The organism is Nocardiopsis sp. NPDC049922 (assembly GCF_040660275.1).
Classification (GTDB): domain Bacteria; phylum Actinomycetota; class Actinomycetes; order Streptosporangiales; family Streptosporangiaceae; genus Nocardiopsis.
The window spans coordinates 453968-509525 of record NZ_JBFAME010000001.1 but is presented as its reverse complement, the minus strand read 5'-3'; the positions used below and the strand labels follow the sequence as shown (position 1 = coordinate 509525).

The following is a 55558-nucleotide window of genomic DNA, read 5'->3' as shown; positions in this document are numbered from 1 at the left end:
GCGAACGGAAACCTGGGAGCGGCCACACTCGCGGCGCTGCGGGCCCGCGGCGCCGCCGCGACGGGCGGCAGCCGCACCCCGGGCGACGGGACGCGCCGTCTCGACTTCGACGACCGCGCGAGCCTCGACCTCACCGGGGTGTCGACGCTGGTGCTGGTCTCCGCCGGGTACGCCGAGGACGACCAGGTGGTCGCGCGGCACACGGCCGTCCTCGACGCGGCGGTCCGGGACGGCGTCCGGCACGTCGTCTACACGAGCCTGACCGGCGCCGGGGACCATCTCGGATTCGCGCTCGCGCACCGCGCGACCGAACGGCTGCTGCACGCGAGCGGCCTGCCGTACACCGTCCTGCGCAACGGTCTGTACGCGGAGCTGTTCGGGGCGCTGCTGACGTGGGCCGACGACGGCGTGGAGTCCGCCTTCGGGGACGGCGCCCTGGCCGCGGTCACCCGTGCGGACCTCGCGGAGGCCGCGGCGGTCGTCGCCGCCGACCCCGAGCGGCACGCCGGTCGCGTCTACGACCTCGTCGGCACCCCGGTCACCGCCGCGGACGTGGCCGGGGAGCTGGGAGTCGCCCACCGCACGATCGGCCTGGGCGAGTACCGGCGCAGACTCCTCGAGGAGACGCCCGGACTGCTCCCGTTCCAGCCGCCCATGATGGCCTCGATCGCCACCGCCGTCCGGCACGGCTTCCTGGGCGACGGCGGCCCCGACCTCGCCGCCCTCCTCGGCCGTCCGGCCAGCCACCCGCTGGCCACGGCGGTCGCGGTCGCGACGGCCGCGCGCCCGATCCGGGCGCGCTCGGGCCAGCCGTGATCGGTCGCGCCGGGCTGGCCGCCGACCTGGATCAGCGCTCCTCGGACTGGGCCAGGCGGTGCAGCCAGTTCGGCGGGCGGTGGTGGACGCGCCGACGGATGCGGTCGCCGATCCGGCCGACCGCCAGGTCGTGCGCGAGCCCGCACGCGCGGGCCACGCCCCAGGCGCGGCTGTCGCCGTGCGCGATCACCACGGTCCCGTTCAGCCCCAGCAGCGCGGCCCCGCCGTAGGTCTCGCTGTCCAGCCGGTCCCGCAGCTCCCTCAGCGCCCTGCGCTGGAGGAACGCCCCCACCTTCGCCGCCGCGGACGACGTCAGCGCCTCCCGGAACGCCTCCATCGCGAACGTCGCCGTGCCCTCCACCGCCTTCAGCGCCACGTTCCCCGTGTGGCCGTCGGTCACCACCACGTCCACCCGCCGCGCCAGCAGGTCGTGGCCCTCGATGTTCCCCCGGAAGTCCATGCCCTGGGACTCCTCGGCGGTGGCCGCCAGCAGCTCCGTCGCCCTGCGCACGAGCTTGTTGCCCTTGCCCGGTTCGGACCCGATGGTCAGGATCCCGACCCGCGGCCGCTCCACCCCGAACGCCGTGTGCGCGTAGGCGCACCCCAGGTGGGCGAACTGCACGAGCATCTCCGGCTTGGCGTCGGCGTTGGCGCCCGCGTCCACCAGCACCGTCGGCGTCTCCCCGGTCGGCAGCGTCACCGCCAGCGCCGGTCGCAGCACGCCGGGCTGGGTCCGCAGCCGGACGGTGGAGGTCGCCACGACACCGCCCGTGGACCCGGCCGAGACGAGGGCGTCGGCGTCTCCACGGCGGATCAGACGGCACGCGACGGCGGCGCTGGACCGGGGGCGGCGCCAGCTGGCCAGGGCGCCCTCGTGCATCGCCAGACTGTCCTCGGCGTGCACCACGGGCACGTCCCGCAGGGCGTTCTCCTCGGCGAGCAGCCGGGCGATCTCCGGTCGCCGACCGACCAGCACGACCCGCAGCCCGAGCTCGCGGACGGCGAGCACCGCGCCCCGGACGATCTCCGCGGGCGCGTGGTCGCCGCCCATCGCGTCCACCGCGACGGTCGGCGGGGACGTGCGCGGCGCGACGGAAGCGTCGGCGGCCACGTCGGATGTGCCACTCAACTCGGTGTGTCCTTCACGGGTGAGGTCGGTGGTCGGGCGCGCGTGGCCCCCGACGTTCGCGCAGGTCGCTCGAGATGGCCCGGAGTTCGTGCCGTACGCGGCCGAGGCGTACGCGGCGGGCCCGCAGACACGGTACCGGGTCGCTCCTGGAACGCCTGGGTTCGGTGGGTTCGTATCCTCGTGCGAGGATACTTCCCGTATGTCCAGGTCAGGGCTGGATATTGCGGTTGGTGGGTACAAAACCCCTTGTCGGGGTATACCCGCTTGCCGGTCCGGGTGTTCGAGCGACACCCGGATCCGTGTGACCCACACACTGAATTTCCGTCACAGGTGGTCCGACGGTGTCCACGCACACCGAGCCCGCCTGATCAGGGCTGCCTGGCGGTACCCCGTCACGGCCCTGCACGTATGCAGGAGAGGAGAGGCGTGAGCGTAACGCCAGACGCGGCACTGTCCCCGTCCGCCGGACGTCGGTTTCGTGCCTACACGACGAAACACCTCGACGAGCTCACGGCGCGAGCAGGACTCGACGCCGACGAGCGGCTCGCGGTGCAAGCGGTGGCCAACGTGCTCCCGTTCCGGGTCAACAGCTACGTCGTCGACGAGCTGATCGACTGGGACGCGGCACCGGACGATCCGATCTACCGGCTCGTCTTCCCGCAGGCAGACATGCTGCCCTCTGGCGATGTCGCCAGGATCGCCGATCTGATCCGTTCCGGCGCGTCGCGCAAGGAGCTCAACGAGGCCGCCAACAGGATCCGCGCCAACCTGAACCCGCACCCCGCGGGCCAGATGGACCTCAACGTGCCCAAGACGGCCGACGAGGAGCCCATCCCGGGTGTGCAGCACAAGTACAAGGAGACGGTCCTCTTCTTCCCGAAGCAGGGCCAGACGTGCCACGCGTACTGCACGTACTGCTTCCGCTGGGCCCAGTTCGTCGGCGACGCGGACCTGAAGTTCGCCTCCAGCGAGATCGACCAGCTGGTCGAGTACGTCCGCAGCCACCCCGAGGTCACCAGCGTCCTCTTCACCGGCGGCGACCCGATGATCATGGGCGAGGGGGTGATCTCCAAGTACATCGAGCCGCTGCTGGAGATCGAGCACCTGGAGGCCATCCGCATCGGCACGAAGGCCCTGGCCTACTGGCCGCAGCGCTTCGTCACCGATCCGGACGCCGACGACACCCTCCGCCTGTTCGAGAAGGTCGTCGCCTCGGGCAAGAACCTCGCGTTCATGGCGCACTTCTCGCATCCCAACGAGATGCGTCCGGAGCTCGTGCGGGAGGCCGTCCGACGCATCCGCTCGACCGGCGCCATCATCCGCACGCAGGCCCCGCTGATCCGCACCATCAACGACGACTCGGCCACGTGGGAGAGCATGTGGCGCACGCACCTGCGCCACGGGATGGTCCCCTACTACATGTTCGTCGAGCGCGACACGGGCCCGCAGGACTACTTCGCCGTGCCCCTCGCGGAGGCCTACGAGATCTTCCGCGGCGCGTACCAGAACGTGTCCGGTCTGGCGCGCACGGTCCGCGGTCCGTCGATGTCGGCGACCCCGGGCAAGGTGTGCGTGGACGGCGTCACCGAGGTGGCGGGCGAGAAGGTCTTCGTCCTGCACTTCATCCAGGCACGCGACCCCGAGCTGGTCGGCAAGCCCTTCTTCGCCAAGTACGACGAGAAGGCGGCCTGGCTGTTCGACCTCAAGCCCGCGCTGGGCGCGACCCACTTCCCGTGGGAGAACCCGCCCGCCGCGGTCAACGGTCTGGTGGACCCCACCCGCCTGTAGGCGACCACGTGTGAGGAACACGGAGCCCGGCACCGTTCGCGGTGCCGGGCTCCACGCGCGTCCGGACCGTGGACGGCGGCCGCCGGAAGTGGGATGGGCTGGCGGCCGACGGTCTGGACGCTCTCCGGGCAGGTCTCGGTGTGGGGGGAGGGCCCGGGAAGCGGGGACGGCCGGGTCGGGGCCGGAGGGCCGAGGAGGGACCGGGGGACGGGACCGGGGTCGGTACGGGCTCTCGGCGGGGCGCGGACGCGGCGCGGGGGTCGCGTCAGGCGATCAGCGCGTCGAAGTCCCCGGTCTTGGCGCCGTTGACGAAGGCCTTGATCTCGGCGGGGGTGTAGACCAGCGCGGGACCCTGCGGGTCGCGGGAGTTGCGCACGGCGATGTCCCCGTCCGGGAGGGTGGCGATCTCGACACAGTTGCCCTCCGGGTTGCTCCAGCTGCTCTTGATCCAGACGACATTCGGCAGGTGGCTCGCGGGAACGCCGTTGTAGATCGGATGCATGTCAACCTCCTGGAACTTCGGGGACGTGTGAGCGGGTGTCCGTACGCGGCTGTCCAGTGCGTCGCGCCCGTCGCAGACGAACCTTCGGGCTCTCGCCGGGCGGATCAGGCCTGGAGTACAGGATGGCCCGGGATTCGCGCGGGTTCGTCTCGTCCTTCGTGCGGCCCAAAGCGTAACTCATGCACGTGCAGACGTGATTACATCGGTAAGTACATGGGGACGAACCCGGGGTCACCCACGGGCGTCGTCGCATGTCATGCCTTACGCGCACGGGCGTGGGACGGTTCCCGCCGCTGGGATCGTGTCCGAGTCGTGGCCGGAGCCGGTCATCTGAGAACAATGTGCCCAGGAGTGGGCATCTCACCTGTGACCGGTCCGCCCCATGACGTTACCAAGCGTGATGGATCGTGAGCGAACGGGCGTCGGTTCCGGGTGTGCCCGGTCTTCAGGAGTACCGCTCCAGGAACCCGCGCAGGATGTCCTCGGTCTCGTGCGGCGGAGGGGCCTGGGTGGCGAGGTGGTCCATCGTCAGGGCGTAGCGGTGGGTGTCGTCGTACTTGTCGAAGTACAGCGCGCTGCTCAGCTGCTCCAGGTAGACGACGTCGGGCAGCTGCGGAGTGGGGAAGCGCAGGATGCTGAACGGGCCTCCGGCGGCGGCGTGGCCGCCCATGGCGAAGGTGGCCACCTGGATGGTGATGTTGGGCCGCCGCGCCATCGCGATGAGGTGCTCGATCTGCCCGCGCATGACGTCGTCGTCGCCGTACGGGCGGTGCAGGACGGCCTCGTCGATGACCGCCCACAGGCGGGGCGCCCGGGGTTCGACGAAGCGGCGCTGCCGGTGCATGCGCATGTTGACCCGGTTGGTCACGTCCTCGTCCGACGTGGCGGTACGCGACAGGCGGATCACGGAGCGGGCGTAGTCCTCGCTCTGGAGCAGCCCCGGCACGAACTGGACCTCGAAGGTACGGATGATCGAGGCGGCCTCCTCCAGGCCGATGTAGACGCCGAACCACTGGGGGAGGACGTCGCCGTACTTGTGCCACCAGCCCTGGGCGTTGGCGCTGGAGATGAGTCCGAGGAGCGCCTCGCGCTCGCCGGCGTCGTCGACTCCGTAGAGTTTCAGCAGGTCGTCGACGTCACGCGGCTTGAAACTGACCTGCCCCAGCTCCATGCGGCTGATCTTGGCGTGCGAGGCGCGGATGGCGTATCCGGCGTCGTGGCGGGAAATGCCCCTGGCCTTGCGCAGGCGCCGGAGCTGGCTCCCGAGGAGAATGCGCAGCACGGTGGGCCCGCCACTGGAATTCGCCAGGAAATCCTGAGTGACCTGCATATTCTCTGCACGGTCGGCGACCACGTCACCCTCCCTGTAGCGGCTTCGGCGCTGGCGACCGCTCAGTATACCCAGAGGTCACGGAAGTGGACAGGGGGTGCGTATCGGGTTCGAGCGGTGGAAGGCGCCACTGTGCCCGGCGTAATCGTGTGTACCGGAGAGTGAATTCTTCGTCGGGGATCTACCGTTTCGAGCTCTTCGTCCTATAGTCTTGCCAACCGTTGCGCTGCACGTGCATCCGTAACTCACGGATGTAAGCGACGTTGACCGCGTCGGACAGGGCCGCGTGAACCGACATCACCACGTGAGGACCGTGATGAACGCAGAGCTGGTGTCCTCGGGGGTCGACTCCGAGGCATCCTGGAGCCGTCCGTCGCTCTCGGAGGCGACCGGCGGCCTCCTGGGCGGTTGGTGGGAGAGCACGCTGGGCCGTCTGGACGTGGGGGAGTGCGCGCGCACCCGCGACACCGTGGCGCGGGCCTTCGGGGCCACGCCCGACTCGGTCCGCACGGCCCGCGAACTCGCGGCCGGTGCGGTCGAGGAGTGGGCGCTCGCGGAGGTCGGCGACGACCTGCGGCTGATCGTGTCGGAACTGGTCGGCAACGCGTGCCGACACGCCGTTCCCGAGGGTCGGCCGCCCGAGGAAACGCGCGTCCTGGTGCAATTGAGATATCTGCGCGTACGGCGTCAGATCGTGTGTATGGTCGCCGACCAGGTGGAACGCGGGCCGGTGAAGGTGGAGGCGCACCATTTCGCCGAATCGGGGCGCGGCCTCGGCCTCGTCGCCGCGTTCAGTCGGACATGGGGGTGGGATCCGGTCCGGGGCGAAGGAAAGATCGTTTGGGCGGTTTGTGGTGGTGAAGGCTGAAATGCGCCCCCTCTCGTCCGGATAACGGTCATCCGATGCCTTCGGGGGACATCGGTGCCGCCGATCGGGCGGAGTAGGCTGTCAGCGCATGTCGGCATTTGCCCGACGGCATCCTGACGAGAGTTCTCTCCGAGCCCGGGAGCGAGGCGTGACCGTGCTGGACACGGAACGGGGCCGGTTCGCGTGCGGTGGCGCCGCCGTGGTCGAACTGGACGGTGAGATCGACCTGGCCACGGCGGACCAGGTGTTCGGCCGTCTCGTGGCCGCGACGGCGCGGGGGTGCGTGATCGCGGACCTGACCGGGGTGGAGTTCATCGACGCCTCCGGGGTGAACGCCCTCATCGCCGCCGTCCGCGCCGCCACCAGGGCCCAGCGCCACCTGGTCCTGGCGGCGCCGCCCCGGCAGCTGTCCCGGATCCTCGACGTCCTGTCGCTGCACGGCGTGCTGCCCACCCACACCGACGTCGTCGACGCCCGCGCCGCCCACGACCGCACCGGCACTCGAACGCACTGACGGGGTGCGTCCGGCGGGGACGGAACCCCCGGACACACCCCGTCGTCTGCGCTCCGGCGGGCGGCTACTCCACGGTCACGCTCTTGGCGAGATTGCGCGGCTGGTCCACGTCGTTGCCCTTGGCCAGGGCCAGCTCGCACGCGAACACCTGCATCGGGATCGTCGACACGATCGGCTGGAGCAGGGTCGGCACCGCCGGGATCTCGATGAGGACGTCCGAGTACGGCCGCACCGACTCGTCGCCCTCCTCCGCGATCACGATCGTGCGGGCGCCGCGGGCGCGCACCTCCTGGATGTTGGACACGATCTTGTCGTGCAGCACGCTGCGGCCCCGGGGCGAGGGCACCACGACGACGACCGGCAGGCCGTCCTCGATCAGCGCGATCGGTCCGTGCTTGAGCTCGCCCGCCGCGAACGCCTCCGCGTGCATGTAGGCGAGCTCCTTGAGCTTGAGCGCGCCCTCCATCGCCACCGGGTACCCCACGTGGCGGCCCAGGAACAGCACGGTGTCGGCGTCCGACAGCGACCGCGCCAGCTCCCGTACCGGGTCGACGGTGTTCAGGACCCGCTCGACCTGCTGCGGCATGGTGGCCAGCTGCGCGATGACCGCGTTGATCTCGTCGCCGAACTTCAGCCCCCGCACCTGCGCCAGGTACAGGCCGACGAGGTAGCACGCCGCGAGCTGGGTCAGGAAGGTCTTGGTCGCGGCGACGCCCACCTCCGGGCCCGCGTGCGTGTACAGCACGCCGTCCGACTCGCGCGGGATGGTCGACCCGTTGACGTTGCAGATCGCCAGCACGCGGGCGCGCTGCTCACGGGCGTACCGCACCGCCATGAGGGTGTCCATGCTCTCGCCGGACTGCGAGATGGCGATGACCAGCGTCTGCTGGTTCAGGATCGGGTCGCGGTAGCGGAACTCGCTGGCCACCTCGACCTCGCACGGGATGCGGCACCAGTGCTCGATGGCGTACTTGGCGATGAGGCCCGCGTGGTAGGAGGTTCCGCACGCGATGATGACGATCTTCTCGACCGTGCGCAGCTCCTCGGGGGTCAGCCGCATCTCGTCGAGGGTCAGCTGGCCCTCCGCGGTCACGCGGCCCAGGAGGGTGTCGGCGACGGCCTGCGGCTGTTCGACGATCTCCTTGAGCATGAAGTAGTCGTAGCCGCCCTTCTCGGCGGCCGACGCGTCCCAGTCCACGTGGTACTCGCGCACGTCGACGGGGGTGCCGTCGTAGTCGGTGACGACCACGGAGTCGGCGCGCAGCTCCACGACCTGGTCCTGGCCCAGCTCGACGGCCTCGCGGGTGTGCGCGATGAACGCCGCCACGTCGCTGGCCAGGAAGTTCTCACCCTCGCCGCGGCCGACGACCAGCGGCGAGTTGCGGCGGGCCGCGACCACGAGACCGGGGTCGTCGATCGAGGTCGCCACGAGCGTGAAGGCGCCCTCCAGACGGCGGCACACCGCGCGCATGGCCGCGGCCAGGTCGCCGTCGCCGCGCTGCTTGAGCTCGGTCGCGAGCAGGTGCGCGGTGACCTCGGTGTCCGTCTCGGAGGTGAACTTGCAGCCCAGGTCCTCCAGCTCGACGCGCAGGGCGGCGAAGTTCTCGATGATGCCGTTGTGCACCACGGCCACCCGGTGGTCGTTGTCCACGTGGGGGTGGGCGTTGACGTCGTTCGGCGCACCGTGGGTGGCCCAACGCGTGTGCCCGATCCCGGCGCCGTCCCCGTCCACGGGGTGGTTGTCCAGCGCCTGGCGCAGGTTGGCGAGCTTGCCCGCCCGCTTCTCGGTGTGCAGGGCGCCCTGACCCTGCACCGCGACACCCGCGGAGTCATATCCGCGGTACTCCAACCTCGCGAGGCCGTCCACGACGACCTGGAGCGCCGGTTGCGGCCCGACGTAGCCAACGATTCCGCACATGAGCGCCAGCGTAGGTGAACCGGCATGGTGAAGCGACCAACCAGTGCCCCATACCACTCGCTGTTTTCGCAGGTAACGGTATAGACCATTTGGTGTACGGGAGGTAGACCGCGCAGGTCGGGGGCAGGGTCGTGACGCAGAGTGGAACCGTACTCGCGCGTTCGGAACCGGGAAAAATTCCTGCGAGGTCGGGCGCGTGAACGTGTGGTTTCGGGCACGTTCCCCTCACGGGGCCAGTTTGGGGGGACCGGCCGCCCGGGGCGCTCCGGGGGCTCGTCTAGTGTGGTCAACCGTGTCCTACGCGACGAAGAACGGCGTCTCCTCGCCGTACGTGGAGCTCGACAGAGCGGCCTGGGCCGCCCTGCGCGCCTCCACGCCGCTGTCCCTGACCGAGGCGGACCTGGCCGTGCTGCGCGGCACCACCGACCCGACGTCGCTGGACGACGTCCGGGACGTCTACCTGCCCCTGTCACGTCTGCTCAACCTGTACGTCGGCGCCACCCAGCAGCGGCACGCCGCCGTGCGCGGGTTCCTGGGCGAGGCCGACCGGCCCTCGCCGTTCATCATCGGCGTCGCGGGCAGCGTCGCCGTCGGCAAGTCCACGACCGCCCGCCTGCTGCGCTCACTGCTCGCACAGTGGCCCAACCACCCCGACGTGGAACTGGTCAGCACCGACAACTTCCTCTACCCGAACGCCGTGCTCCAGGCCCGGGGGCTGAGGCGCCGCAAGGGGTTCCCCGAGAGCTACGACCGCCGCGCGCTGGTGCGCTTCGTGTCGGAGATGAAGGCGGGCGCCGAGCGCATCGACATCCCCGTCTACTCCCACCTGGCCTACGACATCGTGGCCGGCGAGCGGCAGACCGTCCGCCGCCCGGACATCCTCATCGTCGAGGGCATCAACGTCCTCCAGCCCGCGACCGCCGGGCGCCTCGCGGTGGCCGACTTCTTCGACTTCTCCATCTACGTGGACGCCAAGGTGGAGAACATCCGGAGCTGGTACCTCGACCGCTTCCGGGAGCTGAGGCGCACCGCGTTCGCGGACCCGCGCTCCTACTTCCACCACATGGCCACGACCATCGGCGAGGAGGAGGCCCTGGAGTTCGCGGCCAACACCTGGCGCACCATCAACGAGGTCAACCTGGTGGAGAACATCCGACCGACGCGCGGCCGCGCCACCCTGGTCCTGTTCAAGGGCGACGACCACCGCGTCCAGCGGGTCCGACTGCGCAAGACCTGACCCCGCACCGGACCCGGTGCCCGGCGGCGGCCCCGGACCTCGGCGGTTGCCGGCGGCGTCCGGCGGCGCTAGGGTGGGCCCCTCTTCATCCGGCCGCGCCCCTTCCTGGGTGCCGTGTGCTGTGACGGATCGGAACGAACCGGGCCCTTGAGGCGACCGGGGCGGGACCCGCGCACGCGCGTGGCCGTGCCATGTCCCGCCTAGCACCTCCGAGGTCCGTGCATGACCACGACCGATCCCTCCGACGTGCCCGTGAGCCCCGAGCTCCAGGCCGAACGCGACCACCTCGCCGCCGCCCGCGCCGCGCTGACCCGCATGCGGGAGGAGGTCCAGGGCACCTCCCTGATGCTCGGTGACGTCGTCAACGACAAGGTCACCAACGCCGCGCTCCGGCGCGGTCGCGAGCGCCGACTCGCCGCCCTGGCCGACGTCCCCGGCGCCCCGCTGTTCTTCGGCCGCCTCGACTTCGACCCCGGCACCGTGTTCGTCGACGACCGCGCCGAGCCCGCCGACACCCCCGACCGGGTGCACGTCGGCCGCCGCCACGTCCACGACGCCGACGGCCGACCCATGGTCCTGGACTGGCGCGCGCCCCTGTGCGTCGCCTACTACCGGGCCTCGCCCACCGACCGGATGGGCGTGGTCAACCGCCGCCGCTACGGCTTCGGCGCCAGGGGAGAGGAGGCCGTCCTCACCGCCTTCGAGGACGAGCCGCTCACCGTCGAGGACGCGGGCGACGCCGCCGGCGACCTGCTCGCCGCCGAGATCGAGCGCCCCCGCACCGGACCGATGCGCGACATCGTCGCCACCATCCAGCCCGAACAGGACGACCTGGTCCGCGCCCCGCTGGAGACCACACTGTGCGTCCAGGGCGCGCCCGGCACCGGCAAGACCGCCGTCGGCCTGCACCGCGTCGCCTTCCTCCTGTACACCGAACGCGAACGCCTCGCCCGCTCCGGCGTCGCGATCATCGGTCCCAACCGCTCCTTCCTCTCCTACATCCGCGACGTCCTGCCCGCGCTCGGCGAGGTGGACGTCGCCCAGACCACGGTGACCGAACTCCTCACCGCCGACCTGCCCGAACGCGAGCGCCCCGCCGCCGGGTGGGTGCGCCGCACCGAGGAGCCCGCCGCCGCGCGGACCAAGGGCGAGGCACGGATGGCCGAGGTCCTGCGCCGCGACCTGTGGTCCCACCTGCGCGCACCCGAGGAGACCGTGGTGGTCCGCCGGGGCGCCCGCCGCTGGCGCCTGTACCCCGAGGACCTGCGCCCCCTGCTGGACGAGTTGGCCGAGCGCGGTGTCGCCTACGGGTCGGGCCGCGAACTGCTCTCGCACCGCATCGCCCACGCCGTGCTGTCGCTCATGGAGGCCGCCGGGGAGGTGTGCGACGACCGCACGCACGCGCAGGTGCGCCGCGACCCCGCGGTGAGGTCGGCCGTGAACGCCCTGTGGCCCAAGGTCGACCCGCTCAAGCTCGTGCTGGGCCTGCTCACCGACCCCGAGCGCCTCGCCCGCGCCGCCCACGGGCTGCTCACCCCCGACGAGCAGGCCGCCGTCCTGCTGCCGGGGAGGCCGCGCGGACCCCGGTCGGCGCGCTGGTCCGAGGAGGACCTGGCACTGGTGGACGAGGCCGCCGCGCTGGTCGAGCGTCCCACCGGCCTGGGGCATGTGGTCGTGGACGAGGCCCAGGACCTGAGCCCGATGCAGTGCCGCGCCATCGGCCGGCGCTGCGTGTCGGGCTCGCTGACCGTGCTCGGCGACATCGCCCAGGGCACCAGCCCGTCGGCGGCGAAGAACTGGTCCACGCTCCTGGAGCACCTGGGCAAGCCCACCGGCCACCTGCGGGTCCTGAACCGCGGATACCGCGTCCCGGCGCAGATCATCGACTTCGCGGCGCGCCTGCTGCCCGCGATCGCCCCCGGCCTGGGCGCGCCCAGCGCCGTCCGCCGGGCGGAGGGGTCGCTGACCGTCACCTCCGCCGACGGGTCACTCGCCCCGGCCGTCGCCGAGGCGTGCCGGAACGCGCTCAAGGGGGAGGGGTCGGTGGGGCTGATCGCCGCCGACCACGAACTCCCGGCCCTGCGCGGGGCCCTGACCGCCGAGGGACTGTCCGTCCCGCTCCTGGGTGAGGTCGCCCTCGACGCGGGCCGCCTGGTGGCCGTGCCCGCGAGCCTGGCCAAGGGTCTGGAGTTCGACGCGGTCGTGGTCGCCGAACCCGCCTCCCTGGTGGCCGCCGAGGAGCGCGGGGCCAACCGGCTCTACGTGGTGCTCACCCGCGCGGTGAGCACCCTCCACGTGGTCCACTCCCGACCCCTCCCCGAACCACTCGGGTGAGGTCGCGGTCCGGGGCCCGTGTCCGTCGTGGCGGTGGCCGGGCCCCGGGCCGTCAGCCGGCGGTGACCGAACCGGCGGCCGAGATCTGGGAGATGCGAGACACCGAGGAGCAGCGCGGCGTCCCGTTGGCTCGCGCCCGCGGCGCGAAGGGCCGCCACCGCCTTGGCGAGGGCCTCCTTCTCACGTGCGGCGGCCTGAGCACGGGCGGAGCGCGCTGCCCGGGCCTCGGCGAGCTGGTCCTCGACCTCCTCGACGTGCAATGAGACGGTGACGGAACCCGCCGGGACGTCCAGTACACCGGCGATCGCGTCCCGGGCCATCTCCTCGGCGTCGACGAGGGTGTGGCCGTACGTGTGGATGCGGAGTTCGGGGATGTCGACGGACCAGGAACGACCATCCCGTTCGCACCAAGCCTCGTAGTGGTGTTGGGTCGGGGTCACCATTCTTCTCCGGGGATGCCTTGGCCTTCAGACTGGGGAGGAATCGGAGCCTCTCCACCTTAGGATGTGGTGACGGCCAAGCCGTTCGGAGTGAGGTGGCTCACATCGAATGGGGATTCTCCCTTCCCTGTCGGTGTTTCCCGTTAGTTTGCCGATCGTGACGACGCCACCACACACAGGCCAGGAGGCCGGGTATGCCCGGTACACCTTTCGGTTGCGTGCGTCGTCCACCGCCCGGTGGGCGCTGTCGGGTGAGTGGGATCGGTGTCGGTGGGTGTGGAACCAGTGCGTGGCCGAATCCCGCGCCGCGCACCAGGCGGGACAGGAGTGTGGTCCGGCCCGGCTGGACAAGCTGTTGACCGGGTGGCGTGCGGACCGGGGGTGGCTGCGCGAGGGCGGGTCGGTCCCCCAGCAGCAGACCGTCCGCGACTTCGCCGCCGCCCGCGCCAAGGCCCAGAAGGACGTCAGGAACCGGGTGCCGGTCCGCCAGCGGGCGGGGATGCCCCGCTTCAAGAGGAAACACGCGGCGCGTCCGACGTTGAACTACACCCGGCGCGGGTTCCGTCTCAGGGACGGACGGTTGCACCTGGCCGGGGGCATCTGCTTGACGGTGGTGTGGTCGCGCCCGTTGCCCGATGCCCCGTCGAGCGTGCGGGTGTACCGCGACAGTCTGGGCCACTGGTACGCGTCTTTTGTGATCCCCGCCCAAACAGAGCCCCTCCCCTCCACGGGGCGGGTGATCGGTGTGGACTGGGGTGTGGCGGAGACCGCGACCACCACCTCGGACGTTCACGACCTGCCGCACGCCGAGCACGGACGCCGGGCGGCCAGGCGTCTGGCCCGGTACCAGCGGATGATGGCCCGCAGGAAACCCGCCAAGGGCCGAAAGCCATCGAAGGGCTATCTGAGGGCGAAGAAGCGGGCGGCTCGGGCGCACGCGAAGGTCGCCCGACAGCGTCAGGACACCGCGCGCACGTGGGCCAAGAAGGTCGTGCGTGACCATGACGCGATCGCGGTGGAGGACTTCACACCGAAGTTCCTCGCCACGTCCTCGATGGCGCGCAAGGCGGCGGACGCGGCGATCGGGGCGACCAAGCGGGCTCTGGTGGAGATGGGTCGCAAGCATGGTCGGGACGTGCGGTTGGTGCACCCGGCCCACACGACGATGGACTGCGGTGGGTGCGGTGCCAGAGCCAGCACCGCCTGCCGTTGTCGGAGAGAACCTACACCTGCACCGCGTGCGGAGTGTCCCGCCCCCGGGACAAGAACTCCGCGCACGTGGTGTTGGTCCGGGCCGGTCTGGCCCCGGCTGGTGTCGAGGGCAGAGGACCCGAACGTCCGCTGGACGTTCGGGCGGCCTGAGCCAGGAATCCCCGTGGGTCCCGTGGTGGGAAAGGTGATGAGCGTCCCCTTCCCTCCGGGGAGGGGAGCAGTCAAAGGTTCTCCACCTCCTTGACCATCGTGAGGGCTGTGAGTTCCGGGATGTCGGGATGGCGGCCCGCGCGGGCGTCAGTTCGCGGCCCGCGCCGCCCGCCCGTCGCGCGTCCGTCTCCACTGGCCGGGGATGATCCCCGCGGCCAGCAGCCAGAGCGCGACGGTCACCAGGTGCGCCCGTTCCAGCAGCCCCAGCGCGACCCCCGGATCCCCGTCCCCCGCGGACCAGAACCGGATCCCCGCCAGGACCAGGACGGCCACGGCCGTGACCGCCTGGAGCCCGGCCATGACCGCTACGAACAGCCACGCGGGATCGCTCGCGCGCCACCGGTTCACCGCCAGCGCGACGACGCTCAGCAGCGCCGCGACGACCGCCGCCACCGACAGCAGCGCCTGCGCGACCGACGCCCCGTGCACGCCCTCGGCCAGCGCCTCCGCGGCGCACGCGACGTCCGTGGACACCCGGCACGGGCCCGGCATCAGCGACGTGGTCAGGGAGATCGCGCCGAAGGCCGCCATCGACCACCAGGAGACCCGCAGCCAGCGCCGCGTCTGTCTCGCGCCCAGGGACAGCCCCAGCGCCGCCGCCACGATGACCAGGATCGACGCGATGCGGTGGGTGCTGTCGAGGAAACGGCCGAAGGTCGTCCCCGGCTCGGCCAGCGCGCCCTGCGCGGCGCCGCCCCCGGGGAGGACGATCTCCGCGACCCACAGACTGAAGACCACGGCCGCGGCCACGGCGGCGACCCTTCCGTCGCGGTAGTCCCAGTGCAGACTCGCGGTGCTCGTGTCAGGCATGGCGCCCTCCGGTTCCGCTGACGGCCCTCTCACTCCTCCATGGGACGTGGCCGGGCGTGTTCGCGTTCCGTCCTCCGACGGAAAGCGGCTCGTTTTCGAACCTACGTCACCCAACTCGCGGCGGCACCGTTATCCACAGGTGTGTGTTGGCGCGCCATGATCGGGGTGAGAAAAGGACCAGACACCGCGCGCGGGACCGTCGGGAACCGCGCTGTCATGGGTATGACCGACAGAAAGGCACACGTGATGGACGGTGCGGCCACGACCCGGTGGCTGATCGTGGGTGTGGACGGCAGCGACTCCAGCAGACACGCGTTGGAGTGGACCGCCCACCAGGCCGTGCTGCGCGGGCTCGGGCTGCGGATCGTCGTCGCGGCCAGTTCCCCCGCCACCGTCGGCGTGTTCGCCGCTCCCGTTCCCGGGGAGGAGCCCCAGGCCGTGAGCGGGGCCGACACCTCCACGGCCGAGCGGCTGCTGGCGTACGCCGCCGACTGGGTGTCCCGCCTCTTCCCGGAGCTGGAGGTGGACCCCCGGCTGTCGTCCGCCCGTCCGCTGGACGCCCTGCTCGTGGAGGCGGCCGCCCCGGACGCCGCCGCGGTCGTGGTCGGGTCGCGCGGGCTCAGCGGGTTCCTCGCGGCGTTCGTGGGGTCGGTGGGGATCGAACTGGCCGCCCGGTCGCCCGTCCCCGTCGTGGTCATGCCGCACGAACACGCCTCCGCGCACGGCGTCCGGGGGCGGGTGATCGTCGGGGTCGACGGGTCCGAGCCCAGCCGCCGGGCGGTGGAGTTCGGCTTCGCCCAGGCGGAGTTCGCCCAGACCGAACTGGTCGCGGTCTGCGCCTGGCAGCCCCTGGTCGCCTTCGCCGCGGCCACGGGCCCCATCCCGCCCGAGCTGTTCGACGACACCACGGCGGCCGAGGCCGCGCGCCAGTCCCTGGAGGAGGAGATCGCCGACGCGCGCCTGCGGCACCCGGGGGTGACCGCGACCCCGCGCGTGGTGCGGGCCCACCCCGTGGTCGCGCTGCTGGAGGAGGCGACCCCCGCCGACCTCATCGTGGTCGGCTCCCGGGGGCGCGGCGGCGTGCGCGGGCTCCTGCTGGGCTCGGTGAGCCACTCGGTCCTGCACGGCGCCAGGGGGCCCGTCGCGATACTGCGCTGACCCCGGCCCCGCGGCCCTCGCACCGCCCCGGCCCGACCCCCGCGGCCTCCGCCGCTCCTCCGCCCGCCGACGCGCTCACCCGCGAGCGCGCAGGCGCAGCGCCAGTTCCGGGCACATCCGCACGGCCAGTTCCGCGTCGCCCACCAGGGCGTCCGGGACGAGGACGTCCCGATCCCGCGGGTAGCCGTTCCGGTCGAGCAGCACCAGGTCCGGCAGCAGGTCGGCGCACAGGCCGTGGCCGTCGCAGCGCGACCAGTCCAGGTGCAGCCGGGCCCTCCGGTCCGCCGGTTCGTCCGTCAGCGGCAGCTCACCGGCGACGGGCCGCCCGCATCCTCCGGTGAGCGCGTGCGTGGACACGTCCTCGGCGAACACCGCCAGCGCGCTGCGCGCGAACACCGCGCTCCCGTCGGGGTGGGCGCAGGCGCCCTTGCCCTCGCCCACCTCCGCCGCCGTCAGCACGGACTCCGGCTCGCCCCCGCCGCCGACCAGCGCGGCGAACGACTCGGCCAGGGCGGGCAGCCCGCGCACGCACGGCCCGCACTGCCCCGCGCTCTCCCCGGCCAGATAGCGCAGCACCCGTTCGACCTCCCCCAACGGACACGTCGCACCGGACAGGGGCAGGACGACGCCCGCGCCCAGGGCGCCGCCCACCTCCGCCATCCCCTCGCGGGACAGGCTGGCCCGGGCGACGGCGTCGGGGGCGAGCCACGACCCGTGGTAGCCGCCGACGAGCACGGCCTGCCCCGGGGAGACGTCGCACATGTGCAGGACCTGGACCAGAGGGGTTCCGGCGGGAGCCTCCACGACGACGGATCCGCCGACCGTGAGCAGGATCGTGCCCGGTTGCTCGGAGGTCCCCACCGACGAGTACCGGTAGGCGCCGCCGAGGGCGAGCAGCGCCGCGTGCGCGAAGGTCTCGGCGTTGGACAGCAGGGTGGGCAGGCCCGCGACCCCGCTCTCGCTCGCGCGCCGCGGCTCGCCGGGCGGGATCGGCGCCCCGCCGTTGACGGCCTGGACGAGGGCGCCCGCCTGTCCGGACACGAACCGGTGCGGTGTCCGGACCATCCGGAAGACCAGGGGCGACCGGCGCTCGGCCACCGCCGCGCGCAGCGACTCCTGGGCCGGGTCCTCGTCGGCGCCGGGCACACGGCGGTCGGCGACCCCCACGACCACCTCGGACGCCCCGAGGGCCCGGGCGGCCAGCTCGGCGCCGTCGAGCACCAGGTGGGGGAGGCGTTGGAGCAGCATCCGGTCCTTCGCGCTCCCGGGCTCGCCCTCGGCGGCGTTCACCACCACGCGCGCGGGCGTCCGCCGACGGAACGCGGACCGCAGCACGGAGCGGAGCTTGCGGGCGAAGGGGAACCCGGCGCCCCCGCACCCGCGGAGGGCGCCGAGTTCGGCGAGGACGACGAGGTCGTCGGCGGTGATCTCGGGGAGTTCGCCGTGCAGGCGTACGTGGGTGTCGTGGTCGACGCGTTGGTGCTCGTCCAGTCCCAGGGTCAGCCGCGGGCGGCCGATGGTCAGGGTGATCACGGGTGTCCCTCCGGGTGCGGGGACGGGCGGGCGGCGGGTGTCGGGGCGGGGGCGGAGTCGGGCGGTGCCAGGACCTCGGAGGCGGCCCGGTCGCCTCCCCGTGCGTCGAGCTCGGGTCGCACGGTCACCACCAGCCGTAGGACGAGGGCGGCGCAGACGGCCAGGAGGCACAGCAGGTAGCCGACCACGACCCAGGCGGCGGGGGCGCGTCCCACCGTCAACCCGTGCACCAGGGCCAGCGGCCAGCAGAGGTAGGCGGTCAGGTGGATCGCGCGCCACAGCCACGAACGGGAGGCCTCGGCGAACCGTCCGCGCAGGGCTCCCGTGACGGTGACGACGATCAACAGATCGGTGGCGATGATCCCGTACGCGACCGCCGCGTCGACTCCGAACGGGAGCACCGCGTTGGCCGCGTTCAGTCGGGTGAACGAAATCTGCAGGATGACGTGCGGAAGGAGGAAGCCCAGGGAAAGCAGAGCCGCCGACTTGTGGGATGATTGGTGGACTATTCGCAGGCGTGGAGTGCTGATAATGCGGTCCGTGGCGATTATGCCAAGAGTCATTGTCACAGTGAGTCCGACAAGGGATATCGCGCCCGAATAGGTCCAGAGGAGATCCTGGACGACGCGTGTCACCGCGAGGCTCTCGGGTGTGATCAGGGCCAGAAGGGTGTTCGCCGCGACCACTCCCACCAGCACGGACACCCACTTCCATGGGTGTGGGCGGTGTGGTCGACGGCTGCGTATCAGATGTCTGATATCCAGCGCACTTCCGCGTGATCTGCGGTTTCTTTCGAACATGCTGTCCACCTCTGTTCAGCACCGCGCGGTGTGGTTCCGCACGGCGCGGCCGAAATGGTGGGAGGTTCGCGAGTCGCGCTCGTGGCGGCCGAAGGTAGCACCGGCGGGCGGTCTCCGCCAGGTGTTCGCGGGTTTTCCTTCGGCGGTTCCCGGTTGTCAAGACCCTGGTGTGGTTTTTTTCGTCCGCCGAAACCCCAGTTCAGAAGTGAGATCGGGGAAATCGTGCGTACGAGAATGGCGGGCGAGTCGATGTTCGGGGCCATACTGTCCGGCAGCCGGGCTATCACGGTCAGATAAAGACGCCCGGTAATCCAGCCTGATGGGAGAGACCTGTGAACACAGAGGTGAAGGGCGCCACCGCCCTCGGCCTGACCCTGTTCCTCCTGGTCACCGGATGTTCCACCGACGATTCCGCCGCCCCCGTCCCCGCCGGGGGCGCAGGCGGGGGCGCCACCGGTGAGGAGGCCCCCGCCGACGACGGCGCGTCCGAACCGGACACGGGCGGCGGCGGTGACGTCATCGCCCTCGGCACCGTCTGGGACGACCAGTTCGGCGACATCCTCACGGACGGGGACGGCAACGTCCTCTACCGGTTCGCCGACGACGCGCGGAACCAGTCCTCCTGCGTCGACGGGTGCGCCGAGAACTGGCCGCCGCTGGACGTCGGCGACGACGGCGCGCCCGTCAGCGTCGAGGGCGCGGCCACGGCCGACCTCGTCGCCACGATGGAGCGGGACGACGGGTCGTTGCAGGTGGCCTACTCCGGATGGCCGCTGTACACCTACGTCGGCGACGCCGCCCCGGGCGAGGTCAACGGCCAGGGCGTGGCCGACACCTGGTACGTCGTCGCGCCCGACGGCGGGATGGTCACCGCGGCCCAGGACGGGGCCGGCGACTCCGCCGACGCCGACGGCACGGACGGCTACGGATACGGCGGCGACGACCGGCCGCCGCCCTCCCACCGCGTGACGGTCCCGGACCTCCCCGCTCGCTCCGGGACCTGATCGCGATGGCTCCGCGCAGCACGCCGCGCCGCGCCGAGGGCACGCACCGAGCCGACCCCGACGCCTCCTCCCTCAGGGGACGGGCGCGCTGGCGGTCCCCCCGCTCGATCGAGCTCCTCGGCGTGGTCGGTTTCCTGGTCGTCGCCTCGATGACGGTGTTCATGATCGCTCCGAACGGCTCCACGAGTGTCGCGGGCGTGTTCTGGAACGACTGGGTCAGCACCGAGTTCGGCCCGCTCGGCCCGGCCGACGTCGACGCGCTGATCAAGGTGCGCCAGGCCGGTCTGTGGGAGATCCCCGTGGGCCAGCAGGCCCGGGACCGGGCCCAGCTCGACCGGGTCCGTGAGGTGGGCGCGATCCTCGCCGAGGACCACACGCTCATGGACGAGCAGGTGCGCGACATCGCCGCCCAGCTCGACGTGCGGTTGCCCAACACACCCAACCCGGACCAGCAGCGCTGGATGGACGAGCTGTCCGGACTGTCCGGGGCCGAGTTCGACCAGGTGTTCGCCGACCGGCTGCGCGCCGCGCACGGCGGGGTCCTCGCGGTCCTGGCCGAGGTCCGGGCCGGAACGCGCAACGAGCTCGTCCGCTCCTTCTGCCAGCACGGGATGCTCATGGTGCTGAGGCACATCACGCTGCTGGAGAGCACCGGCCTGGTCGAGTACGAGGAGCTGCCCGCGCCGCGTCCTCCGGAACGGCGCCCACTGCCCTGACCCGGGCGGACTCTCACGATCCACTCCCCACAGGGGCCCGGAGGGGTGCCCGGCGCGCCCGGCCCTCCCTCATCGCGCCCGCCCCCTTCGGGCCCCGCCCCCCTTTTTCCGTGTCCATCCCGCTGGCGCGCGGTGCGCACCGCGCGCCCGAACACTGAGGAGTACGAGCATGGCGAACGAACGACCGCGTCCACGATCGCGGCCACGACCGTCGAGGCGGTCCCGCGCGCGGAACCGGAACCGCGTCCTCGGCGCGGTGGCGGCCCTGCTGCTGGCCGCCGGGGCGGTGACGGTGGTCCTCGGCGGCGGCGGTTCCCCGACCGAGGGAAGTCTGGCGTCGAACGGGGAGGGCGGCCCCGGCCGCGATCCCGTCGACCGCTACCCCGGCCGCGGCGACGGCCGTCGCGACCGCGGCCCCTTCGAGGAGGACTTCGCCGACATCCGACAGGCCCCGCCGCGAGAGCGCGATCCCGCACCCGGCCGGTTCGCGTCCACCGGCGGGTTCACCGTCGACTGCGGCGTCAACGCGAACGGCCTGCGCAACTCGGAGAACGTCATCGTGGCTCCCGGCGTGCCCAACGGGGCCCAGCACACCCATGACTACGTCGGGAACCAGGACGTCAACCGGTTCACCGACGACGTCGCCGTCAACAACGCGATCCTCGCTCGGGGGGACACGACCTGTGCGGGCGGCGACCGGTCGATGCACTACTGGCCGGTGCTGCGCGACACCACCGGGGAGGACGACGACGCCGACCGGCCGGGCGGCGGCCTGGACGGCAACGTCGGGCGGATCCTCGTCCCGTCGTCGGTGACCGTCGAGTTCCTCGGCAACGCGCGCGGGCCGGTGGTCGGGATGCCGGGGTTCCTGCAGATCATCACCGGCAGCGCCCGCGCCGGCACCCAGAACGGCGCGAACGCCAACGCGCAGTGGACCTGCACGGGGTTCGAGGACCGCGCGTTCCCCGACCGCTACCCGCTCTGCCCCGAGGGCAGCGACGTCGTGCGCGTCTTCGACTTCCCCAGCTGCTGGGACGGTCAGAACATCGAGAGCGAGGACAACCGCTCGCACATCGTCTTCCCGGAGGAGGACGGCGGCTGCCCCGACGGGTTCACGGCTGTGCCGCGCCTGCGCCACACGCTGGTGTACCAGGTGCCCGACGGGCCGAACTTCGCCGTGGACGGCTTTCCCGAGGAGCGGCACGACCCGATCACCGACCACTCCGACCACATCAACGTGATGCCGCGCGAGCTCATGGCCGACGTGGTCGACTGCCTGAACGACGGCCGGGAGTGCTCCCGGTCCCTCCCGGGGCCCGAGCCGGGGCCGTCCGCCCCCACCTGGGAGAACCGGGGGGCGTGACGCCGGGTCCGGGGCGAGAGGTCTAGCGGTCGAGGCCACGTGGACTCCTCCCGACGGCCGGAGATCGTCGTGTGACGAACAGCACGGTGTGTCGTCGCAGGTGGGGCTGGTGGGGCACTTGCCCTGTGTGCTGGGAAAAGTGACGCGTGCCCGGCTCCGCACACGGTCTCACAGGGCGGTCTCCGGCGCGTCGGCGCGCGGCCCGAACCCCTTGCTGCGCAGCGGAATCCGAAGCTTCACGTCCAGTCGATTAGACCATTGGACTATACCAATTGGTCACTACGGGTCGTCGTCGTTCATGATGCGAGAGATCTCGACATTCGAAGAGGAGCGGCTGTGACTGACGTGGGTATCGATGTGGGTGTCGCCCCGACCGACCATGAGGAGCTCGTCTCCTGGGTGCGCGACGTGGCTGAGCTCACGCAGCCGGACGCGGTCGTGTGGTGCGACGGCTCCGACGAGGAGTGGACCCGTCTCACCGACCTGCTCGTCGAACAGGGCACGTTCACCCGGCTCAACCCCGAGAAACGGCCGAACAGCTTCTACTGCACGTCGGACCCGACCGACGTCGCCCGCGTGGAGGACCGCACCTTCATCTGCTCCGAGCGCGAGGAGGACGCGGGCCCCACGAACAACTGGATCGCCCCCGACGAGATGCGCGCCACCTTCGGCGAGGTCTTCAGGGGCGCCATGCGCGGGCGCACGATGTACGTCGTGCCCTTCTGCATGGGCCCGCTCGGCGGCGACATCTCCCAGCTGGGCGTCGAGATCACCGACTCCCCCTACGTCGTGGTGTCCATGCGCATCATGGCGCGCATGGGGTCGGCCGCCCTCCGGCTGATCGAGGAGCGCGGCGAGTTCGTCAAGGCCGTCCACTCGGTCGGCGCGCCGCTGGAGCCCGGCCAGCAGGACGTGCCCTGGCCGTGCAACAGCACCAAGTACATCTCCCACTTCCCGGAGACGCGCGAGATCTGGTCCTACGGGTCCGGCTACGGCGGCAACGCCCTCCTCGGCAAGAAGTGCTACGCGCTGCGCATCGCCTCGGCCATGGCCCGCGACGAGGGCTGGCTCGCCGAGCACATGCTCATCCTCAAGGTCACCTCGCCCGAGGGGCGGTCGCACTACATCGCCGCCGCCTTCCCGAGCGCCTGCGGCAAGACCAACCTCGCCATGCTCCAGCCGACCATCCCCGGCTGGAAGGTCGAGACCGTCGGCGACGACATCGCCTGGATGCGCTTCGACTCCGAGGGCCAGCTCCGCGCGATCAACCCCGAGGCGGGCTTCTTCGGCGTCGCGCCCGGAACCGGCGTCGAGACCAACGCCAACGCCGTCGAGACCCTGTGGGGCAACAGCATCTTCACCAACGTCGCCCTGACCGACGACGGTGACGTCTGGTGGGAGGGCCTCACCGAGGAGCCGCCCGCGCACCTGACCGACTGGAAGGGCCGCGACTGGACGCCGGACTCCGCGGAGCCCGCCGCCCACCCGAACTCCCGCTTCACCACCCCGGCCGGGCAGGCGCCGACCATCGCCCCCGAGTGGGAGGACCCGGCGGGCGTGCCGATCTCGGCGATCCTGTTCGGCGGCCGCCGCGCCACCGCGGTCCCGCTGGTGACCGAGTCCCTGAGCTGGCGGCACGGCGTCTACCTGGGCGCCAACGTCTCCTCCGAGAAGACCGCCGCCGCCGAGGGGACCGTCGGCGAGCTGCGTCGCGACCCCTTCGCCATGCTGCCGTTCTGCGGCTACAACATGGGCGACTACTTCGCGCACTGGCTGCGCGTGGGCGCGGGGGCCGACCAGGCCAAGCTGCCGACGATCTTCTACGTGAACTGGTTCCGCAAGGACGCCGACGGCCGCTTCGTCTGGCCCGGCTTCGGCGAGAACAGCCGTGTGGTCAAGTGGATCGTGGAGCGCCTGGAGGGCCGCGCCGACGCGGTCAGCACCCCGATCGGCAACGTGCCGACGCCCGACGGGATCGACACCGAGGGCCTGGACCTGTCCGCCGAGGACCTGGAGTTCCTGCTCTCCGTCGACCGCGACATCTGGAAGCAGGAGGCCGCCCTGGTCCCCGAGTTCTTCAAGACCTTCGGTGACCACCTTCCCAGCGAGCTCTGGGACGAGTACCACGCACTGCTGGACCGACTCGGCCAGTAGCCGTCTGCGCCGATCCCGCCTTCCGCACGCGGGATCGGCCCCAAGGGGGCGCGGGCACTGTGGCACCCGCGCCCCCTTCGTCGTGTCCCGGGCGCCGCTGCCCGCAGGCGCGATCTGGCCGAACCCGCCCTGGGCGTTCGGACCGGCACGGCCCGCGGAGCCGTGGGTCTCCGGGCCCTGCGATCAGTCCTCGACGCGTCTGATGGTGCGCACCCGGTCAGCCGCGATGCGGAAGACCACGCCGATGCCCTCCTTGGTGAAGTCGACGAACATGCCAACGGTCATGAAGTGGTCGGCCTCGACGTCGACGGTGTCGCTGAACCCCTCGTTGATCCTGAAGGTCGCCATGGCGCTGTTCCCCCGACGGCGCTGTGCACGGGTACCGGTACTCACCAGGGTAGACCCCATCGCCCCCGACGCTCCGCGAACACCCGACGCCGGTGCTCGGCCGACAAACCGGGGCGTTCCCCCTTTTCACCCCGGCGGCGATCCCGCCCGTGTTACGCATGGTGCACTGACCCACCACCATCCCCCGGGGGGAAACCGTGACGTTCCTTCTCGTCCTGTCCGTGCTGATCGCCATGGTCGGTGGCGCCGTGCTCGCCGTCTGGAGATTCGGCGTCAGCGACGAGTACTCCGGCGGCGCCGTGGGCGTCGTCGTCGCCCCGTGCGCGCTCGCCCTCTACCTCGTCGCGGCGGCGATGGGCGTGGTGATCGGCTGGGAGGACTTCAAGGCGGCCCAGGACGGCACGGTCTCCGAGGCGGGCGCGGCCCAGTCGCTGTACTGGAGCACCACCGCGTTCCCCGTCGAGGAGGGGGAGCACGTCCGATCGCAGCTGCGCGCCTACCTGACCACGGTCGTGGAGGACGACTGGCCCCGGATGGTGCGGTCCGGTGAGCTGAGCCCCGAGGGCGACGAGGCGCTCGCCGACCTGGCCGCGTCCGTCCGGGTCCTCTCCGTCTCCGACACGGGTGACGGCCTCGACCGGCTGACCGCCCGCCAGGAGCTGACCAACCTGAGCGACGCCCGCATCGAGCGGGCGGACGCGGCGGGCGACACGGTCCCGCCCGTCCTGATGGTGATCGCGGTCGTCTCCGGCGTGGCCGTCGCCGTGCTGCCGTTCGCCATGGTCAGGCCGGGCGCGCGGGTGGCCTACTTCTGGGCGGCGGTCAACCTGGCGTTCGTCTTCGGCACCATCGCCCTGCTGTTCTACCTGGGCACGCCGTACAACGACGTCCTCGCCACCGACTCCGGGGGCATGGAGGACACCCTGGCGGCCTTCGAGCGCACCGACCGCACCCTCGACGCCCGCTGAGCCCCGGTCCGTCAGCCCGTCCGCCGCGCCGCCGCCCGGCCCGAACCGGCGGCGGCCAGGGCGGCGACGACCCCGACGACCACCATGGTGCGCGTGGGGGTGAAGGCTCCGGACGGCCCCTGCCCATCCGGGGCGGACGTGTCCGCGAGGATCTGCTCGCGGACGGACTCGGGCCCCTCGGGCACGGGCGCCGGGGACGCGGAGGCCTCCGCCACGGGGGCCTCCGACGGCGTCGCCTCCTCGGGCTCCGCGGGCGCGGGCGCCGGGGAGGCGGTGTCGGGGGCGGCCCCCTCCCGCCCGACCTCGGACGGCGGCCGGGGGTCCCCGGGCTCGCGGGGGAGCTCGGGTTCGCCGGGGAGCCCGGGTTCGACGGGCGTCTCCGGGTCGGACGGGGCCGGCGGCTCCGGGGCGGGCGGTTCGGGGTCGGCGGGCTGGCAGGGCGGGGCCTGACCGGCGCGCACGATGACGCGCACCCCGTTCGCGCACACCAGGACGTAGGACCCCGCACGCACCTGGATCCGCGTGTCCGGCGCCGCCACGTCGACCCCCTCGGGGCCCACGTCCACGCTGGCCGCGCCGCCCTCCACGCGCACCCCCGACGGGCCGACCGACACGGGGCCGTCGGCGTCCTGGGCGGTCGCGGCAGCCGCGGAGCAGGCCAGGACGAGCCCGCTGACGGCCGTCAGGGCGGACAGTGCACGTCGGGAGGGCGGCATGTTACTCCTCGTGGCGTGGCCGGGGCGTGGTGTGATCGTACGCGTTCCGGCCAGGCCGTACCCCCGAAACCGCCGGTTCGCCGGACCGGTGCCCGGAGTCGGCTCAGGGGGAGTGCAGACGCAGCACCGCGTGCTCGGCCCAGTCCGGGGGGCGGGTCAGGCGCGAGACGACCGCCATCGTCGTGAACGCCAACGGGATCGTCCACGCCGCGGGCTGCGCCATCAGGACCGTCGGCCACCCGGGCGGGGTGTCCATGAGGATGGACCACCCGACCGCGCCCGTCGCCGTCACCGCGCCGACGACCAGCCCCGCCGCCGCCCCCGGCAGGGTCAGCCGCCGCCACCAGATCCCCAGCACCAGCAGCGGACAGAACGTCGACGCCGCCACCGTGAACGCCCACACCACGAGCACGTTGATGTCGATGCCCTGCACCGGGAGCGCCAGGAGCACGGCCACGCAGGCCCCGACCGCCACCGCCAGCCGCAGCCGGGGCACGCTGCCCTGGAACAGGTCGTGCGACAACCCGCCCGCCAGCGCCAGCAGCAGCCCGGACGAGGTCGACAGGAACGCGCCGAACGCGCCCGCCGCCACCAGCGCCGTCAGCAGGGTGCCCGCCGTCCCCGGCGCGGCCTCGGCGGGCAGGACCACCGCCACGGTGTCGGTGCCGCGCAGCAGCACCAGCTGGGGCGTGAGCACCCGGCCGAGCAGTCCGTACACCGTCGGGAACAGGTAGAACAGCCCCAGCAGCGCGATCACGCCGACGCCCACCCGCCGGGCCACGTGCGCGGTCGCGCTGGTGTGGAAGCGCATGATGACGTGCGGCAGCCCCATGCAGCCGAGCGTGACGGCCAGCAGCGTCGACCACGTCTCGAACAGCGGGAACCCGCCCGCGCCCAGCAGGGGCGTGCTCCACAGGTCGCCGCCGAGCTCCGGCAGGCCCGCCGGGTGCGGCACACCCGCCCCCGCCGGGAACACGTACTCGGTCCCCGCCGCCACCGTGTGCTCGCCCGCCGCCAGCTCCACCTCCGCGCCGGAGGGCTCGGTGACGGTCACCGGCGCCTCCAGGTCGAATCGCGTGCCCACCGTGAACTCCACCGGCGTGGCCTCGGGGAAGCGCGTCCCCCACTCGGGGTGCAGGGCCTCGGCCCGGGTGTCGGCGCCCGAGACCACGACCAGGTACACGGCGGGCACGGCGAGGAAGGTCAGTTTGACCACGTAGTGGAAGGCCTGGACGTAGGTCGCCGACCGCATGCCGCCCGCGGCGATCGCCCCGCTCACCACCAGCCCCGCGAGGACCACGCCCACCCAGTACGGCGTTCCGCTGACCAGGGACAGCACCACTCCGGCCCCCTTGAACTGGGGAACCAGGTACAGCAGCATGATCACCAGCACCACGAGGCCGCACAGCTTCCGCAGCCGTGGCGCGCCCAGCCGGTACTCGGCGAAGTCCGGCACGGTGTAGGCGCCCGACCGGCGCATCGGCCCGGCCACCAGCGCCACCACCGCCACGTAGCCCGCGGTGAACCCCACCGCGTACCACATCGCGCCCAGCCCGTTCTTGAGCACCAGCCCCGCCAGCCCGAGCATGGAGGCGGCGGACAGGTACTCCCCCGCGATCGCCATGGCGTTCCAGTGGGGGGCGACCCGCCGCGAGGCCACGAGGAAGTCCGAGGCCGACCGCGCCGCGTGCACACCGTAGACGCCGATCACCAGGCTCGCGAGCAGCACCAGGCCGATGGCCAGGACGGAGATCACCGCCCGTCCCCGCCCGGCCGCTCCCGTTCCTCGGCGCGCTCGGCCGCGCGCACGTGCCACAGCGCCAACCCGAACAGCAGCGGATAGACCACCACCGCCAACAGCAGCCACGACACCGGGAGCTGCGCCCACCGGACCCGGCCGAGCACCGGGAACAGCGCGAACGCGCCGCTCATCCCGAACAGCAGCAGCGACAGCAGCGCCACCGTGCGCACCGCGATCCGCCGCTGGGCGCGGAACAGCCGCCGCGCCCGCTCCGTGTCCACCGGCTCCGGTATCGGCAGCAGGTGCTGCACCGGCCGGTTGCCCCGCGCCAGGGCCACCCGCGTCTGCGGGCTGGTCAGCTTCTCCCGCCGCGCGCTCACGGCGTCGACCGCTGGTCGTCGCCGTCCCGGGACCCGCCCCGCCCGCCGCCGCGCGCGTTGGCGGCCCGCCCCAGCTGGTCGCGCCGGGCCGCCTCCATCAGCTGCTCGCGCAGGTGGCGGCCGTGTCTGCGGCTGACCGGGACGTCACCGGCCGGGGTACCCGCCACCAGGCCGGAGGAGGAGGTCACGCGCAGGTCCCGCACCCACGGGATGGCGATGAGGTAGCCCCGGTGCACGCGGACGAACCCCGCCGCCGCCCACACCTCCTCCAGGTAGGACAGCGACAGCCGGATCAGGTGCGTGCCGTCGGCGGTGTGCAGGCGCACGTAGTCGCCCTGGGCCTCGACGAACTGCACGTCGTCGCGCTTGACGAACACCGTCCGCCGACCGGAGTCGATCTGCACCACGTGCAGGTCCTCGGCTGGCGGGGCCGCGTCGGCGGGCCGCCGCAGCTGGGCGATCCGGCCGACCGCCTCCGCCAGCCGTTCGGGCCGGATCGGCTTGAGCAGGTAGTCGACGGCGCCGATCCCGAACGCCTCCACGGCGTGCGCCTCGGAGGCGGTCACGAACACGATCGACGGCGGCTCCGACAGCACGCTGAGCACCCGTGCCACGTCCATGCCGGTCAGCCCGGGCATGAGGATGTCGAGGAAGGCCGCGTCGATCGAGGTGGTCCCCAGCAGCCGCACCGCGGTCGCTCCGTTCTCCGCGACCAGGACCTCCGCCACCTCCGGCATGTCCCCGAGCAGAGCGGCCATCTCCTGCCGGGTCGACGCCTCGTCCTCGACCACCAGGACCCTGAGCCGAGCCCTCACGGCGCCACCACCCCCCGGGTGAACCTCGGCACGCGCACGGTCACCTTCGTCCCCTCTCCCAGCGCGGTCTCGATCACCAGACCGTACTCGGGACCGTAGACGGCGCGCAGCCGCTGGTCGACGTTGGCCAACCCGACCCCGCGCGACGGCGGGCCGGTGCCCGCCAGCAGTGACCGTGCCAGGTCGGGGTGCATGCCCACGCCGTCGTCCTCGATCTCGATGACGCACAGCGGCCCCTCGCCGTAGCCGGACACGCTGATGTGCCCGCGCCCCTCCTTGCGCTCCAGACCGTGCCGGACGGCGTTCTCCACGACCGGCTGCACCACCAGGAAGGGCACGGCCACCGGGAGCACCTCCGGGGCCATCCGCACGGTGATGTCCAGACGGTCGTGGAAGCGGGCGCGCTGGAGTTCGAGGTAGGTCTGCGTGGCCTCCAGCTCGTCGGCGACCGTGGCGTAGTCGCCCTTGTCGGAGAACCCGTAGCGCAGGTAGTCGGCGAAGTCGGACAGCAGGTGGCGGGCGCGGTCGGGGTCGGTGCGCACCAGCGCGGCGATCACGGCGAGCGCGTTGTGCACGAAGTGGGGCGAGATCTGCGCCCGCAGCGAGCGCAGGTCGGCGGCGGCGATCCGCGCGCGGGCCCGGCGCAGCGCCGCGTGGTCCAGGTGCTCCGCGACCAGGGCGGCGGCCGCCTCCACGTCGGCCTCCACGGGGTCGCCCACGGCCACCAGCGCGCCGGACAGCTCGTCGGCCACCATGAGCGGGGCCGCGTACACGGCGGCGCCGTCGGGCAGACGGCCGCGCGCACCGCCCCCGTACTCGAAGACCTGGGCGAGCAGGCCGTCCAGGTCCGCCGGTCCGACGCGCCGACCGTGCGCGGCGACGGGTCCGTCGAGGTCGGCGAGGACCACCCCGTCCACCGCGAGCAGCCGCCGCAGGCGTCGGGCCGCGGCGGGGGCGCCCCGCCCGTGCAGTCCGTCCTGGAGGTCGAGCCCCAGGGCGTGGAGCTGGCGCATCAGCTCGGCACTCGACTGCCGATCCGAGGACGCCCGGCGCCGTCGGGAGGGGGACAACCGCGACAGCCACCTGTTTGACACGGTACGACCCTATCCCAGCGGGATGTGTCGGTGGTCACGTTCTCGGTCGCCTCCTCCCGTCCTGGCCCGGACAGGGGTCGAGCCCGCCCCCGGACGGTCGGGGCGGGCTCGGTGTGGTGCGGTCAGTGTTGGACGGCCTTCTCCGCGCCCGCGCCGGTCAGCGCGCGGACCTGGAGCGTGGCGAACTTGTCGAAGTCGCGCTCCTTGGACAGGAAGGTCCCGACCACCGCGCACAGCAGGCCCAGCGGCACGGACACCAGCGCGGGGTTCGGGATCGGGAACCACGCGAAGTCGGCGCCCGGGATGAGCGCGTTCTCCGACCCGGAGACCACCGGGGAGAAGAACACCAGGCCGACCGCGCCGATCAGGCCGCCGTAGATCCCGGCCAGGGCGCCCGCCGTGTTGAACCGCTTCCAGAACAGGCTGAGCAGCAGCGTGGGCAGGTTGGCCGAGGCGGCGACCGCGAAGGCGAGCGCGACCAGGAAGGCCACGTTGAGCCCCTGCGCGAAGACGGCCAGGACGACCGCGACGGCGCCGATGGCCATGGCGGCGATCCGGGCGACCCGGACCTCCTCCAGACCGCTCGCCTTCCCCCGGCGCAGCACGGAGTTGTAGAAGTCGTGCGCCAGGGACGAGGACGACGCGATGACCAGCCCGGCGACCGTGGACAGGATCGCCGCGAACGCCGCCGACGCGATGAGCGCCAGCATGACCGAACCGGCGATCTGGCCGCCGACGCTCTCGCCCACCGTCTGCGCCAGCTGCGGGGCGGCGGTGTTCCCGGCCGCGTTCTGGGCCGTGATGGCCTCGTGGCCGACCAGCGCCGCCGCGCCGAAGCCCAGCACCAGCGTCATGAGGTAGAAGGTGCCGATGAGGCCGATGCCCCAGTTGACGGACTTGCGGGCGCTCTGGGAGTCGGGAACGGTGTAGAAGCGGATGAGGATGTGCGGCAGACCGGCCGTGCCCAGCACCAGCGCCAAACCCAGGCTGATGAGGTCCAGCTTGTTCCACATGGTCTGGACGGGGTCGCCCGCCACCTCGACGCCGTAGCGCAGTCCGGGCTCCAGGAAGGCGGCCCCGTTCGCGCTGGCCTCGGCGGCGTCGCTCATCAGCGCGCCCAGGTTGAAGCCGTACAGCGACAGTGTGAGCACGGTCAGCAGCGCGGCGCCCGACATGAGGATGACGGCCTTGACGATCTGCACCCAGGTGGTGCCCTTCATCCCGCCGAGGGTCACGTAGGTGGTCATCAGCAGGCCGACCACCACGATGCCGACGATCTTGGCGACCTCGGCGTCCATGCCGAGGAAGGTCTCACCGGGCTGGATGCCCAGCAGCAGGGCGATGAGCGCGCCCGCGCCGACCATCTGGGCGAGGAGGTAGAAGATCGAGACCACGACCGTGGAGACCGCCGCCGCCGTCCGGACCGGACGCTGGCGCATGCGGTAGGACAGCACGTCGCCCATGGTGTAGCGGCCGGAGTTGCGCAGCAGCTCGGCGACGAGCAGGAGCGCGACCAGCCAGGCGACGAGGAAGCCGATGGAGTAGAGGAAACCGTCGTAGCCGAACAGGGCGATGATCCCGGCGATGCCGAGGAAGGACGCGGCGGACATGTAGTCGCTGCCGATCGCCAGGCCGTTCTGGAGCGGGGAGAACCCGCGGCCGCCGGAGTGGAAGTCGGTGGCGGTGCGGGTGGCGCGGCTCGCCCACACGGTGATGCCGAGCGTGGCCGCGACCATGAGGCCGAAGAGGACCAGGGTGACGACGCGGCTGCCCTCGCTGACCGCCTCCTGCGCGAGCGTCATCGGTCCGCCTCCTCGGTGACGGCGGGCAGTTCCCCGCGCAGCTCCGTGGCCAGGCCGTCGAGCCGCCTGCGGGCGTAGAGCGTGTACAGCACGGCGATCCCGAAGGTGGACGCGAACTGGAGCACGCCGAACACGAGCGCCACGTTCACGGTGCCGAAGAGCACGGCGCCCATGAGGTCGCGGGCGAAGGCGGACATGAGGACGTAGAGCAGGTACCAGGCCAGGAACGCGAGGCTCATGGGGAAGACGAAGACGAAGAGCCGCCGCTTGAGTTCGACGAAGCGCGGGTCGCCGTGCATCGCGACGAAGGCCGTGTCGCGGGCGGTGCCGCCACCGCCGTCGCCCGGCGGGGCCGAGCCCCTGGTCTGCTTGTCGGTTGCCATGGTGGAACTCCTCTGGGGGATGTGCGGGGCCGCCGGTGACACCCGCGTTGCGCCGATGTGACCTGGGTTACTCGGAACTGTAAGGAGGGACACGCTCGCGGGGGAGGAGGCGCGCGCGTGCGAGCGGTGAACGCTGGGGCCGCGCGTCGAGCGGTCGTCCAGTGTGCGGTGAGCGGTCGCTCCCCGCGGTGAACGGACGGCGGGCGGCCCCGGGACGCGGACGTCCCGGGGCCGCCCGGTGGCGCGGATCTCCGCCCCGGGCGGATGAGGCCCGGGCGGGGCGGCGTTGTACCGTGCGGATGGGCTGTGGCCCTCCGCCGACGGACGCGTGTCGACCTCCGTTCCGGCGGACCGGCCCCCAGCACCCCGGACGAGGTGCGCCGTACCCGGAACGACAAGACGGCGTGGACATGTTCGCCGCGTCGTGGAGGTCTTCGGGTCATGGCCTGGGTCGTTCTCGTGGTTTCCGGTCTGCTGGAGGCGGTGTGGGCCACCGCGCTCAACGCCTCGCAGGGCTTCTCGCGTCTGTGGCCGTCCGTCGTCTTCGGGGTGTCGCTGGTCCTGAGCATGGGCGGGCTGGCATACGCCCTGCGCACCGTTCCGCTCGGGACCGGCTACGCCGTCTGGGTCGCCGTCGGGGTCGTCGGAACCGCCCTGGTCGGGGCGTTCCTGTTCGGTGAGGGCCTCAGCGTGCCCAGGGCGCTGTGCCTGGTGCTCATCGTCGCCGGGGTGGTCGGACTGAAGCTCCTCCACTGACCCGCGGTCGGACGCGTCCGCCGCCGGTCAGTCGACCCAGGTGCGGATGGTGTCCATGCCTCCGCCCTCGGGCCCGGCGAAGTACTCGCTCTCGGTGTGCACCACGGAACCGTCCTCGGTCACCGTGGTCCGGACCACCGTCAGGCGGGCCTCGAACCGGTCGAGCTGGACGGTGCGGTGTTCGTACCCGATCTCGGCGGCGGCCCCGGTGGCCGTCGCCGCGACCGCGCCCGCGGCGACGGCCAGGGTGAACAGGACGCGGCCCGGCGCCCGGAGGAGCGCGGGGAACCGGCCGCTCCGCTCGGGCGGCCTCGGGGGTCGGTGGGATGTGCTGCGGTGTTCGGTCAACGGTCGTCCTTCCCGTGGGTGAGGAACGTGAAGGGGAGGCCCCGCCCTCGTGGGCGAAGCCTCCCCGGCCACGTGCGCGCCGGAATCGGCGCACGGTCGGTCTCATGGGTCCGGTCCGGGGCTCGTGAGTCTGGACCGTGTCCATGAGCCTGTCTCATCCGTGCTCGATCCCGCGCGGAGGACACGCCATTTGATAACACTCCGTAACAGTGTCGCTACTTGAGGTGCTCCTACCGGTGGTGCCACGGGCCGTGGCAGTGGTAGTGGTAGTCGTAGTAGTGCCAGTGGCCGTGGCAGTGGTATCCGTATCCGTAGCCGTATCCGTGGTGGCGGAACTTGGCCTTCCCGTGGCGGAACTTGTCGCGGTCGTGGCGGTCGTGCCGGTCATGCCGGTCGTGGCGGTCGCCGCGTCCGTCCCGATCTCCGCGCCCGTCCCGGTCACCGCGCCCGTCCCGATCTCCGCGTCCGCCCCGGTCGCCGCCGCCGTTCCTGTTGTCGTCACTCTGCCCGGGTGACATGCTCTGCTGGCTGACGGACGGGCTGGCGGCCCCGTTGACCTGGGCCATCGCGACCGACGGCACGCCGAACGCCAGAGTCGGGACGGTGACTCCCGCGATCAGGGCGCTCGCGATCCTTCCCTTGCCCATCGAAACCCCCCTTCGGTCGTCGCGAGGGCGCACGGCGTCGACATCCATGGCAGCGTGACCACATCCGGTCGACGGGAGCCCCTTGCACCCATGACCCCCGCCGAGGTCCTGGGACGCTGCACCCGGACGCTGCCGTCGGTCGGCCCCCTCACGTAAGCACAGTCGGTGAACCGATGTGTGCGATATGCGTTAGTCCTGGGAGATCTTTTAAGTTTCTACTTCTTCCTCATCCTATGTCTCGAATGTGAAGCGTGCGAAAAGAACTGTCATATACGTGACATTCGGCTTGGCGCAGCATCCCGACGGGGCGCCGATCGGTCTAGGTTGCGAAGTGGTCGGGTACCCGGTCGCCGGTGAGAACCGGTGTCGGAAACCCGGCCCTGAGTAACTCTCATCACTTCGGAGATACGGTATGACGTTCAAGCAGGGTGACCGCGTTCAGTTCCGCAGCAGCCGCCACAACGACCAGATCCGCACCGGCCGCGTGCACTCGGTCCAGGGCAAGGGCAAGGGCGCTCAGTTCACGATCACCGACGACGAGGACCAGCAGTCGGTCCACGTTCACGCGCACCAGATCGAGGGCAAGCTCTAGCCTGCCGCTTTCACGCGCGACGGGGGCATCCGGCCGAGTGCCGGATGCCCCCTCCGCGTTTCCGGGCGAAGGCGCCCCATTCCCCTTTCTTCCTTGGTAAAGGAAGCTTTTGTCGATCCGGCGGTACCGATCACGGAGTCCTCCCGGGCGGGTGCTCGCCCCCGTGCTCTAATCGCGATGGGGAACGGTGGGTGCTCCGGCGGCGGTCGGCGGCCTGAGGGCCGCCCCGAGTGAACCCCGGAGCGTCCGACGCGAGCGACGGTGCGCGACCACCGCGCCCGCGCCCCAGATCGTGACAGTGCTCTCCGTGGAGTCCGGCGCGAGCGGCCGGGGCGACGGAAGGTCTCCTCGGCCCACGCCGGTCCCGCGGCGAACGTCCGTCCAACTTCTGCGCGTGGCTGTCCGGCCACACGAATCCACCGTCCGCCTCGTCCGTCCCGTGTGGGCGGACGAGCACGAGTTCGGGTGAGGAGCCGTTGAAGAACATGCAGGCGACAGGTGTGGGACGTACCGACGAGTACCGGGTCGTAGCCCCCAGGGTGAGCGGCGAGACAGTGGATCCCGAGCGGTTCCACCTGGCCGAATGGGTCGTGTCGTGTCTGGAGAGCAGGGGAGCGGCCCGTCCGGGCCCCGCGGCGGTGGCCGCCCTGGCGGAGCGGCTCACGACACGGCTCCTCAGCCGGGGCGAACTGGCCTTCCGGGAGGGTGACCGCGACGCGGGGGTGTGGATCGTCCGGTCCGGCCGTCTCGAACTCGCCGTCAAGGGGCGGGCGCGTCCGCTGATCGTGCAGATCCTCCGCCCGGGGGGCGTCGACGGCGACATCCAGAAACTGCTGGGCATGCCCTTCCCGTACCGGGCGCGTGCCCTGGAGGAGTCGGAGTGCCTGACCCTGGCGCCGCTCGACTTCGAGGAGCTGCTGGGCGAGTACCCGGAGATGTCCCGGCTGTGGATGTCGACCATGGCGGAGCGACTGTCCGAGTCGCACGACCGCATCGTGGGGATGCTCGGCCGCACGCTCACCCAGCAGAGCGCCCGGCTGCTCCTGGACGAGGCCAGCGGTGGCGTGGTCGACGTGCCCCAACAGAAACTGTCGGAGATGCTGGGCGTCTGCCGGCCCTCGCTGAACAAGGTGCTCAAGGAGCTGGAGGGGCACGGTCTCATCCGACTGCGCTACGGCGCCGTCGACATCCTCGACCCCTACGGGCTCGCCCAGAGGGCCGACTGACCAGGGCGACCACGGGCCCGCCGATCGCGTCCGGCGGGTCCGGGCAGGCGGAAGGGGTGGGAACCGTACGGTCCCCACCCCGTGACCCCGGTGTCCCGGAGGTGTTACACGGCGGCTTCCGAGGAGGCGTCCTCGGCCCGCTCCGAGCGCCGGCGCGTGATGTACATGACCACACCGCCGGTCAGGGCGATGGCACCGCCCACCAGCGCGAGGTCCTCGGACGGACCGGTGACGGCGAGCTCCTCGGGAGCCTCGCCCACCACCGCGCCGCCGCCGCCCCCTCCCCCTTCGGGGCGAGGGCACGGACCGATGAAGGCACCGCCCGCACCGGCTCCGTCACAGACCTCGTGGAACTCGCTGTCGTCGGTCTCGGAGTGCACACCGCTACCGTTGTCGTCGTGGTGGGGATGGCCGCTGAACGGACCCCCGCCGCGACCCTCCTCGGCTTCGGCGGGCGCCGCGCCCTCCGCGGGTGCTTCGTCGACGGTGTCGGCCGTGGCCACGCCGGCGACGGACAGCGAGCCGCCGATGAGAGCGGCCATCGCGACCCCGGGCCAGAATCTCTTGTCCAGAACAGCGCGTCGAACGAGTTCAGACATTTGCACTCCTATGGATTGGATGCAGGTAGTCGCAGCTTTTCGTAGATTCGTGGGTCATTAGAGGACCGGCACGCCGCCGGAAGCGCCGAACTGTGTCGCCCTTCCGACAGTTCTCTGCCCTCCGGTGCCGTGGAAACTGCGGAAATCTCTTGTGCTGCGGGCTTTCTGGTGCTCCGTTGACGCCTGCATGGGTTCGCGGCGTGATCAACAACTGCGCCCCCCTTGCAGGCAAAATGCCGGAAATACTGTCGCTTCGGTAACAGATGAACCTGTATATGGGGAATTCTTGTGGTTACCTGGTGCGCGTTGCCGTCATATGGGGCCGTTCCCGACCCCGAACGGGCGGCGACCCGGACCCCGACCGGGGGGACGGCGTCCCCACCGGTCGACGGACCGGGGCGGGAACCGCCAGACGAGAACGTCCCGCAGGGGGGTACTCGGCGGAACTCGCCGGTGGCCCGGGCGGGCTCAAGGCCCGTCCGTCGCACAGGAGGGAACTTCCATGAAGGCGAAGACGATCGCACGCGTTCTCGTGGCCGGAGTCGCGGCCCCGATGTTGGCCCTCGGTGTCCCGTCGGCCGCCCTGGCCGGCAGCTTCTGGCACGGAGACGCCCAGTTCGCCGGTCCCAACGGTGCCTCCTCGCAGAGCATCACCGCCATCGCCGGCAACCACGGTGGTGGCTTCGGATTCGGCGGCGGTGGCGGCTTCGCGCTGTACAAGGCGAGCTCGTCCGTCGCCGGGCCGTTCGGCGCGTCCTCGCAGAACCTCTTCAGTTTCGCCAACTAGCTGGAAGCAAGGCGGGTGCCCCCACGGGACCGCCCGCCTGCCGCAAGGAGGTCTCGTCCCCGTGGCGGGACCTCCGCCCTTGCGTGTGCCGCCGACGCACCTCCCCGGCGGTCACACGGTCGCGGTGCGGTTCGCGGACACCCGCGGACGCGCCACGGGCTGGACGGAGGACGGAGAATGAACCCGAGGGTCACGCCGGCGAACTCCGAGCGCCGACTGAACGGGGCCGAGACCGCGGATCCACGCATCCAGCAGGCGGCGTGGGTGGCGCGCTGCGTGGGCCGGGGTTCGGCGGCGCCACTCACCCCCCGCGACCTGAGCGCGCTCGCGACGTTCCTGCACCGGCAGTCGCTCTCCCGGGGCGCCGTCGCCTTCCGCGAGGGCGACCCCGCGTCCCGCGTGTGGATCGTCCGCTCCGGCCACGTGGAGTTGTCGGTGGGCGTCGGCGACGAACGCACGGTGATCGAGATCAGGCACGCGGGCGACGTCGACGGCGACATCCAGTTCCTGTTGGGCAAGCCGCTGCCCTACACCGGGCGCGCCACGGACGACGTGGAACTCCTGTACCTGCGCACCGAGGACTTCGAGCACCTCATGTCCGAGCACCGTGCGCTCGCCCGGCGGTGGCTGGCCAGCATCGCCGGACGGCTCGACGCCAGCCAGGGCAGGATCATGGAGCTGCTGGGCAAGACCCTGACCGAGCAGACCGCCCGGCTCCTGCTGGACGAGGCCTCCAGCTCGGTGGTCCCCCTGCCCCAGCGCACGCTGGCGGCGATGCTCGGCGTGCGCCGCCCCTCCCTCAACCGGGTCCTGAAGCGGCTGGAACGCGAGGGGCTCATCGAGATGAGGTACGCGGCGATCGAGATCCTGGACGCCGAGGGGCTGTACAAGAAGGCGCGCGGAGAACGGGGCTCCTGACTGGGTCACCGAGGCGACAGTTCGACTGCGCGGACGCCGTGCGAGTGGTTGATTGGTCAATAGTCGCGATCGCGACTTCATGCGGTACACCAACGCGCGGGGACAGGCGCGTGCGGGAGCGTCGGACGCTTCCGTGGACGACCGGCCAGGCGCCGTGGCCGGGGCCCGCGTTCCAACGAGGGAGCAGACCATGCCGAAGCGCACTGTTCGCCGTGTGGCGGCCGCGCTTCTCGCGGCGCCCATGCTCGCGCTGGCGGCCCCGGCGGTCGCGTCCGCCCACAGCTACTGGTACGGCTACAGCTCGTACTGCAGCTACGGCTCCTACGGGTACTACGGGTACTACGGGTACTACGGCAAGTGTTACTACTACCCGTACTACTCGTACGGCGGCTACTCCTACGGCGGCTACTCGTACGGCTACGTCTACTAGGCGGGCTCCGTTCGACGGCGTGAAGGAGGGACGACGCGGACCCGCTCCCGACCGGGGGCGGGTCCGCCCGTGTGTTCGCGGGCCGGGGAGACCGGGAGACCGATTGCGTCAGCCAGAAGACAGTTCGACGACGCGGACGCGGCGCCGGTGGTTGATTGGTCCATGGTCGCGATCGCGACCACGCGGTACACGAACTCGGGGGTGGGCGCGTGTGGGGCGGTGACCGTTCCCACGGACGACCATCGATCGTGCGCCTTCGCCCTCGACGCAAGGAGCGGATCATGCGCACGCGTACTGTTCGCCGTGCGGCGGCCGCGCTTCTGGCGGCGCCCATGCTCGCGCTGACGGCCCCGGCCGTCGCGTCCGCCGAGCAGTTCGGCGGAGTCGTCGCCGCCAGCCCCATGAGCCACGGTTTCGGCCACGGTGGGTTCCACGGCGGCTTCGGCCACGGCGGCTTCAAGCACGGCGGCTTCGGACACGGTGGGTTCCACCGCGGCTTCGGCCACGGGTTCCACGGCGGCGCGTTCTTCGCGCAGAGCGGCAGCTTCGCCGGGCTCGGCGGCGCGTCGTCGTTCAACGTCATCAGCTTCGCCCGTTAGCCGGGCACCGAAGGAGGGACGACGCGGACCCGCTCCCGCGCGGGGGCGGGTCCCTTCGTGTGTCCGCGCGCCCGTGGAGACGGCGCGGTCCGATTGGGTCACCGAGGAGACAATCGGACTGCGCGCACGCCGCGTGAGTGGTTGATTGGTTGATGGTTGCGATCGCGACTTCTTGCGGTACACCAACGCGCGGGGACAGGCGCGCACGGAAGTGCCAGACGCTTCCGTCGACCCACGGCCAGGCGCCTTGGCCGGGGCCCCGCGTTCCAACCAGAGCACAGGCAGGCCACCGCGTCGTGGCTACCGCGGCGGGGTGGTGGGGCGATTCGCCCCGGTTGCAAGGGAGCAGACCATGCCGAAGCGCACTGTTCGCCGTGTGGCGGCCGCGCTTCTCGCGGCGCCCATGCTGGCGCTGGCGGCCCCGGCCGTCGCGTCGGCCGACTTCTACGGCGGCTACGGCTGGGGGCCCGGCTGGAGCTACGGCTACCCCGGCTACTACGGCGGTTGGGGCGGCTGGTACGGCGGCTCGTTCTTCTCGCAGAGCGGCAGCTTCGCCGGGCCGGGCGGCGCGGCCTCGTTCAACGTCTTCAGCTTCGCCCGCTAGGCGCCACATGAAGGAGGGACGTCGCGGCGTCCCGCCGGACGCCGCGACACGGACCCGCTCCCGCACGGGGGCGGGTCCGTTCGTGTGCGCGGTCCGGGACGACGAGGCCGCCTGATTGAGTCACCGAGGAGACAGTTCACCGGCGTGGACGGCGGGCAAGTGGTTGAATAATGGACAGTTGCGATTGCGACTTCATGCGGTACATCCAGACGTGGGGACAGGCGCGTACGGAGCGCCGGACGCCTCCGTAGACCACCGGCCGTGCGCCTCGGCCGGGGCCCCGCGTTCCAACCAGAGCACAGGCAGGCCACCGCGTCGTGGCTACCGCGGCGGGGTGGTGGGGCGATTCGCCCCGGTTGCAAGGGAGCAGACCATGCCCAAGCGCACTGTTCGCCGCCTCGCCGCCGTGGTCCTCGCGGCGCCCATGCTGGCGCTGGCGGCCCCGGCCGTCGCCTCCGCTGACCACGTCGGCGGCCGAATCGGCAGTGGAGCCTTCTGGTCCTACAACGAGTCTCTTGCTGGCTTCGGCGGTGCGAGCAACCTGAGCATCGTGAGCCGTGCGGGTTTCGGCGGCCACGGCGGCCACTTCGGCGGAGGCCACTTCGGTGGCGGCGCGCTGTTCTCGCAGAGCGGCAACTTCGCCGGCCCCGGCGGCGCGGCTTCGTTCAACGTCTTCAGCTTCGCCCGCTAGACGTCACATGAGGGAGGGACGTCGCGGCGTCCCGCCGGACGCCGCGAAAAGGGCCCGCCCCCGCACGGGGGCGGGTCCGGCCACGTCGTCAGCGCCCCTCCAGCAGGATCCGCCGTCGCCCGGAGTAGACGTTCATGGAGGCGCCGCGGAGGAAGCCGACGAGGGTCATCCCCGCCTCCGCGGCCAGATCGACGGCCAGGGACGAGGGCGCCGAGACCGCGGCCAGGGCCGGTACGCCCGCCATCCACGCCTTCTGCACCAGCTCGAACGAGGCGCGCCCCGAGACCATGAGCACCGTCTCCCGCAGCGGCAGCCGGTCCGCGTGCAGCGCCCACCCCACCAGCTTGTCCACCGCGTTGTGGCGGCCCACGTCCTCGCGCACGGCGAGCAGTTCGCCGTCAGCGGTGAACAGCCCGGCGGCGTGCAGCCCGCCGGTGCGCTCGAACACCCGCTGGGCCGCGCGCAGCCGGTCGGGGAGCAGCGCCAGCGTGTCCGCGCCCACGCGCAGCCCGTCGTCGGCCACCGGCCACCGGGCCTTGGTGCGCACGGCGTCCAGGCTCGCCTTGCCGCACAGCCCGCAGGAGGACGTCGTGTAGAAGTTGCGCTCCAGGGAGGTGTCCGGGCGCGGGACCCCGGGCGCCAGGGACACGTCGAGCACGTTGTAGGTGTTCACCCCGTCCTCGGTGGCCCCCGCGCAGTACCGGATCGCGGCCACCTCCTTCCGGGCGGCCACCACGCCCTCACTGACCAGGAATCCGGCCGCGAGGTCGAAGTCGTGTCCGGGGGTGCGCATGGTGACGCTCAGCGGGGCGCCGTCCAGCCTGATCTCCAGGGGCTCCTCCGCGACGAGCGTGTCCACCCGTTCGCTGACGGCACCGTCCCTGATCCGCAGGACCCTCTCCCTGACCGTGACCCGTCCCATCAGCCTCACCGCCTCCGTCGACCGTACACACAGGTTTCCATGGGTCGGCGGGTCGTCGTGCCGCGGGTCTTGGACCCGGGGCGATGCGGGAATGATGGGGGCAACAGGGGTTGGTGGTGAGCGAGCATGTCGAGGCCAGGCGCCGGGACTCCGCCCGGACCGCCGGGACCGTCCGGGGCGTCGGACCACGTCGGCGCCGCGAGCGACACGGCGGCGGTGATCGACGAGTTCGGAACGGTGCTCGGCTGGACCCGCGGCGCGCGGGAACTCCTCGGATACCCGCCCGTCGAGGTGGTCGGCCGGTCCGCGGTGCGGCTGCTCGCCGCGCCGGAGGACCGGGACCCCGCCCGCATGGCGCGTATCGCCGACCGGTGCCGGTCGGGGAGCAGCTGGCAGGGCAGGGTCGGATTCCGGCACAGGGACGGCCGGACGATCGAGGTGGACCTGCGCGTCTCCGCCGCCTTCGACCTGGACGGACGGCGGTGCTTCCTGGCCTGCGGGAGGGAGTACACACCGGGGTGGACGGTCAGCGAGTCCGTGCTGGACGGCTTCCTCACCCGCTCGCCGATCGGCATGGCCGTGGTCGACCGGGAGCTGCGCTTCGTCTGGGTGAACAACACCCTGGAGCGGTTCGGCGGGGTGCCGAGTGACCAGCGCCTGGGCCGACGGCTGGGGGAGATCCTGCCCGGACTGCGCGCGGAGTCGCTGGAGGACGCCATGAGGAACGTCCTGGAGACCGGCGAACCCGTCATCGACCACGAGTACCAGGGCTGGAGCTGGGCGGACCCGTTTCGCCCACACGCCTACTCCGCCTCGCTCTTCCCCCTGATCGACGCGAAGGGCGCCATCACCGGTGTGTGCTACATGGTCATGGACGTCACCGAGCGGTGGAACGCCCAGCACCGTCTGAGCCTGCTCAACGAGGCGGGCACCCGGATCGGCAGCACCCTGGACGTGTCCCGGACGGCCCAGGAACTCGCGGACTTCGCGGTGCCGCGCTTCGCCGACTTCGTCATCGTCGACCTCCTGGAGTCGGTGCTCGGCACGGAGGAGCCGCCGCCCTGGCCTCCCGGCGCCAAGCCCGTGATGTGCCGGGCGGGCATGAGTTCGATCCGGGAGGGCTGCCCGGAGGCGGTCGCCAGGCGCGGGGACCGGGTGGACTTCGTGCCGCCGCCGCACGACGCCCGCTACCTGGTCGAGGGCGACGCCTTCCTGATCCCGGTCCTGGACCCCGACGACGACGTCTGGGCGGTGGAGCAGCCGGCCCGGGTGGCGTCCATGCGGAAGTTCGGCCTGCACTCCCTCATCTCCGTGCCCATGCGTGCGCGCGACACCGTGCTGGGTCTGGCCACCTTCGTCCGGTCGGAGAACCTGACCTCCTTCGAGCCCGACGACCTGATGCTGGCCAAGGAGCTGGTGAGCCGGGCCGCCGTGTGCGTGGACAACGCTCGCCGCTACTCGCGTGAGCACGCCATCGCGCTGGCGCTCCAGCACACGCTGCTCCCGCAGGTGCTGGCCAGGGGGACCGTTCTGGAGACGGCCTCCTCCTACCTGCCGTCGGACGTCAAGGACGGGGTCGGCGGCGACTGGTTCGACGCCATACCGCTGTCCGGCGCCCGGGTGGCCCTGGTCGTGGGCGACGTGGTCGGGCACGGTCTCACCGCCGCCGCGACGATGGGCCGCCTGCGCACGGCCGTGCACACGCTCGCGGACATGGACCTGCCCCCCGACGAGCTGCTGGCCCACCTCGACGACCTGGTGATCAGCCTGGTCGAGGAGGACCCGGAGGACGAGACGACGGCCAACGCCATGACGGGCGCCACCTGTCTGTACGCCGTCTTCGACCCCGTCACCCAGCGCTGCGTGATGGCGCGCGCCGGGCACCCGCCGCCGGTCGTGGTCCGGCCCGACGCCAGCGTGTACTTCCCCGACCTGCCCGCCGGGCCGCCCCTCGGGCTGGGCGGACTGCCCTTCGAGACGGCCGAGGTGGAGCTGCCGGAGGGCAGCCTGCTCGGCCTGTACACCGACGGTCTCATCCGGTGCGACGGTCAGGACCCCGAGTCCGGCATGTCCCGCCTCGGCCGCTCCCTGGCCCGGCCGGAGGTGCCGATCGACGAACTGTGCGCGAGCACGGTCCGGGGGCTCCTCCCGGGCGCCCACACCGACGACGCCGCGCTGCTGCTCGCCCGGACGCACGCCCTGGGGGCGGACCGGGTCGCCTCGTTGGAGGTGCCGTCCGACCCGGCCGCGGTGGCGGACGTCCGGGCGTGGGCGACCCGGCGCCTGCACGCGTGGGGACTGGACGAGCTCACGCTGACGACCGAGCTGGTCGTCAGCGAGTTGGTCACCAACGCCATCCGCTACGCGACGGAGCCGATCCGGCTGCGGTTGCTGCGCCAGGCGGGGTTGATCTGCGAGGTCTACGACGCCAGCAGCACCTCGCCCCGGATGCGGCACGCCCGTACCACGGACGAGGGCGGGCGCGGTCTCTTCCTGGTCGCCCAGCTCACCCACCGGTGGGGCACGCGGTACACCGGGGAGGGGAAGATCATCTGGGCCGAGCAGCACCTCCCGGCCACCGCCGACGCCTGAGACGTCGGCGTCCTCCGCGGCCGGTCGGAGGCGGACCCGATTCCGTGACCCTCCGTGTCCGCACCCGTGTTCGCGCAGCGCAACGGACCTCGGCCCGTGCCGCGCCCGTACGGAGTTCCGCCTGGTCCCGACTTCCCCAAGCAGTGGATTGAGGGGGTTCCTCTCTCACCGCATCGTCACGGAACGCGACGGTCGGTTGGCCGGATCAGGCCAGCCGTCCCCCCTCGCGCATCGCGTCGACGCGTGCTAACAAGGTCCACCGCCGCCGACCGCCCACGCGCGCGTTTCCCACGATTCGCTCGTTCATGCCTCCGACGCCCGTCGTTTTCGCCATCTCTGTAAGCAATCCTTCCGAATTCGCTGCGTATTCGGGCCATTGTCCTCTTCCTGTGCGTGCCCTACCTTTTCCCGTGTTCGCTACCGAGTGGACACTTTGGTACTCGCTGGGTGACAAGCCCGGCGAACCGTTCACCCCCCACGGGCGCACGGCGCCCTCCTGCCTAGCACCCCTCTGAAAGGGCAGACCCTTGAGAAGACATCCCGTTGCCCGCTCCATCGGGACCACCACCCTCTCCCTCACCCTCGTCCTCGCGGGGGCCGGCCTGGTCTCGGCCGAGACCCCGACCGCGGACATCTCCCCCGAGCAGATGGCGGCCATGCGCGCGGCCTTCGGGCTCAGCGCGTCGGGCGTCACCGACCTCATCGAGGCCCAGGAGGAGGCCGCCGAGACCGAGGCCGCACTCCGCGAGGACCTCGGCGAGGACTTCGGCGGCGCGCTCTTCGACGTCGACACCCTCGACCTCACCGTCCAGGTCACCGACCCCTCCGCGTCCGAAGCCGTGCGCGACGCCGGGGCCGTCCCCGAGCTCGTCGACAACGGCGAGGCCGCGCTGGAGGCCGTCGTCGAGGCCCTGGACGCGGCCGCCGACGAGGCTCCGGCCACCGTCCACGGCTGGTACGCCGACCCCGTCAGGGACGCGGTCGTCATCGAGTCCGCCCCGGGCCACGAGGCCGAGGCGGAGGCGCTCGCCGAACGGGTCGGGGCCGAGGCGGACACCGTCGTCGAGGAGAGCGCCGGGACGCCGCGGACCTACGCCGACATCGTCGGCGGCAACCCCTACTACTTCCAGGAGGGCGGGGGCTGGTACGTGTGCTCCGTCGGCTTCGGGGTCGTCGGCGGCTACGTGACCGCCGGCCACTGCGGCGCCGAGGGCAGTGACACCTGGCGGGACGTGCCCGGCACGGAGCGGATCGGCACGGTCGCCGGTTCGGTCTTCCCCACCAGCGACATGGCCTGGGTCCGGGTGACGGGCCCCGGCTTCGTCCCGACCGCCGAGGTCAACGACTACGACGGCGGCACCGTGACCGTCACCGGCTCCACCGAGGCCCCCGTGGGCGCGTCCGTGTGCCGTTCGGGCCAGACCACCGGCTGGCACTGCGGCGTCGTCGAGGCCAAGAACCAGACCGTCCGCTACTCCGGCAACGAGCGCGTCCAGGGGCTGACCCGCACGACCGCCTGCGCCGAGGGCGGCGACTCCGGCGGCTCCTGGCTGGCGGGCACCGAGGCCCAGGGCGTGACCTCCGGCGGCTCCGGCAACTGCACGTTCGGCGGCACGACCTACTTCCAGCCGCTCAACCCGATCCTGGAGCGGTGGGACCTGACCCTGCTCACGGGCTGACCTCCTGACCGGTCCCCGCTGCTCCGGGGACCGCGGTGCGGGCGCCGACCCCTCCTGGCTGGTCGGCGCCCGCTCGCTCGTGTCCCGCTCCGGCCCCGGTCAGCCGGTGAGTTCGGCGCGCAGGGCGGCGCATCCCTTGACGTAGGCGGTCAGGTGTTCGGCGGCGAAGGCGTCCGGGTCCCAGTCCTGCGGGGACACGGCGGTCGAGGCCGCGGCGACGTAGGCCCACCCCGTGCGGCCGTCGGCCAGCTCCAGGGGGCGCAGGTCGTACCAGTCGTCCTCGTAGACGTCGATGATCCGCCGCTCGGACTCCGACAACCCGGAGACCAGCCGCCCCGGGGCGGTTCCGGCGCCCGGGACCAGCACGGGGTAGGGACGTCCGGGCAGCGCGGCCACCCGCCAGCCGGGAGCGGCGGCGGGCTCGGTGTCCGGGACCCGGCCGAGGAGGGCGTCGAGGATCTCCGGGAACAGGAGCGTGCCGTAGGCGAACAGCGGCTGGCGCCGCTCGGAGAGTCGGTGCATACCAGCGGATCATAGGAGGGGCGGCCCGGTGCGCGAGCACCCGGTACCGCCCGACGCCGCTCGCCTCACCGGAGTCCGGCGAGGATCCCCTCCACGACCCGGGCCACCCCGTCCTCCTGGTGGGAGGGCGCCACACCCAGCCCCAGCGCGGGATCGAGCAGGTCGGGGTGCCCGTTGGCCATCGCGTACCCGTGGCCGGCCCACGTCAGCGCGGACAGGTCGTTGGGCATGTCGCCGAAGAACGCGACCTCCTCGGCGGGCACGTTCCAGGCCCCGCACAGCTCGGCGAGCGCGTTGCCCTTGGTCACGCCCGGGGCGCTCATCTCCAGCAACCGGCTGCCGCCGGAGTAGGTGACCTCGGCCAGCGCGCCGATCGCGGACTGGATCTCCAACCGCATGGAGTGCAGGGGCGTCTCGGCGGCCCGGGCGAGCAGCTTGGCGACCGGCGCCGCGCGTTCGACCACCTCCTCGGCGGAGCCGACGAGGGTGCTCCACGGTGCCTCGGCGTGGGCCGTCGACAGCCCGAAGGAGGGTTCGTAGACGAGGCCGTCGCCGGTCTCCACGGCGAACCCGACGTCGGGCACGGCCGCGAGCAGCTTGGCGACCACGGTGCCGGCGGCGTCCCGGTCCAGGGCGCGCACCCGGGTCTCGGACTGGCCGGGCAGGCGGGTGAAGGCGCCGTTGGCGCAGATCACGGCCGAACACGCGAGCCGGTCGGCGATCATCCAGGTGGCCGCGGGCGGACGGGCGGTCACGACGACCACCCTCAGACCGGCGGCGTCGGCGGCGGACAGGGCGTCGATGGTGCGGGGAGAGAGGGAGCCGTCGGAGCGGAGGAGGGTGCCGTCGAGATCGGTCGCGATGACCCGGGGAGAGACCATGGGCAGGATTATTCCCGCCTCCGGTGACCGTTTCGACCGGTTTCGGCGTCGACGGAGGTCAGCGGCAAAGGGGTGCGCACCGTCGCGGGGACGCGTTCGACCACCCCGCCCCGGAACACGTCGTACAGGTCGAGGGTCTCCAGGTGGACGTAGCCGATGTGGCAGTCGCAGCTGGTCCTCGGGCAGGGGCGGCGGCCGAGCCGGGCGGCGAACGAACCGTCGTAGAGGTTGCCCATCGGGGTCTCCACGAAGTGGCAGCGGCGCACGTTGCCGTCCCCGTCCACGGACAGCACGGAGTCGCCGGTCCGGCAGGGGAGTCCGAGGCTCGTGTGGGGCGTGCGGCTGTAGTGGAAGTGCGGATCGAGGTCCTGCCACTCGGCGGCCTCGGTGTCGGTGTAGGTCCGCCCCTCGGCCGCGTTCACCCACAGGTACACGCCCTCGGGCAGCTCGGCGCGCATCCGCCGCGCCGCCGCCAGGTGCTCGGGCTCGCCGACCACGCCGACGCTGAACCGCACACCGAGGTCGACGAGGCGGTGCGCCTTGGCGGCGAACCGCTCGTGGGTCACCTGGCCGGGGTGGTAGGTGGTCCACAGCGCCGCGGTGGTCAGGTCGCAGTCGGCCAGCCACTCGACGCGGCCGCTCAGGTTGGTCTGGATCGCCACCCGGTCCACGTGCGGCAGGTGGCTGAGCCGACGGATCGCCGTGCGGTACCAGGACCGCACCAGCCCCTCGCCCCACGGGGTGAACAGGACCGAGAGGCGCGTGTCCGGGTGCGCCGCCGGGTCGGCCACCCAGTCGGCGAACCGCTCCAGGGCCGCCCGGTCCGCGCGCAGCGTCCCGGGGGTGTCGCGCCGCTTGGCGAAGGGGCAGTAGGGGCAGTCGTAGTCGCAGCTGGCCAGCGGTCCCCGGTACAGCAGGGTCAGCCGCGGAGGCGGGACGCGCGTACTCATCGGGCCTCGTACTCGGCCATGAGGGCGGCCACGGCGGCGGAGAAGAACAGGGGGCCGATCGCGTCGGAGTGCGCGAGGCCCTCCTCGGTCAGACGCACGCGGTCCGCCCCGGGGGCTGAGGCCAGCCAGCCCCGGGCGGTCAGCGCGGCGAACTCGGCGGGGAAGTCCGCCCCGGGGTGGGAGCCGAAGCGCGCGGCGTAGGCGGCGGCGTCCATCCCCTCCGCCCGCAGCAGCGACTGGAGCAGGTGGCGGCGGCGCCGTTCCCCGCCGTCCAGGTGGAAGCCGACCTCGGCGCGGCCGAACCCGGCGGCGTCGCGCTCCACGTAGTCGGCGATGATCGACCGGACCTGCCCGATCCCCACCGCGTAGTCGAACGAGTAGTGGGTCGCCGAGGTGTAGGACCGGGCGCCGCAGCCCAGCCCCACCATGCCGTCGGTCTGGCAGCAGTGGTCCGGCCCCGTCGCCTCCGGCACGTCCGCGCGGCGGAACATCCGCATGGACACCTGCTCGTAGCCCCGTTCGCGCAGGTGGTCGCGGCCCTGCCGGTACAGCGCGAGGCGGTGGTCGTCCCACGCGCGGGCGCGGCGGCCCAGGCCGGTGAGCGGGCGCACGTACAACGGGTAGAGGTAGACCTCCTCCGGCTCCCACTCCAGCGCGGTGTCCAGCGAGTACGTCCACGTCCGGGCGGTCTGCCGGTCGATGCCGTAGATCAGGTCCACGTTGAGGTCGGCCGTGGTGGCCGCCCGGATCGCCGCCAGGGCCCGGTCCACCTCGGCGCGCCTCTGCGGGCGTCCGGCCGCGTGCGCCTCGGCGTCGACGAAGCTCTGGACGCCCATGCTGATCCGGGTCGCGCCGCGCTCGGCGAGGACGGCGAGCCGGTCGGGGGTGGCGGTGGCGGGCGAGGTCTCCACCGAGACCGGGAGGGCCGACAGGTCCACGCCGAACGCGCGCTCGGTGAGGTCGTAGACCCGGGTGAGCTCCTCGGCGGTCAGGTAGGTGGGCGTGCCCCCGCCCAGCGCGGCCCTGGCGAAGGCCGCCCCCTCCGGCAGCGCGGCGGCGACGGCGTCGGCCTGCCGCTCCATGGCGTCCAGATAGGCGGTGACCTGCTTGGCCGGGGGCGTGGACCGGGTGAACAGGTTGCAGAACCCGCAGCGCATCTCGCAGAAGGGGATGTGCGCGTAGAGGGACAGGGCGCTCACGTCCTCGCCGCGCCACAGGTCGGCCAGGAGGGGCGGCTCCGCGAAGGGCCGGTAGGCGCTCTTGTGCGGGTAGGCGTACACGTACGACTGGTAGGGGGAGTCCGCGCGCACCGGTTCGGGGCGCGGTGTGAGGGCGGTGGTCACGGGCGCGCCTCCTCGGCGTCGAGAGTGGTCCCCCGGGGCAGGACGGCGTGGGCGTAGGGGACGGTCCACACGGTCTCGTGGCCGATCCGGTGACCGGTGTGGCCGTCCTCGCCGTAGGCCGTGCCGTGGTCGGAGCACACGATCGCGAAGCACGGGCGGCGCGCGGTCATCGCGGCCACCAGCGGCGGCAGGTGCCGGTCGACGTACTCCAGCGCGGCGGCGTGGCTCTGGCGCGTGTCGCCGTCCGCACGGGTGGCCCCGGGCAGGTGGAACCAGTTGGGCTGGTGCAGCGCGGCCACGTTGAGCAGGAGGAAGAGCGGCTGGTCGGCGGGGCGGGCGGCGGCGATCTCGGCCGCCCGGGTCACCTGGTTCTCGAAGGAGCGGGGGTCGGTGACGCCGAACGACTCCTCCCAGTGGCTCTCGGCGAACAGGTCGGGCAGCACCGAACCCAGCGCCGACCGGCGGTTGAAGAACCCCGTGCCCCCGACGCAGGCCGTGTGGTAGCCGACCTCGGCCAGGCCGCTGGCCAGGTCGGCGGTCTCGAAGGTCCAGGTGTGCGGCGCGGTGGTGGCGCTGCCCGGGAAGGCGGCGGCGAACAGGCGCGGGTGGGGCCCGGGTTCCGCCGGGGTGGGCAGGAACCCGGCGAGCATCGCCAGGTGGGAGGCGTAGGTGAAGCTCGCGGGGGCGTGGCGGCGCTCCCACCGGCCGCCCGGCAGCAGACGGGACAGGTGGGGGGTGCGGCCCGCCTCGGCCAGCTCGGCGGCCACGTCGTGGCGCAGGGTGTCGAGGGTGAGCAGGAGGATGTCGTGTGTGCCCACGACGGCGTTCATGTCGGGGGTGTCGGGCGGTGTGGTGCTGGTGGTGCTCATGCGGCTTTCGGGGATGTCTGGTGGGCGGGGACGGCGAACCGGCCGGTGGCCAGGGCGTGCAGCTGTTCGCCGTAGGTGTCGCGGCCCTCGTGCAGGACGCCGGGGATGAGGTCGCCGAAGGCGTTGACCTCGCACACCGTGAACGTGTGCCATCCGGGGGAGGCGATCAGGTCCACCCCGGCATGCAGGGTACGCGGGAAGCGCGCGGCGGCCGCCTCGGCGGTGGCCATGGCCGCGCTCCACGCGCCCGGCCCGACCTCCTCCCGCAGCGCGTCCAGGTCCCCCCGGGCGTTGCCGAGGTGGAGGTTGGTCATGGGCGAGGCGGAGGAGCGCACGACGGTGTGGGTGGCCCGCCCCGCGACCACCACCACGCGCAGGTCGATGGTCCGCCCCGCGAAACCCGCCTTGGGCACCCAGCGTTCGACGTGCAGACCGTCGGGGGCCAGGGCGTCCACGACCGCCGCGACGTCCTCCTCGGTGGTGTAGGTGCGCAGCCTGAGGCTGTTGAACAGGCGGACCGATCCGTCCTCGCCCCGCTCCAGGTGCGCCGAGGTCACCGCGCGGATCCGCCCGCCGGGCGCGGTGGCCAGCGCGATGACACCCGAGGCCGACGAGCCGTGTCGGGGCTTGACGAACACGCGGCGCCACCCCGCCTCGGCCATCGCCGCGCGCAGCGACGCGTGGTCGGTGACCTCGCCGGGGAGCGCCGGGGCCACCGGCACGCGGCCCTCGGCGAGGCGGGCGTGGCAGCGCCGTTTGTCGCACATGACGACCAGGTCCTCGGGCTCCTGCACCAGGTGGGCGCCCGGGGTGTCGGCCACGGCCTCCGACAGTCGGGCGAGCGCGGCGCGGAACCCGGCGTGGTGGTCGCCGGTGCCCTCCGCCCGGTAGGGGTCGGGGTCGTGCGTCCAGCCGCGCAGGAGGCGTTCGGTCTCGCCGTCGCCGCCGGGGGAGTCCACCCGGACCAGGGCGTCCGCGGGCAGGGAGACCGGCCCCGAGGCGAGGTCGCGCCAGGGGACGACCACGGGTTCGGGCAGGTCGGCGGAGCGGGCGGCGGCCCGGAACAGGTCGAGGCGGCGGTTGCCGGGCACGCCCACCACGACCAGGGGCCGGTCCTGGAGGCTCACTCGGCGACCGCCGTGAAGTAGTAGGTCGTGCCCTGGTACTCCGCCGCTTCCTGAGGGGACGACAGGTCCACCTCGACGTCCGCCTCGGTGAACGCGGCGCGCAGGCGTTCGACGCTCTCCTCGGACAGGTAGTGGTGGTGCAGGTCGAGCCGCTTCAGGTCGCGGAAGACGGGTGCGGTCAGAAGGGGTTCGACGTCCTCGTCCCGCAGGGTGCCCAGGGAGAGGTCGAGGGTCTCCAGACGCGCGGTGACGGGCGCGTCGGCCAGGGCTCGCACCCACGTACCGGTCGCATCGGAGTTGCGCAGACCCAGTGAACGGAGCTTCGGGAACGCCTCGCCGGACAGGACCGGCGCCAGGTCGTCCACCGCCGCGGTCGTGCCGACCGCGTACGCATCGTCTCCGAGCCACAGCTCCAGGTGCTCCAGTTCGGGCAGCGAGGAGGCGCACACGTCCCGGACGACCTCGGATCGGAGCCCGCCGCTCTGCACGGTGAGCCGACGCAGGGACGGGTGTCCGTCGACACGCAGGCTCAGCGGGCCGCTGCCTCCGCGCACGGTGAACTCGGTCAGCTTCGGGAAGGCCGCCAGGAGCGGCGCCAGGTCGCAGTGCCCGATCCAGGAGATCTCCTCGTCTTCCTGGAGGATCTCACCGAAGAACAGGGCGCGCAGACCGGTCAACCGCGGCGCGAGGGAGATGATCCGGTCGCGGGCCTCCGTCGACTCCGAGCGGAAGCGGGGGACGGAATCGAGGCCGTGGCCGACGATGAGCGCGCGGACGGACTCCGGCGGCACCAGGTCGGCGAACCGGGCCAGGTAGGCGTCCGGCTCCTCCCAGGGCTCCTCCTGACCGGAGAAGTCGCTCCGGTAGGGCGGAGGCTCGGTCCGCAACCGCCAGGCCACGGAGTCCGGCGCGGCGATCGCCTCGAAGAGCGGCTGGTAGGACGGTAGTGGGGCGGAGTGCGGCTCGTTCCCGTTCCGAGCCCAGCGCATGGCCGTCGTGAACTCCCCACGGATGGCCTCCCAACCGGTGAACTCGACGACGGGCAGACCCGCGAACTCGGTGATGTGGTGTCTGTTGGGCATGGCTGGGGCTTTCTGGAACTCTGGGGCGGTCACTCGGCGACGGCGGGGTAGTACTGGAACTCGTCGCCCCAGTCGTCCGGCTCCTGGGGGTCGGACAGGTCCACCTCCACACCCGCCTCGGTGAACGCGGCGCGCACGCGTCCGACGTTGTCCTCGGACAGGTAGTGGTGGTGCAGGTCGAGCCGCTTCAGGTTCCGGAAGGCGGGGGCGTCCAGGAGAGCGTCGACGTCCTCGTCCCGCAGGGTGCCCAGGGAGAGGTCGAGGGTCTCCAGACGTGCGGTGACGGGGGCGTCGGCCAGGGCTCGCACCCACGTACCCGTCGCGTCGGAGTTGCGCAGACCCAGTGAGCGGAGCTTGGGGAACGCCTCGCCGGTCAGCACCGGCGCCAGGTCGTCCGGCGTGCTCACGCCCTCGTACTCCTCGGCTCCGAGCCACAGCTCCAGGTGCTCCAGCTCGGGCATCGGGGAGGCGCACACGTCCCGGACGACCTCGGGTCGGAGCCCGCCGCTCTGCACGGTGAACCGACGCAGGGACGAGTGCCCGTCGTCGAGGCGCAGCCCGAGCGGGCCGCTGCCCCCGCGCACGGTGAACTCGGTCAGCTGGGGAAGGGCCGTGAGCAGCGGGGCGAGGTCGCAGTGCTCGATCCAGGAGATCTCCTGCTCGCTCTGGAGAACCTCCCCGAAGAACAGGGCCCTGAGGTTGGTCAGCGTCGGTGCGAGGGCGACGATCCGATCACGGGCCTCCTCCGACCGGAACTGGTAGTCGTCGTCGTCGGAGATGTTGCCGACGATGAGCGCGCGGACGGACTCCGGCGGCACCAGGTCGGTGAACCGCTCCAGGTAGGCGTCCAGGTCCTCCCAGGACTCCTCATGACGGTAGTGGCTGCTCCGGTAGGGCGGAAGCTCGGTGCGCAACCGCCAGGCAACGGACTTCGGCGCGGCGATCGCCTCGAAGAGCGGCCGGTAGGACGGCGGCAGGGTGGCGTGCGGCCTGTTCCGGTTCCGAGCCCAGCGCATGGCCGTCGTGAACTCCCCACGGATGGCCTCCCAACTGGTGAACTCGACGACGGGCAGACCCGCGAACTCGGTGATGTGGTCGCTGTTGGGCACGGGGTGACTCCAGGGGTGGGAACGGTGGACGGGGCTACTCGGTGACGGCGGGGTAGAGGGACGCGTCCAGGTCGTCGGGGTCGTAGTCCGCGTACGGCTCCCGGCGGTCGCCCAGATCGATCTCCACACCCCCCTCGGTGAAGTGTGTCCGCAGGCGCTCTGCGGTGTCCTCGGAAAGGTAGTGGTGGTGCAGGTCGAGCCGCCTGAGCTCGCGGAAGACCGGGGAGTCCAGCAGGACCGACGCGCCCCGGTCGGTGAGGGTGCCCATGGACAGGTCCAGGTGCTCCAGGCGCTCGGTGAGGGGGGAGTCGGCGAGGACGCGGACCCAGACGTCGGTGTCCTCGGCGTTGCGCAGGCCGAGCGAACGCAGCTCCGGGAAGGCGGTCCCGGACAGCACGGGCGCGAGGCTGTCCGGGACACAGGTCCCCCCGTACGACCAGACGCCCAGCCACAGCTCCAGGTGTTCCAGCGAGGGCAGGCCCGACGCGGCGATCTGCCGCCCGACCGCGTCGGGGAGACCGCCGGACTGCACGGTGAGGCGGCGCAGGGCACGGTGCTCGGGGACGTGCAGTTCCAGCAGACCGTCCTCGGGGTCGTCCTCGTCGGGCGGGTAGGAGATGCCCGCGCCGCGCACGGTGAACTCGGTCAGCCGGGGGAAGGCCGCCAGCAGCGGGGCCATGTCGGTCTGCTTGATCCAGGAGATCTCGTACTCCTCGCCGATGATCTCGCCGAAGAAGAGGGAGCGCAGGGCGGGGAATCGGTCGGCGTGCTCGATGAGCAGGTCACGCACGGGCTCGGCTGGCGGCTCCGCACAGAAGTCCCCCCAACCTCCGATCACCAGGGCCGCGATCCCGGAGGTGTCGACCGCGTCCAGGAACCGGGAGAAGTAGGGCGCGAAGTCCTCCACCTCGTCGAACCCGGTCCGCAGCCGCCAGGCCACCGACTCCGGAGCGGCCACGGCCGCCTTCACCGCGGGCCTCAGGGGCGGCGGCGTCGGCGCCGTCCGACCCGCCTCCCGTGCCTCGTTCTCGGCACGGGTCCAGCTGCCGGGGTCGAGGTCCTTGGACGGGAACTCGACGACGGGGAGACCGGCGAATTCGGTGATGTGACGGTCGATGGGCACGGGATGGCTCCAGGGGAGGGGACGGTGGGCGGGGGCTACTCGGTGACGGCGGGGTGGAAGTAGTCGTCGCGGGGATCCCCCTCCGGGTAGTCGGCCACGGGCAGGCCCGCGAACTCGGGGGTGTAGTCGTGAAAGACCATGGACGTCCGTCCTACGTGGGGCCGGTGTCGGACATACCTACCAGGCCGTGCCGACACGCCGTCCGCCGCCCCGAGTATCGGCGCTGGTCGGCGCTGCGTCCGGACAGGACGCCTCCCTCGGTGTGACAGTGTGTACATGGCTAGGCACAGTGAACTCCGCGACTTCTGGGAGCGCCGGCTCGAAGGCGACTGGACCGAGAGCGGCGTCGGGTACCGGGCGCTCGGGCGCCCCTTCAACCGGTGGATGTACCGCGTGCGGGAGGAGGTCTTCCTCCGCGAGGTCGGCCGCCTGGCCCCTCGGGGCCGCAGCGTCCTCGACGCGGGCAGCGGCACCGGTTTCTACGTGCGGCTGTGGGAACGGCTCGGTGCGGGCGACATCACCGGCTGCGACATGACCGACGCCGCCGTGGCGCGGCTGCGCGGACGCTTCCCGGACCACCGGTTCGTCCGCCAGGACGTCTCCGCGCTGGACGCGTTCGACACCGACTCCTTCGACGCCGTCTCGTGCATGGACGTCCTCTTCCACATCACCGACGACGACCGCTACGCGAGCGCCCTGGCGGAGTTCGCCCGGGTCGTGCGTCCCGGCGGGTACCTGGTGATCTCCGAGAACTGCCTGCAACGCCCCGAACAGCGCGGGGAGCACCAGGTCAACCGGACGCTGGAGTGGATCGCCGGAACCGCCGACAAGGCCGGGTTCGACGTGATCCGCCGCGTGCCCCTGCTCGTGCTCATGAACGCCCAGGTGGACGCCTCCCTGCCGTGGCGCAAGCTGTGGGGCGGGACCCTGCGCGCCGCGACGGTCACCGCGCCGACCGGCTGGGCGGCCGGTGCGGCCCTCTACCCGCTGGAGCGCCGTCTGGTGCGACGGCGGCGTGAGAGCCCGACCACCGAACTCCTGGTGTGCCGCCTGCGTGAGCGGCGCTGACGCGAGGACAC

The 55558-nt window shown here is 72.2% G+C and carries 54 protein-coding genes and 1 riboswitch (1 of these 55 only partly in view); of the genes, 25 read left to right on the top strand and 29 right to left on the bottom strand.

What is annotated here, in order from left to right:
• Positions 1 to 816: the 3' portion of an NmrA family NAD(P)-binding protein gene (locus AB0I72_RS02450; RefSeq protein WP_358561961.1), read on the top strand. It extends 18 nt beyond the left edge of the window; the window shows 816 of its 834 coding nt (coding positions 19–834); its start codon lies beyond the left edge, outside the window; its stop codon occupies positions 814 to 816.
• 31 nt (positions 817 to 847) lie between these two features.
• Here AB0I72_RS02450 and plsX read toward each other — a convergent pair whose 3' ends face one another.
• Entirely contained in the window at positions 848 to 1945 is a 1098-nt protein-coding gene (gene plsX / locus AB0I72_RS02445; protein WP_358561959.1) for a phosphate acyltransferase PlsX, read from the bottom strand.
• Positions 1946 to 2371: 426 nt separating this feature from the next.
• On the opposite strand from plsX, the gene AB0I72_RS02440 reads away from it, so the two are divergent.
• Positions 2372 to 3733 carry a lysine 2,3-aminomutase gene (locus AB0I72_RS02440; RefSeq protein ID WP_358561957.1) on the top strand — a complete coding sequence of 454 codons (1362 nt, stop codon included), beginning with the start codon at positions 2372 to 2374 and terminating at the stop codon, positions 3731 to 3733.
• A gap of 265 nt (positions 3734 to 3998) precedes the next feature.
• Here AB0I72_RS02440 and AB0I72_RS02435 read toward each other — a convergent pair whose 3' ends face one another.
• Positions 3999 to 4235, bottom strand: coding sequence for a DUF397 domain-containing protein (locus AB0I72_RS02435; RefSeq protein WP_358561955.1), 237 nt, complete (start codon positions 4233 to 4235; stop codon positions 3999 to 4001).
• 445 nt (positions 4236 to 4680) lie between these two features.
• Positions 4681 to 5565 carry a helix-turn-helix transcriptional regulator gene (locus tag AB0I72_RS02430; protein WP_358561952.1) on the bottom strand — a complete coding sequence of 295 codons (885 nt, stop codon included), beginning with the start codon at positions 5563 to 5565 and terminating at the stop codon, positions 4681 to 4683.
• Positions 5566 to 5881: 316 nt separating this feature from the next.
• Here AB0I72_RS02430 and AB0I72_RS02425 point away from each other — a divergent pair, with 316 nt between their 5' ends.
• Together AB0I72_RS02425 and AB0I72_RS02420 are read left to right on the top strand one after the other, a co-directional pair.
• Positions 5882 to 6433 carry an ATP-binding protein gene (locus AB0I72_RS02425; protein ID WP_358561949.1) on the top strand — a complete coding sequence of 184 codons (552 nt, stop codon included), beginning with the start codon at positions 5882 to 5884 and terminating at the stop codon, positions 6431 to 6433.
• Between the two features lie 148 nt (positions 6434 to 6581).
• Positions 6582 to 6947, top strand: a complete 366-nt coding sequence (locus AB0I72_RS02420) for an STAS domain-containing protein (protein ID WP_358561946.1) — start codon at positions 6582 to 6584, stop codon at positions 6945 to 6947.
• 64 nt (positions 6948 to 7011) lie between these two features.
• Here AB0I72_RS02420 and glmS read toward each other — a convergent pair whose 3' ends face one another.
• Entirely contained in the window at positions 7012 to 8865 is a 1854-nt protein-coding gene (gene glmS / locus AB0I72_RS02415) for a glutamine--fructose-6-phosphate transaminase (isomerizing) (RefSeq protein WP_358561943.1), read from the bottom strand.
• 331 nt (positions 8866 to 9196) lie between these two features.
• On the opposite strand from glmS, the gene coaA reads away from it, so the two are divergent.
• Both coaA and AB0I72_RS02405 read left to right on the top strand, forming a co-directional pair.
• Positions 9197 to 10102: a type I pantothenate kinase gene (coaA, locus tag AB0I72_RS02410; RefSeq protein ID WP_358562805.1), complete on the top strand. Its 906-nt coding sequence runs from the start codon at positions 9197 to 9199 to the stop codon at positions 10100 to 10102.
• 222 nt (positions 10103 to 10324) lie between these two features.
• Positions 10325 to 12436 carry an AAA family ATPase gene (locus AB0I72_RS02405; RefSeq protein ID WP_358561940.1) on the top strand — a complete coding sequence of 704 codons (2112 nt, stop codon included), beginning with the start codon at positions 10325 to 10327 and terminating at the stop codon, positions 12434 to 12436.
• Here the strand turns inward: AB0I72_RS02405 and AB0I72_RS02400 are convergent.
• Entirely contained in the window at positions 12361 to 12876 is a 516-nt protein-coding gene (locus AB0I72_RS02400; protein WP_358561937.1) for a type II toxin-antitoxin system HicB family antitoxin, read from the bottom strand. The two genes, AB0I72_RS02405 and AB0I72_RS02400, sit on opposite strands and share 76 nt — an antisense overlap.
• 109 nt (positions 12877 to 12985) lie before the next feature.
• Here AB0I72_RS02400 and AB0I72_RS02395 point away from each other — a divergent pair, with 109 nt between their 5' ends.
• A complete protein-coding gene (locus AB0I72_RS02395; protein WP_358561934.1) occupies positions 12986 to 14332 on the top strand; it encodes a transposase in 1347 nt (448 codons plus the stop codon).
• 53 nt (positions 14333 to 14385) lie between these two features.
• On the opposite strand, the gene AB0I72_RS02390 is transcribed toward AB0I72_RS02395, so the two are convergent.
• Positions 14386 to 15108 (bottom strand): DUF998 domain-containing protein, encoded by a 723-nt coding sequence (locus AB0I72_RS02390; RefSeq protein ID WP_358561931.1) that lies wholly within the window; start codon positions 15106 to 15108, stop codon positions 14386 to 14388.
• Between the two features lie 246 nt (positions 15109 to 15354).
• Between AB0I72_RS02390 and AB0I72_RS02385 the strand changes: the two genes are divergently transcribed.
• Entirely contained in the window at positions 15355 to 16266 is a 912-nt protein-coding gene (locus AB0I72_RS02385) for a universal stress protein (RefSeq protein WP_358562803.1), read from the top strand.
• Between the two features lie 75 nt (positions 16267 to 16341).
• Here the strand turns inward: AB0I72_RS02385 and AB0I72_RS02380 are convergent, their stop codons facing one another.
• A complete protein-coding gene (locus AB0I72_RS02380) occupies positions 16342 to 17799 on the bottom strand; it encodes a ferredoxin (protein ID WP_358561929.1) in 1458 nt (485 codons plus the stop codon).
• A complete protein-coding gene (locus AB0I72_RS02375; RefSeq protein ID WP_358561926.1) occupies positions 17796 to 18362 on the bottom strand; it encodes a hypothetical protein in 567 nt (188 codons plus the stop codon). Before AB0I72_RS02375 ends, AB0I72_RS02380 begins: the two co-directional genes overlap by 4 nt.
• A 569-nt stretch (positions 18363 to 18931) precedes the next feature.
• Here AB0I72_RS02375 and AB0I72_RS02370 point away from each other — a divergent pair.
• From AB0I72_RS02370 to AB0I72_RS02355, 4 genes are all read left to right on the top strand, one after another.
• On the top strand, positions 18932 to 19603 hold the full coding sequence (locus AB0I72_RS02370) for a hypothetical protein (RefSeq protein WP_358561923.1): 672 nt from the start codon (positions 18932 to 18934) through the stop codon (positions 19601 to 19603).
• 5 nt (positions 19604 to 19608) lie between these two features.
• The gene (locus AB0I72_RS02365; protein ID WP_358561921.1) at positions 19609 to 20319 is read left to right on the top strand and encodes a DUF4142 domain-containing protein; all 711 of its coding nucleotides are present in this window, start codon (positions 19609 to 19611) and stop codon (positions 20317 to 20319) included.
• A gap of 169 nt (positions 20320 to 20488) precedes the next feature.
• Entirely contained in the window at positions 20489 to 21682 is a 1194-nt protein-coding gene (locus tag AB0I72_RS02360; RefSeq protein WP_358561918.1) for a DUF1996 domain-containing protein, read from the top strand.
• Positions 21683 to 22027: 345 nt separating this feature from the next.
• Positions 22028 to 23836, top strand: a complete 1809-nt coding sequence (locus tag AB0I72_RS02355) for a phosphoenolpyruvate carboxykinase (GTP) (protein WP_358562801.1) — start codon at positions 22028 to 22030, stop codon at positions 23834 to 23836.
• A 183-nt stretch (positions 23837 to 24019) separates the two neighbouring features.
• On the opposite strand, the gene AB0I72_RS02350 is transcribed toward AB0I72_RS02355, so the two are convergent.
• Positions 24020 to 24184: a hypothetical protein gene (locus AB0I72_RS02350; protein WP_358561915.1), complete on the bottom strand. Its 165-nt coding sequence runs from the start codon at positions 24182 to 24184 to the stop codon at positions 24020 to 24022.
• Positions 24185 to 24417: 233 nt separating this feature from the next.
• Here AB0I72_RS02350 and AB0I72_RS02345 point away from each other — a divergent pair, with 233 nt between their 5' ends.
• On the top strand, positions 24418 to 25152 hold the full coding sequence (locus AB0I72_RS02345; RefSeq protein ID WP_358562799.1) for a hypothetical protein: 735 nt from the start codon (positions 24418 to 24420) through the stop codon (positions 25150 to 25152).
• 11 nt (positions 25153 to 25163) lie between these two features.
• On the opposite strand, the gene AB0I72_RS02340 is transcribed toward AB0I72_RS02345, so the two are convergent.
• The 7 genes from AB0I72_RS02340 to AB0I72_RS02310 all read right to left on the bottom strand — a co-directional run bounded on the left by AB0I72_RS02340 (position 25164) and on the right by AB0I72_RS02310 (position 32083).
• Positions 25164 to 25868, bottom strand: coding sequence for a hypothetical protein (locus AB0I72_RS02340; protein WP_358561912.1), 705 nt, complete (start codon positions 25866 to 25868; stop codon positions 25164 to 25166).
• 103 nt (positions 25869 to 25971) lie between these two features.
• On the bottom strand, positions 25972 to 27624 hold the full coding sequence (locus AB0I72_RS02335) for a cation acetate symporter (RefSeq protein ID WP_358561910.1): 1653 nt from the start codon (positions 27622 to 27624) through the stop codon (positions 25972 to 25974).
• On the bottom strand, positions 27621 to 27989 hold the full coding sequence (locus tag AB0I72_RS02330; RefSeq protein WP_358561908.1) for a hypothetical protein: 369 nt from the start codon (positions 27987 to 27989) through the stop codon (positions 27621 to 27623). Before AB0I72_RS02330 ends, AB0I72_RS02335 begins: the two co-directional genes overlap by 4 nt.
• Positions 27986 to 28804: a LytTR family DNA-binding domain-containing protein gene (locus AB0I72_RS02325; RefSeq protein ID WP_358561905.1), complete on the bottom strand. Its 819-nt coding sequence runs from the start codon at positions 28802 to 28804 to the stop codon at positions 27986 to 27988. Before AB0I72_RS02325 ends, AB0I72_RS02330 begins: the two co-directional genes overlap by 4 nt.
• On the bottom strand, positions 28801 to 29817 hold the full coding sequence (locus AB0I72_RS02320; protein WP_358561902.1) for a histidine kinase: 1017 nt from the start codon (positions 29815 to 29817) through the stop codon (positions 28801 to 28803). Before AB0I72_RS02320 ends, AB0I72_RS02325 begins: the two co-directional genes overlap by 4 nt.
• A gap of 203 nt (positions 29818 to 30020) precedes the next feature.
• Complete coding sequence (locus tag AB0I72_RS02315; protein ID WP_358561899.1) at positions 30021 to 31700, bottom strand: cation acetate symporter; 1680 nt, start codon at positions 31698 to 31700, stop codon at positions 30021 to 30023.
• Positions 31697 to 32083 (bottom strand): DUF485 domain-containing protein, encoded by a 387-nt coding sequence (locus tag AB0I72_RS02310; protein ID WP_358561896.1) that lies wholly within the window; start codon positions 32081 to 32083, stop codon positions 31697 to 31699. Before AB0I72_RS02310 ends, AB0I72_RS02315 begins: the two co-directional genes overlap by 4 nt.
• Before the next feature lie 349 nt (positions 32084 to 32432).
• A riboswitch (guanidine-III (ykkC-III) riboswitch) is annotated at positions 32433 to 32492 on the top strand.
• 32 nt (positions 32493 to 32524) lie between these two features.
• Between AB0I72_RS02310 and AB0I72_RS02305 the strand changes: the two genes are divergently transcribed.
• Positions 32525 to 32839: a multidrug efflux SMR transporter gene (locus AB0I72_RS02305; protein ID WP_358561893.1), complete on the top strand. Its 315-nt coding sequence runs from the start codon at positions 32525 to 32527 to the stop codon at positions 32837 to 32839.
• Between the two features lie 27 nt (positions 32840 to 32866).
• Here the strand turns inward: AB0I72_RS02305 and AB0I72_RS02300 are convergent, their stop codons facing one another.
• Both AB0I72_RS02300 and AB0I72_RS02295 read right to left on the bottom strand, forming a co-directional pair.
• A complete protein-coding gene (locus AB0I72_RS02300) occupies positions 32867 to 33187 on the bottom strand; it encodes a hypothetical protein (protein WP_358561890.1) in 321 nt (106 codons plus the stop codon).
• 230 nt (positions 33188 to 33417) lie between these two features.
• Positions 33418 to 33834 (bottom strand): hypothetical protein, encoded by a 417-nt coding sequence (locus tag AB0I72_RS02295; RefSeq protein ID WP_358561887.1) that lies wholly within the window; start codon positions 33832 to 33834, stop codon positions 33418 to 33420.
• Positions 33835 to 34246: 412 nt separating this feature from the next.
• On the opposite strand from AB0I72_RS02295, the gene AB0I72_RS02290 reads away from it, so the two are divergent.
• Together AB0I72_RS02290 and AB0I72_RS02285 are read left to right on the top strand one after the other, a co-directional pair.
• A complete protein-coding gene (locus tag AB0I72_RS02290; protein WP_075925175.1) occupies positions 34247 to 34426 on the top strand; it encodes a hypothetical protein in 180 nt (59 codons plus the stop codon).
• Positions 34427 to 34911: 485 nt separating this feature from the next.
• Positions 34912 to 35652, top strand: coding sequence for a Crp/Fnr family transcriptional regulator (locus tag AB0I72_RS02285; protein ID WP_358561884.1), 741 nt, complete (start codon positions 34912 to 34914; stop codon positions 35650 to 35652).
• A gap of 104 nt (positions 35653 to 35756) precedes the next feature.
• Here AB0I72_RS02285 and AB0I72_RS02280 read toward each other — a convergent pair whose 3' ends face one another.
• Positions 35757 to 36251 (bottom strand): hypothetical protein, encoded by a 495-nt coding sequence (locus AB0I72_RS02280; protein WP_358561881.1) that lies wholly within the window; start codon positions 36249 to 36251, stop codon positions 35757 to 35759.
• 502 nt (positions 36252 to 36753) lie between these two features.
• On the opposite strand from AB0I72_RS02280, the gene AB0I72_RS02275 reads away from it, so the two are divergent.
• From AB0I72_RS02275 to AB0I72_RS02250, 6 genes are all read left to right on the top strand, one after another.
• Complete coding sequence (locus AB0I72_RS02275) at positions 36754 to 37038, top strand: hypothetical protein (RefSeq protein WP_358561878.1); 285 nt, start codon at positions 36754 to 36756, stop codon at positions 37036 to 37038.
• A 177-nt stretch (positions 37039 to 37215) separates the two neighbouring features.
• Positions 37216 to 37956, top strand: coding sequence for a Crp/Fnr family transcriptional regulator (locus AB0I72_RS02270; protein WP_358561875.1), 741 nt, complete (start codon positions 37216 to 37218; stop codon positions 37954 to 37956).
• A gap of 190 nt (positions 37957 to 38146) precedes the next feature.
• Positions 38147 to 38386, top strand: coding sequence for a hypothetical protein (locus tag AB0I72_RS02265; RefSeq protein ID WP_358561872.1), 240 nt, complete (start codon positions 38147 to 38149; stop codon positions 38384 to 38386).
• Positions 38387 to 38667: 281 nt separating this feature from the next.
• Positions 38668 to 38985 (top strand): hypothetical protein, encoded by a 318-nt coding sequence (locus AB0I72_RS02260; protein ID WP_358561869.1) that lies wholly within the window; start codon positions 38668 to 38670, stop codon positions 38983 to 38985.
• A gap of 352 nt (positions 38986 to 39337) precedes the next feature.
• Entirely contained in the window at positions 39338 to 39589 is a 252-nt protein-coding gene (locus AB0I72_RS02255; protein WP_358561866.1) for a hypothetical protein, read from the top strand.
• Between the two features lie 373 nt (positions 39590 to 39962).
• Entirely contained in the window at positions 39963 to 40280 is a 318-nt protein-coding gene (locus AB0I72_RS02250) for a hypothetical protein (protein ID WP_358561863.1), read from the top strand.
• 88 nt (positions 40281 to 40368) lie between these two features.
• Here the strand turns inward: AB0I72_RS02250 and fdhD are convergent, their stop codons facing one another.
• Entirely contained in the window at positions 40369 to 41202 is an 834-nt protein-coding gene (gene fdhD, locus AB0I72_RS02245; protein ID WP_358561861.1) for a formate dehydrogenase accessory sulfurtransferase FdhD, read from the bottom strand.
• A 126-nt stretch (positions 41203 to 41328) separates the two neighbouring features.
• On the opposite strand from fdhD, the gene AB0I72_RS02240 reads away from it, so the two are divergent.
• Complete coding sequence (locus AB0I72_RS02240; RefSeq protein WP_358561859.1) at positions 41329 to 43794, top strand: SpoIIE family protein phosphatase; 2466 nt, start codon at positions 41329 to 41331, stop codon at positions 43792 to 43794.
• A 527-nt stretch (positions 43795 to 44321) separates the two neighbouring features.
• On the top strand, positions 44322 to 45473 hold the full coding sequence (locus AB0I72_RS02235) for a S1 family peptidase (protein WP_358561856.1): 1152 nt from the start codon (positions 44322 to 44324) through the stop codon (positions 45471 to 45473).
• Positions 45474 to 45572: 99 nt separating this feature from the next.
• Here AB0I72_RS02235 and AB0I72_RS02230 read toward each other — a convergent pair whose 3' ends face one another.
• The 9 genes from AB0I72_RS02230 to AB0I72_RS02190 all read right to left on the bottom strand — a co-directional run bounded on the left by AB0I72_RS02230 (position 45573) and on the right by AB0I72_RS02190 (position 54479).
• Positions 45573 to 45995: a gamma-glutamylcyclotransferase family protein gene (locus tag AB0I72_RS02230; protein ID WP_358561852.1), complete on the bottom strand. Its 423-nt coding sequence runs from the start codon at positions 45993 to 45995 to the stop codon at positions 45573 to 45575.
• A gap of 65 nt (positions 45996 to 46060) precedes the next feature.
• Positions 46061 to 46876, bottom strand: coding sequence for an HAD family hydrolase (locus tag AB0I72_RS02225; protein WP_358561849.1), 816 nt, complete (start codon positions 46874 to 46876; stop codon positions 46061 to 46063).
• 8 nt (positions 46877 to 46884) lie between these two features.
• Positions 46885 to 47826: an STM4011 family radical SAM protein gene (locus AB0I72_RS02220; RefSeq protein WP_358561846.1), complete on the bottom strand. Its 942-nt coding sequence runs from the start codon at positions 47824 to 47826 to the stop codon at positions 46885 to 46887.
• Entirely contained in the window at positions 47823 to 49169 is a 1347-nt protein-coding gene (locus AB0I72_RS02215) for an STM4012 family radical SAM protein (RefSeq protein ID WP_358561843.1), read from the bottom strand. The genes AB0I72_RS02220 and AB0I72_RS02215 overlap by 4 nt, the downstream gene beginning before the upstream one ends.
• Entirely contained in the window at positions 49166 to 50038 is an 873-nt protein-coding gene (locus AB0I72_RS02210) for an STM4013/SEN3800 family hydrolase (protein ID WP_358561838.1), read from the bottom strand. Before AB0I72_RS02210 ends, AB0I72_RS02215 begins: the two co-directional genes overlap by 4 nt.
• Positions 50035 to 51165 carry an STM4014 family protein gene (locus tag AB0I72_RS02205; RefSeq protein WP_358561835.1) on the bottom strand — a complete coding sequence of 377 codons (1131 nt, stop codon included), beginning with the start codon at positions 51163 to 51165 and terminating at the stop codon, positions 50035 to 50037. Before AB0I72_RS02205 ends, AB0I72_RS02210 begins: the two co-directional genes overlap by 4 nt.
• Complete coding sequence (locus AB0I72_RS02200) at positions 51162 to 52247, bottom strand: STM4015 family protein (protein ID WP_358561833.1); 1086 nt, start codon at positions 52245 to 52247, stop codon at positions 51162 to 51164. The genes AB0I72_RS02205 and AB0I72_RS02200 overlap by 4 nt, the downstream gene beginning before the upstream one ends.
• Before the next feature lie 29 nt (positions 52248 to 52276).
• Positions 52277 to 53356: an STM4015 family protein gene (locus AB0I72_RS02195; protein ID WP_358561830.1), complete on the bottom strand. Its 1080-nt coding sequence runs from the start codon at positions 53354 to 53356 to the stop codon at positions 52277 to 52279.
• 34 nt (positions 53357 to 53390) lie between these two features.
• The gene (locus AB0I72_RS02190) at positions 53391 to 54479 is read right to left on the bottom strand and encodes an STM4015 family protein (RefSeq protein WP_358561827.1); all 1089 of its coding nucleotides are present in this window, start codon (positions 54477 to 54479) and stop codon (positions 53391 to 53393) included.
• Between the two features lie 276 nt (positions 54480 to 54755).
• Here AB0I72_RS02190 and AB0I72_RS02185 point away from each other — a divergent pair, with 276 nt between their 5' ends.
• Positions 54756 to 55547, top strand: coding sequence for a class I SAM-dependent methyltransferase (locus tag AB0I72_RS02185; RefSeq protein ID WP_358561824.1), 792 nt, complete (start codon positions 54756 to 54758; stop codon positions 55545 to 55547).
• Positions 55548 to 55558 lie beyond the last annotated feature (11 nt).

Excerpts from the sequence above, each read along its gene's own strand:
- AB0I72_RS02435 (WP_358561955.1), bottom strand. The coding sequence starts at position 4,235 with ATGCATCCGATCTACAACGGCGTTCCCGCGAGCCACCTGCCGAATGTC.
- AB0I72_RS02430 (WP_358561952.1), bottom strand. The coding sequence starts at position 5,565 with ATGCAGGTCACTCAGGATTTCCTGGCGAATTCCAGTGGCGGGCCCACC.
- AB0I72_RS02425 (WP_358561949.1), top strand. The coding sequence starts at position 5,882 with ATGAACGCAGAGCTGGTGTCCTCGGGGGTCGACTCCGAGGCATCCTGG.
- glmS (WP_358561943.1), bottom strand. The coding sequence starts at position 8,865 with ATGTGCGGAATCGTTGGCTACGTCGGGCCGCAACCGGCGCTCCAGGTC.
- AB0I72_RS02405 (WP_358561940.1), top strand. The coding sequence starts at position 10,325 with ATGACCACGACCGATCCCTCCGACGTGCCCGTGAGCCCCGAGCTCCAG.
- AB0I72_RS02395 (WP_358561934.1), top strand. The coding sequence starts at position 12,986 with ATGGGGATTCTCCCTTCCCTGTCGGTGTTTCCCGTTAGTTTGCCGATC.
- AB0I72_RS02390 (WP_358561931.1), bottom strand. The coding sequence starts at position 15,108 with ATGCCTGACACGAGCACCGCGAGTCTGCACTGGGACTACCGCGACGGA.
- AB0I72_RS02385 (WP_358562803.1), top strand. The coding sequence starts at position 15,355 with ATGGACGGTGCGGCCACGACCCGGTGGCTGATCGTGGGTGTGGACGGC.
- AB0I72_RS02375 (WP_358561926.1), bottom strand. The coding sequence starts at position 18,362 with ATGACTCTTGGCATAATCGCCACGGACCGCATTATCAGCACTCCACGC.
- AB0I72_RS02365 (WP_358561921.1), top strand. The coding sequence starts at position 19,609 with ATGGCTCCGCGCAGCACGCCGCGCCGCGCCGAGGGCACGCACCGAGCC.
- AB0I72_RS02360 (WP_358561918.1), top strand. The coding sequence starts at position 20,489 with ATGGCGAACGAACGACCGCGTCCACGATCGCGGCCACGACCGTCGAGG.
- AB0I72_RS02350 (WP_358561915.1), bottom strand. The coding sequence starts at position 24,184 with ATGGCGACCTTCAGGATCAACGAGGGGTTCAGCGACACCGTCGACGTC.
- AB0I72_RS02345 (WP_358562799.1), top strand. The coding sequence starts at position 24,418 with ATGGTCGGTGGCGCCGTGCTCGCCGTCTGGAGATTCGGCGTCAGCGAC.
- AB0I72_RS02340 (WP_358561912.1), bottom strand. The coding sequence starts at position 25,868 with ATGCCGCCCTCCCGACGTGCACTGTCCGCCCTGACGGCCGTCAGCGGG.
- AB0I72_RS02320 (WP_358561902.1), bottom strand. The coding sequence starts at position 29,817 with ATGCGCCAGCTCCACGCCCTGGGGCTCGACCTCCAGGACGGACTGCAC.
- AB0I72_RS02315 (WP_358561899.1), bottom strand. The coding sequence starts at position 31,700 with ATGACGCTCGCGCAGGAGGCGGTCAGCGAGGGCAGCCGCGTCGTCACC.
- AB0I72_RS02310 (WP_358561896.1), bottom strand. The coding sequence starts at position 32,083 with ATGGCAACCGACAAGCAGACCAGGGGCTCGGCCCCGCCGGGCGACGGC.
- AB0I72_RS02305 (WP_358561893.1), top strand. The coding sequence starts at position 32,525 with ATGGCCTGGGTCGTTCTCGTGGTTTCCGGTCTGCTGGAGGCGGTGTGG.
- AB0I72_RS02295 (WP_358561887.1), bottom strand. The coding sequence starts at position 33,834 with ATGGGCAAGGGAAGGATCGCGAGCGCCCTGATCGCGGGAGTCACCGTC.
- AB0I72_RS02290 (WP_075925175.1), top strand. The coding sequence starts at position 34,247 with ATGACGTTCAAGCAGGGTGACCGCGTTCAGTTCCGCAGCAGCCGCCAC.
- AB0I72_RS02285 (WP_358561884.1), top strand. The coding sequence starts at position 34,912 with ATGCAGGCGACAGGTGTGGGACGTACCGACGAGTACCGGGTCGTAGCC.
- AB0I72_RS02280 (WP_358561881.1), bottom strand. The coding sequence starts at position 36,251 with ATGTCTGAACTCGTTCGACGCGCTGTTCTGGACAAGAGATTCTGGCCC.
- AB0I72_RS02275 (WP_358561878.1), top strand. The coding sequence starts at position 36,754 with ATGAAGGCGAAGACGATCGCACGCGTTCTCGTGGCCGGAGTCGCGGCC.
- AB0I72_RS02270 (WP_358561875.1), top strand. The coding sequence starts at position 37,216 with ATGAACCCGAGGGTCACGCCGGCGAACTCCGAGCGCCGACTGAACGGG.
- AB0I72_RS02265 (WP_358561872.1), top strand. The coding sequence starts at position 38,147 with ATGCCGAAGCGCACTGTTCGCCGTGTGGCGGCCGCGCTTCTCGCGGCG.
- AB0I72_RS02260 (WP_358561869.1), top strand. The coding sequence starts at position 38,668 with ATGCGCACGCGTACTGTTCGCCGTGCGGCGGCCGCGCTTCTGGCGGCG.
- AB0I72_RS02255 (WP_358561866.1), top strand. The coding sequence starts at position 39,338 with ATGCCGAAGCGCACTGTTCGCCGTGTGGCGGCCGCGCTTCTCGCGGCG.
- AB0I72_RS02250 (WP_358561863.1), top strand. The coding sequence starts at position 39,963 with ATGCCCAAGCGCACTGTTCGCCGCCTCGCCGCCGTGGTCCTCGCGGCG.
- fdhD (WP_358561861.1), bottom strand. The coding sequence starts at position 41,202 with ATGGGACGGGTCACGGTCAGGGAGAGGGTCCTGCGGATCAGGGACGGT.
- AB0I72_RS02240 (WP_358561859.1), top strand. The coding sequence starts at position 41,329 with ATGTCGAGGCCAGGCGCCGGGACTCCGCCCGGACCGCCGGGACCGTCC.
- AB0I72_RS02230 (WP_358561852.1), bottom strand. The coding sequence starts at position 45,995 with ATGCACCGACTCTCCGAGCGGCGCCAGCCGCTGTTCGCCTACGGCACG.
- AB0I72_RS02225 (WP_358561849.1), bottom strand. The coding sequence starts at position 46,876 with ATGGTCTCTCCCCGGGTCATCGCGACCGATCTCGACGGCACCCTCCTC.
- AB0I72_RS02220 (WP_358561846.1), bottom strand. The coding sequence starts at position 47,826 with ATGAGTACGCGCGTCCCGCCTCCGCGGCTGACCCTGCTGTACCGGGGA.
- AB0I72_RS02210 (WP_358561838.1), bottom strand. The coding sequence starts at position 50,038 with ATGAGCACCACCAGCACCACACCGCCCGACACCCCCGACATGAACGCC.
- AB0I72_RS02200 (WP_358561833.1), bottom strand. The coding sequence starts at position 52,247 with ATGCCCAACAGACACCACATCACCGAGTTCGCGGGTCTGCCCGTCGTC.
- AB0I72_RS02185 (WP_358561824.1), top strand. The coding sequence starts at position 54,756 with ATGGCTAGGCACAGTGAACTCCGCGACTTCTGGGAGCGCCGGCTCGAA.